This is a genomic window from Hydrogenophaga sp., assembly GCF_030158645.1.
In the GTDB taxonomy this organism is placed as follows: domain Bacteria; phylum Pseudomonadota; class Gammaproteobacteria; order Burkholderiales; family Burkholderiaceae_C; genus Hydrogenophaga.
The window spans coordinates 55,541-111,192 of record NZ_JAOASO010000136.1; the positions used below are offsets into that span (position 1 = coordinate 55,541).

Consider the following 55,652-nt stretch of genomic DNA (forward strand, 5'->3'; position numbering starts at 1 on the left):
GCACCCTGGATCGCACCCCGCCCCCCTTCTTCAAGCAGGGGCCGTCGGCACTGTCCAAGTTGGTGGTGTTCAGCGCACTGGCACTTTTTCTCATGGTGGCCGACCTGCGCTTCGAAGTGGCGAAACCGGTGCGCGCCTCGCTGGCCACCGCCTTGTACCCAGCGCAGTGGCTGGTGCTGCAACCGGTGCAGGCCGTCGCCGGTCTGGGCGGGTATTTCACCTCACTGCACCAGGCGCAACAAAACGAGGGCGAAGCGCTCAAGCGGCTGGCGACCCAGGCCGACCGCACCCTGCAGCTGGAGCAGATGGCGCTGGAAAACCAGCGGCTGCGCGCCCTGCTGGCCATGCGCGAGCGCACCGGCAGCCAGGCCATGGGCGCGCAGGTGCTCTACGACGCGGCCGACCCCTACTCGCGAAAAATCGTGATCGACCGGGGCCAGACGCAGGGCGTGCTGCCCGGCTCGCCCGTGATTGACGAGAACGGCGTGCTGGGCCAGGTCACGCGTGTCTACCCCTTGGTGTCCGAGGTGAGCCTGCTGATCGACCGCGACATGGCCATCCCGGTGCTGAACACCCGCACCGGCGTTCGCAGCGTGGCCTACGGCCAGCCCTCCACCAAGGGCGACGGCATGGAGCTGCGCTACACCCTGGCCAGCGCGGACATTGCCCAGGGCGACCTGCTCACCACCAGCGGCGTGGACGGCGTGTACCCACCCGGTCTGCCGGTGGCCCGCGTGACGCTGGTCGAACGCCAGGCCGAGTCGTCGTTCTCGCGCATCGAGGCGGAGCCACTGGCCCAGGTGCAGGGCACGCTGCACGTGCTGGTGCTGACCCCGGCCGGAGCGGCCTTGCCGCCGTCGCCCGTGGCAGAGCCCGCCCGCGCCGTGGGCACACCCGATCGCCCGGGCGTGCGGAGCAGCGCGCCATGATCATGCGTCCCGGCCAGCAGCTGCTGCTGCCCGCCAACCCGGCCTTCATCTGGTTCAGCCTGATCGCTGCGCTCATGTTCAACATGCTCACGAACATGGGCCTGTGGGGCCGCGCCGCCTGGGTTCCCGACCTCCTGGCGGTGGCGCTGGTGTTCTGGAGCGTGCACCAGCCCTTGCGTATCGGCGTGGGTGTGGCGTTTGCCTTTGGCCTCGCCATGGACGTGCACCAGGGCGCCCTGCTGGGCCAGCACGCGCTGGCCTACACCGTGCTCGGCTTCCTGGCCATCTCGATGCACCGCCGTCTGCTGTGGTTCGGCGTGCCCAACCAGGCGGTGCAGGTGCTGCCCCTGTTCGTGGCGGCCCACCTGCTGGAGCTGGTGGCGCGCATGGCTTCGGGGGGCGGCTTTCCCGGCTGGCTGTATTTCCTGGCGCCGGTGCTGGAAGCGGCGTTGTGGCCCGTGGTGAGCGTGCTGCTGCTCGTGCCTCAGCGCCGCGCACCCAACCCCGACGACAACCGACCGTTATAGCCATGACCGAACTGCGAAACGTCGAAGCCGACCTGGCCCAGTTCCGCACCCGCTTGCTGGTGATCGGGCTGGCGGTGGTGTTCGCGTTTGGCCTGATCGCTGCTCGCATGGTGTACCTGCAGGTGCTGCGCCACGACGACTTGCTGGCGCAGGCCGAGAGCAACCGCACGGCCGTACTGCCGGTGGTGCCCAACCGGGGGCAGATCGTGGACCGCAACGGCCGGGTGCTCGCCACCAATTACTCGGCCTACACGCTGGAGATCACGCCTTCGCGCGTGCTCGACATGGAGGCCACCATTGCCCAGCTGGGTGAGCTGGTGGAGATTTCGCCGCGCGACCAGCGCCGCTTTCGCAAGCTGCTCGAAGAGTCGCACAGCTTCGACTCGCTGCCGATCCGCACCCGCCTCACCGACGAGGAGGTGGCCCGCTTCACGGTGCAGCGCTACCGCTTCCCGGGGGTCGACGTGCGTGCGCGGCTGCTGCGCCAGTACCCCAACGGCGAAACGGCCAGCCACGTGATCGGCTACATCGGGCGCATCAACCAGCGCGAGAAAGAGTCGATCGCCGACTGGGCCGAGGAAGACCAGGCCAACTACCGCGGCACCGAGTACATCGGCAAACTCGGCGCCGAACAGAGCTACGAACAGACCCTGCACGGCACCACCGGTTTCGAGCGCGTGGAAACCTCGGCCGGCGGCCGTGCGGTGCGCTCGCTGGCCAACACGCCCGCCACGCCCGGCGACACCGTGGTGCTGTCGATCGACATCCAGCTGCAGAAGCTGATCGAGGACATGTTCGGCGAACGGCGCGGCGCGTTGGTGGCCATCGACCCGCGCAGCGGCGAGGTGCTGGCCTTTGTGAGCAAGCCCACGTTCGATCCCAACCTGTTCGTCGAGGGCATCGACGTGGAGAACTGGCGAGCGCTCAACGAGTCGGTGGACAAGCCTTTGCTCAACCGGGCCCTGCGCGGCACCTATCCGCCGGGCTCCACCTACAAGCCCTTCATGGCGCTGGCCGCACTGGAAACCGGCACCCGCTCGGCACAAACCGTGATCAACGATCCGGGCTTCTGGATGTTCGGCAGCCACCGGTTCCGCAGCCATGGCGACGGAGGCCTGGGCGCCGTGGACATGAAGCGCAGCATCGTGAAGTCGAGCAACACCTACTACTACTCGCTGGCCAACGAGATGGGCGTGGACGCGATGCACGACTTCATGAAGCCGCTGGGGTTCGGCCAGATCACCGGCATCGACTTGCGCGGCGAAGTGCGGGGCGTGCTGCCCAGCCAGGACTGGAAGCGCAACACCTACAAACGCCCCGAGCAGCAGCGCTGGTACGCCGGCGAAACCATTTCGCTGGGCATCGGCCAGGGCTACAACAGCTTCACCATGCTGCAGCTGGCCCATGCCATGGCCACGCTGGCCAACGGCGGCGTGAAACACGCGCCCCACCTCACCATGGCCACCGAAAACGTGATCACCCGCGAGCGCAGCCCGCTGCCGACGCCGCCGGCGGTGAGCCTGGGCTACAAACCTGAAAACGTGCGCGTGGTGCTGGAGGCCATGCAGGCCGTGACCACCGAAGGCACCTCCACCCGCGTGTTTGCCGGCGCCGGGTACGCCAGCGGCGGCAAGACCGGCACGGCGCAGGCCGTGACCATCGGCCAGCGCGACCGCTACGACGCCCGCAAGCTCGAGGAACACCAGCGCGACCACGCGCTCTACGTGGCCTTTGCCCCGATCAACCAGCCCCGCGTGGCGATTGCGGTGGTGGTGGAGAACGCCGGCTTCGGTGCCGCGTCCGCCGCGCCGATTGCGCGGCGCGTGTTCGACTACCTGCTGCTCGACCAGTACCCGAATCCGCAAGACCTGGCGGCGGTGCGCGTGGGCCAGGCCTCGGCCCCCATCGGAACGCCGCTGAAAGCCAGTGAGATGCCCTGGCCGCCGGAGGCGGCGGCAACCTCCGCGCCGCTTCGCGTCACCCCCTGATCCACGCATCAAAGGTCGTCTTCAGGATCAGCGCCGACACCACCACGATGAAGGCGACGCGCACGAAGCCGCTGCCGTGTTTGAGCGCCAGGCGCGTGCCCAGCAAACTGCCCACCACGTTGGCCACGGCCATGGCCAGCACGAAGTGCCACCACACGTGGCCCTTCAAGGCGAACAGCATCAACGCGGCGAGGTTGGTGGCGGTGTTGATGAGCTTGGCGCTGGCGCTGGCGTGCAGGAAGTCGTAGCCCAGCCAGCGCACGAACAAGAAGACGAAGAAGCTGCCGGTACCGGGGCCGAAGAAGCCGTCGTAGAAGCCGATGGTGGCCCCCAGCACGCAGGCGGCGGCGGCTTCCTGTCGGCCGCTGAATCGCGGCGCGTGGTGGCGCCCGAGGTCCTTGCGGGCCAGCGTGTAGGCGAGCACGCCGAGCAGCACCACCGGCAAGGCTCGGCGCAAGAAGTCGGGTGAGATCACGGTCACGGTCCAGGCACCGGCCATCGAGCCGGCAAAGCCCACAGTGGCAGCCGGCAGCAGTGCATGCCACGGCATGTTCACGCGCCGCGCGTACTGCAGGGTGGCCGCGGCCGTGCCCCACACCGAGGCTCCCTTGTTCACGCCGAACAGCGTGGCCGGGTGGGTGGTGGGGAACATGGCGAACAGCGCCGGCACCAGGATGAGACCACCACCCCCCACGATCGAATCCACGAAACCGGCAAACAACGAGGCCAGCGAAACCAAGAGCAATTCCATGGGGGGATTGTCGCCCGCACGCTCCACCGCATCCCGAACCCCGTCACCCGCACACCGGCAAAAAAAAAACCGACCCACAAGGGTCGGTTTGAACAATCTGGCATCTCTGGGGACGCTGAACACATTTTCTGGTTGGACTGGGTTGTCTCCTCGGTCCCCCGCGGTCACCAGCGCAGGGCACTGGAGCGAGTGCATGCACTGTATCGGCTCGCACCAGCGCTGTGCATCCGGGCTTTCCCTTGGCCGGGACAACCCTTGGCACAGTTGATGCACGGGGCTGCGTGTCGTTGGAATCAGGTAACAAAATGCACCACAACCGTGTGACCGCCTTCGTTCGTCCCGCCCTCAACCAGAGAAACTGCCGTCCCTCCGCCGCGCTGATCGCCGCCCTGCTCGGACCACTGACGGCCGCTGCCCAGACAGCCCCTGCGGCACCCGTGGCCCCGGTGCTCACTTCGCCTGGCCTCGTGGCGGCCAGCACGATCTCGAGCGCCGACACCGCCTGGCTCATGGTCAGCACCGCGCTGGTGTTGCTCATGACGCTGCCGGGGATCGCCCTCTTTTACGGCGGCATGGTGCGCCGCTTCAATGTCATCAACACCATGGCCAGCGTGGTCGGCATCGCCGCCGTGGTAAGCCTGCTGTGGTTCGGCCTGGCGTACTCGCTGGCGTTCACGCCGGGTGGCGCGCTGGGTGGCTTCATCGGCGGCTTCGAGCGCGCGGGCTTCTCGGGCATGGAGTTCCTCGGTGCCACCGGTCAGGTGGCCGTGAGTCACATCGCCAAGCACGTGCCCGAATCGGTGTTCGCCATGTTCCAGCTCACCTTCGCCATCATCACCTGCGCCCTGGTGGTGGGGGCGCTGGTGGAGCGCATGCACTTCGGCGCGCTGCTCACCTTCACCGGCCTGTGGCTGTTGCTGGTGTACGCGCCCATCGCCCACTGGGTGTGGGAGCCGGGCGGCTGGCTGGCGCAACTGGGCGCGCTCGACTTTGCCGGCGGCTCGGTGGTGCACATCAATGCCGGTGCCGCCGCGCTGGTCTGCGCCTACGCACTGGGCCCTCGCGAGGGCTATGGCCGCGAGCCCTTCATTCCGTTCAACCTGGGCCTGACCATGGCCGGCACCGGGCTGCTGTGGGTGGGCTGGTTCGGCTTCAACGCCGGCTCGGCGCTGGCGGCCGACGGCCGCGCCGGCCTGGCCATGGCGGTCACGCACATCGCGGCGGCGGCGGGCGCGCTCTCGTGGATGGGCGCCGAGTGGCTGGCGCGCAAACGCGCCTCGCTGCTGGGCCTGTGCTCGGGCGTGGTGGCGGGTCTGGTGGCCATCACACCGGCGGCGGGTTTTGTCACGCCGCGCAGCGCGCTCATCATTGGTCTGGTGGCCGGCGTGGCATGCTACTGGGGCGCCACGGCGCTCAAGCGCAAGCTGCGCGCCGACGACTCGCTCGATGTGTTCGGCGTGCACGGCGTGGGTGGCCTGGTGGGCGCGCTGCTCACCGGCCTGCTGGCCGACCCGGCGATCTCGGGTGTGGAAGCGAGTTTCCTGTCTCAAGTGATCGCTTGTGCGGCCGTGCTGGCTTACAGCCTGGTCATGACGGCCGTGGTGCTGTGGATCACCTCGCGCTTCACCACGCTGCGGGTGCGCGAGTTCGAGGAGCGTGCAGGCCTGGATGTGTCGCTGCACAACGAACAGCTCGGCCACTGAGGCGCCACGCGCATGACCTCCAACGACGTCTTTGCCCTGGCCGCGCACCTGCATGTGTTGCTGCGGCGCAAGACCGGTCGCGTGACCGACACCGAGTGGCTGACCACCAACGCCGACTACGCGCGCGAGATCGTGCGCTTCACGCGCGAGAAGGCCACGTCGGAAGAGCACGCCGACCTGCTGGCCCTGGCCGACAAGCTCGAAGCCGCCATTCCGCTGATCGCGGCGCCCGGGCGCAAGCCCTTGCTGCAGGCGGCGGCCGACACGCTGAAGGCGGGCCAGGTCAGCGCGGCCGCGGCCCAGCGCGCTGCCACGCCACGTTCAGGCGGGTTTGCCAACTCGATGCCCGCAGGCCAGAACAGCGGCTTCATCGAGTCCGCGCTGCTCTCGGCCTTCGGCGGACCGCGCAAGGATGGCGAAGACCCCGATGCGCGTTACGTGGGCGGAATCCGCTAGACCCCGGCCCGGATCCACGCCGCTGCCTTCTCCGCGATCATCAACGTGGGGCTGTTGGTGTTGCCGCTGGTGATGGTCGGCATCACGCCCGCGTCCACCACGCGCAAGCCCGCCACGCCGCGCACACGCAGGTGGCTGTCCACCACCGCCATCGGGTCGCTGGCCGTGCCCATCTTGGTGGTGCCCACCGGGTGGAAGATGGTGCTCGCAATGTCGCCGGCCAGTCGGGCCAGCTCCTCGTCGCTCTGGAACTGCACGCCGGGCTTGTGCTCCTGCGGCTGGTATTTCGCCAACGCCGGCTGGGCCACGATGCGGCGCGTCACGCGCAGGCTGTCGGCGGCCACCTGACGGTCTTCGGGCGTGCTCAGGTAGTTCGGCGCGATCGCGGGTGCTGCGTCCACCTGGGCCGAGGTGATGCGCACATGCCCCCGGCTGGTGGGATTCAGGTTGCACACGCTGGCGGTGAAGGCCGGGAAGCTGTGCAACGGCTCGCCAAACGCGTCCAGGCTGAGCGGTTGCACGTGGTACTCGATGTTGGGCCAGGGCTGGGCCGGATCGCTGCGGGTGAAGGCGCCGAGCTGGCTGGGCGCCATGCTCATGGGGCCGCTGCGCTTGAGCGCGTACTCCAGCCCGATCTTCGCCTTGCCCCAGAGGCTGCTGGCCAGCACGTTGAGCGTGGTCGCGCCCTGCACCTTGAACACCGCGCGGATCTGCAGGTGGTCCTGCAGGTTTTCGCCCACCCCGGGCAGGTGGTGTTGCACCGCGATGCCGAGCTGCTGCAACACAGCGGCCGGGCCAATGCCCGAGCGCTGCAAGATGGCCGGTGAGCCGATGCTGCCTGCGCTCAGCACCACCTCCTGGGTGGCCGACACGCGCACGCGCTGTCCGTCGCGCAGCAGCGCCACACCTGTGCAGCGCAGCTGGCCAGCGGCGTCGCGCTCCAGCACCAGTTGTTCGGTGGTGGTTTCGGTCCACACGGTGAGGTTGGGGCGGCCCTGGGCGGGGCGCAGGAAGGCCTTGGAGGCGTTCCAGCGCCAGCCGCTTTTCTGGTTCACCTCGAAGTAGCCCACGCCTTCGTTGTTGCCGGTGTTGAAGTCGGGCGTGGCGGGCACGCCGGCCTGTTGGGCGGCTTGAGCGAAGGCGTCCAGCACGTCCCAGCGCAGGCGCTGTTTTTCGATGCGCCACTCACCGCCATGGCCGTGCAACCTTGCAAACGCGGGGTCTTGCGCGGCGTCGAGCCGGTGGTGGTTTTCGTGCGCCTTGAAGTCGGGCAGGCAGGCGTCCCAGCGCCAGTCGCCGTCGCCGGTGAGCTGCGCCCACTGGTCGTAGTCGCGGCTCTGACCACGCATGTAGATCATGCCGTTGATGCTGGAACAGCCGCCCAGGCCCTTGCCGCGCGGATAACGCAGCCGGCGGCCGTTGAGCCCCGGGTCGGCCTCGGTCTGGTAGAGCCAGTCGGTGCGCGGGTTGCCGATGCAATACAGATAACCCACCGGGATGTGGATCCAGTGGTAGTCGTCCTTGCGGCCGGCTTCGACAAGCAGAACGCGTTTGCTGGCATCGGCCGAGAGCCGGTTGGCCAGCAGGCAGCCTGCGGTGCCGGCGCCGATGACGATGTAGTCGAAGGTGGTGTTGTTCATGGAGGCGTCTCCTCGCCAAGGTGGTCGTCGCTCAGTCCGTAGTCGCCGCGCTCGAACGCGACCAGCACCGCTTCGGCCTGCGCCAGACGGCGCTCGGGTACCTGCACCCGCACGGGGACGGCTCCGGCGAGCAGCGTGTAGGCCTGCACCAGATGCGCATCGGCCACTGCCGCCGGCACACCGGCGGCTTGCAGCACGCCTCGAAGCAGGTAGGCCTCGGTCGGGCTGAACACGGTGATCAGCGTTTGCCAGTCACCGAGCTCGGGGTCGTAGTCCGAATTGCCGTCAGTCACGACGGGTGCCTCCGGCGCGCAGGACCCTCAGCCCAGGGCTGCCGTGGATCCGGCTTGGCCGGTCCACAGGCAGCGTCCCCCCGTGGGGGGAAGCGCCGCAGGCGCGCAGGGGGGCCATCTTTACTTGGCTGTCGGCATCACGAACTCGGCGCCTTTGCCGATGCTCTCGGGCCAGCGCTGCATGATCGATTTCTGCTTGGTGTAGAAGCGCACGCCCTCTTCGCCGTAAGCGTGCATGTCGCCGAACAGGCTCTTCTTCCAGCCGCCAAAACCGTGCCAGGCCATGGGCACCGGGATCGGCACGTTGATGCCGACCATGCCCACCTGGATGCGGCGCGCGAATTCGCGTGCCACGTTGCCGTCGCGGGTGAAGCAGCTCACACCGTTGCCGAACTCGTGGTCGTTGATGATCTTCACGGCTTGCGCAAAGTCGGGCACGCGCACACAGCTGAGCACCGGGCCGAAGATCTCTTCCTTGTAGATCTTCATGTCGGTCGTCACGTGGTCGAACAGCGTGCCGCCCATCCAGAAGCCGTTGGCGCAACCCTCACCGGTCTGCGCGGCATCGAACACGCGGCCGTCCACCAGCATCTGCGCACCTTCCTGGGCACCCGCCTCGATGTAGCCGGTGATGCGCTGGTGCGCGGCGGCCGTGACGATGGGGCCCATCTCGGCGGCCAGGTTGGTGCCGTTGAGCACCTTCAGGGCCTTCGTGCGCTCGATCAGCTTGGGCATGATCTTGTCGGCCACGTCACCCACCAGCACCGCCACCGAAATCGCCATGCAGCGCTCGCCGGCCGAGCCGTAGGCCGCGCCGATCAGCGCGTCCACCGCTTGGTCCAGGTCGGCGTCGGGCATCACCACCATGTGGTTCTTCGCGCCGCCCAGGGCCTGCACGCGCTTGCCGTGGTGCGCGCCGGTCTCGTAGATGTAGTTCGCAATCGGCGTGGAGCCGACGAAGCTGATGGCCTTCACGTCGGGGTGCACCAGCAGCGCGTCCACGGCTTCCTTGTCGCCCTGGACCACGTTGAACACGCCGTCGGGCAGGCCGGCCTTCTTGAACAGCTCGGCCATCAGCAAAGAGGCCGAAGGATCGGTCGGGCTGGGCTTGAGGATGAAGGTGTTGCCCGCGGCAATCGCCACCGGGAACATCCACATGGGCACCATCACGGGGAAGTTGAACGGCGTGATGCCGGCCACCACGCCCAGCGGCTGGCGCAGCGTCCAGTTGTCGATGCCGGTGGAGACCTGGTCGGTGAAGTCGCCCTTGAGCAGCTGCGGAATGCCGCAAGAAAATTCGATGATGTCGATGCCGCGCGCCACCTCGCCCTGCGCGTCGGTGAACACCTTGCCGTGCTCGGCGGTGATCAGGTGGGCCAGCTCGTCCTTGTGCTGGTTGACCAGCTCCAGGAACTTGAACATCACCCGCGCGCGGCGGATCGGTGGCGTGTCGGACCAGGCCGGGAACGCGGCCTGGGCAGCGGCCACCGCAGCGTCCACGTCGGCCCCGTTGGCCAGCGCGACCTGGCCGGTCACGGCCCCGGTGGCGGGGTTGAACACGTCCATCGCACGGGTGGAGGTGCCGGCTGCGGGCTGGCCGCCGATGAAGTGGTTGATATTTGCAATGCTCATGGTCAGTCTCCTAGGAATGGCGTGAGTGTGAGAGCAAAAAGTGCAAAAAGCCAATGAAATTGCCTGAGGCAGGCTATAAGCATCGCAAATAATGGTGTCGCCCACCCTGGAGACCGCATGAACCCACCGACCCTGAGCCACGTGGACCCGCAAACCCTGCGGGCCTTTGCCGCCGTGGCGCGCGAAGGCAATGTGTCGCGCGCCGCGCAGCGCCTGCACCTCAGCCAGCCCGCCGTGAGCCTGCAGCTCAAGGCGCTGGCCGAGGCCACCGGACTGCAACTCTTCACCCGCACGCCCCAAGGCATGGCCCTCACACACGACGGCGCCGCGCTGCTGCCCCTGGCCGACAAGGCCCTGGCCGCACTCGCCGACTTTGGCCAGGCCGCCGCCGGCCTGCACAACACGGTGCGCGGCACTTTGCGCATCGGCACCATCCTCGACCCCGAATTCACCCGCCTGGGCGCCTTTCTCAAGCAGCTGGTGGAGTCCAGCCCGCAAGTGGGCACCGAGCTGCGCCAGGGCATGAGCGGCGACGTGCTCGCGCTCATCGACCGCGGCGATCTGGACGTGGGCTTCTTCCTCAACCTGCCCGACGACCCGGCCGGCCCGGCCTACCGCCTGCGCGCGCTGACCCGCTTCACCTACCGCGTGCTGGCCCCCGCCGGTTGGGGTCCGCAAGTGGTTGGCAAGGACTGGAAGGCGCTCGCCGCCCTGCCCTGGCTGGCCACGCCGCCGGCCAGCGCCCACCACCGCCTGCAACGCCGGGTGTTCGGCCCGGGCTCCCTCACCGGCCTGGAGCCGCACCGCGTGGCGCTGGTGGACCAGGAAGCGTCGATGCTCGACCTGGTGAAAAGCGGTGTGGGCCTCTCGCTGGTGCGCGACTCGATCGCCATGCGCGAGGCCCAGGCGCGCGGCCTGGTGATCGCTGACCAGGTGGAACTGGCTTGCGACCTGAGCTTTGTGTGCCTGGCCGCGCGCGGGGGCGAACCGGTGATCGAGGCGGCCTGGGCAGCACTGGAGGCGGTGTGGGGACAGGTGTGATGCGGTCGATCACGGCCTTGAACACCGCCAGGACTTCTGTTTTTTCGATGTGATCATCCTGATATCTCTGCTTTTTCAGAACCCATAACAAGCCTACCCTGCACGGTACTCAATTTTTTTGATGGAGACTCTGATGAAAAAGTGGATTTCCCTGCTGGCCGTGGTCATGACCCTCGGTCTGGGTGCGGCACATTTCGACGCCGAAGCCAAACGCATGGGCGGCGGCAAGTCGTTCGGCATGCAGCGCCAATCCGCGCCGCCGGCCAAAGCACCTGCCGCACCCACCGCTGCGCCCGCCGCAGCGGGTGCTGGTGCCGCCGCGGCCAGCACCAGCCGCAGCTGGATGGGCCCGATCGCCGGTCTCGCCGCCGGCATTGGCCTGATGGCACTCGCTTCGCACCTGGGCTTTGGTGAAGGCATGGCCAACATGTTGATGATCGGCTTGCTGATCGCTGCTGCGGTCGCCGTGTTCGGCTTCATCATGCGCAAACGCGCCATGGCCCAGCAAGGCGGCTCGGGTGGCCTGGCTTACGCGGCAGCGGGTGCCAACCGCCAGAGCACGCCCGACGTGAACGCCTTTCGCACGCCGGTGAACGCCGGTGGCGGCTCCATGATCGGCAGTTCGTTGGGTGGCAGCGTTGCGAGCAACATCCCCGCCGACTTCGACGTGGCCGCCTTCGAGCGCAACGCCAAGGTCAACTTCATCCGCCTGCAGGCCGCCAACGACGCCGGCAACCTGGACGACATCCGCGCCTTCACGACGCCGGAGATGTTCGCCGAGCTGCAGATGGACCTGAGCGACCGGGGCGCGGCCACCCAGCACACCGACGTGGTGCAGATCAACGCCGACGTGCTGGAAGTGGAAGAGGGCCCAGCGCTGTACGTGGTGAGCGTTCGCTTCACCGGCGAGACGCGCGAGAACGGCGCCGAGCTGAAGGAGCGCTTCGACGAGATCTGGCACCTGACCAAGCCGCGCCATGCCAACGGCGGCTGGCTGCTGGCCGGCATCCAGCAAAGCGCCTGATGCGGCGGCGGGGTCACACCCCGCAGCTGAAAAAGCAAAAAAGCCCCGGCACTCACGTGCCGGGGCTTTTTTACTGGGCGTGTCAATCCGGCTTGGGCGCCGCCTGGCGCTGCAACCGGTCCCAATCCTTCAGGGTCTGTTGCAGGCGGTTTTTCGAGTCCGGATGGCCTTTGGCAAAGGTCTTGGTGAGGAAGGAGCGCAACCCGTCGTCGGGGGCGGGCGCGCCGGCGGTCTTGAGCGCCTCGATCAGCAGCATCACCACCTGAAAACTTTTCGCGCGCGCCGCCATGTGCACCATCGCCTGACCCGCCGGCGTGCGGTCCTGTGGGTCGGCACCGTGGTCCAGCATGTAGCGCACCAGCCCGGCCTTGCCTTCGCTGCAGGCCCAGTGCCAGGGCACCAGACCGCCCTCGGCCGGGGCGCTGAAGTCGGCGCCGGGTGCCAGCAGTTCGGGCGCCAGCGGCCAGCCCGAGGCCTTGATCATTTGATGGGTCTTCCAGTCGGTCATGGGCTGTGTGGTCTGAGGTGATGCGGTGTGAGGAGATGGGCGGTTATCGCATGATTTCGCTGCGTCGGATCGGGCGCCGCCACGCCAGGCGATCCGATCAGCGGGACGAGTTGTTTGGCATTACTTTGTTTCCATCGCTACGGGGTGCAAAGACCCCAGGCTGCGTGGCGCGGGGAAACCCTTCCTTGACAGCGCCTCGGGCCCGCGCAGATCATCAAGCGGTTCCAGAGTTCCGCCGCCATTGGGTGCTGGGCTCGATGCGATGCACCGATCGGTGCAGGCTTCTTTCACGCGGTTCACGAGTGCTTCCCCCTTGACCCGATCCACCTCCTCACCACAACCCGCCCACCAGCGTCTGGTGGCGGGCAGCGCCGAGCCGGCGCTGGCCACGCTCGTCTACCGCAGCCGCTGCGTCACACCCCTGGACGATTCCGCCCTGCACCAGCTGGTGGAAGCGGCGCTTCAACGCAACGCCACCGAATCGGTCACGGGTTTGCTCATTTACGACAGCGGGCGTTTCCTGCAGTGGCTTGAAGGCCCGCCCGACAGCGTCAAGCGCATCTGGGAATCGATCCGCAGCGACGGCCGGCACACCGACGTGGAAATTCTGGGCCACATGCCCACCACGGTGCGCTGCTTCCCCGACTGGGGCATGAAGCTGGGCGACCGCAATCCGAACGAGCGCCCGGACGCCGCCAACGACGCCCGCATGAGCCCGCCGCACAACCTGCTGGAGCTGCTGCGCAGCCAGCAAGGCGTGTCGCATGCGCCGGGCAACAGCCTGTGGCAGAACGCCCCGGCGCAGCCGGCTTTCGAGCACGAGTTCGCACGGCTGGACCACGAGATCCTCAAACGCCTGGTGGACTCCACCGTGCTGCCGCAGGTCACGCCGCGCTACGGTGTCGAACAGCCGGTTCATGTTGAAACCCGGGATCCGCGCATGGCCAGCCTGGCACGCCTCTTGGTGGCGGCCGATCCGGCCGAGGCATTTGCCCTGCTGGACATCCTGCACGCCGAAGCCGGCTCGCTGCGCGCCTCGTGCATGTGGGTCTCGGAGCCGGTCGCGCGCGACCTGGGCGACCTCTGGGCCGCCGACGAAGTCTCCGAGTTCGACGTGACGCTGGGGCTAGGCCGGCTTCAGCAGTCGTTTCGCAAGCTGTGCCTGGAGGCCGATCACAACGAGCGCCCGCCGGAGCGGCTGCGCGGCTGCATCCTGATCGCGCCGCTGCCGGGCGAGCAGCACCTGATGGGTGCGGTGTTCGACGCCGAGATGATGTGGCGCGAAGGCTGGGACACCCATTGTGAATTTCCAGCGGACAACGCGGCCCTGATCCAGCTGGTCAAGCGCGAGTGGTTCGATGTGGTGGATCTCTCGCTGAGCCTGGCCTTCAAACGCGAGGACTGGATGCCGCGCATGGCCGCCACCATCGCCGCCGTGCGCAGCGCCTCGCGCAACCCCAAGCTGGTGGTGGTGGTGCGCGGGCGCGTGTTTTTCGATCACGACGAACCGCTGCCCGATCTGATCCACAGCGTGGGCGCCGACGGCGCCAGCACCGCGGCGGTGCTGGTCGTCCCGTCGTTTCAGCGCTCGGTGTCCAGCGGCTGAATCCGCACCAGCGGCAAGCCGCCCAGGCCCGGCAGCACGGGCAGGTCCTGTTCGCGGCCTTGCACCACCAGCCACCGCACGGGGTGCGCCCAATGCGCCGATGAGCGCACCAGCTGTGCGAGCGTGTCGTCGAGATCCGCCTGCGACCAACCCATCGCCACCATGAGCGTGGCACGGCGCGGGCGAAAGCGCGCGAGGGCATCGCGCGCGGCGGCTTCGTTCACCACGTAGCCGCAGTCCCAGGGATCGGTGGGGCGGCGCGGGCGCCACCACGCCACGTCGCAGGCTTTCACCCGCAGACGCAACCACCCACCCGCCAGCGCACCACCGGCCGCGAGCAGCTGGTGGCTGCCGTCGAGGTGGCGGCTGAAGGCTTCGATCAACGCGGCGTCCGGGCTGCCGGGCTGCGCCGGCCACAACGCCACCGACAGGCGGGTCTGCGGACCACGCTCACCCACCGCGCCGCTCATGCACCAGCCCAGCAGCGGCGCCCACCGCCTGTGCTGGGCGGCTGTGGGCATCTGCAGCGGTGCAGCGGGCTGGCCCGGTGGCGCGACGTGCAAGACCGAGCCGTCGAAGCGGGCGAACAGCGTCGCCAGGAGCCGGCGGGGCCGGGCTTCAGCCACGCGGCACCTGTGCCAGGAAGAAGCGCAGCATCTCCGCCGAAGCGTCGGGCCCGGCGTTGTCGGTGTAGGTGCCGGCGGCATCGCCACCCGACCATGCGTGGCCCGCGCCGTGCACGGTCCATTGCTCCACCACCACCCGGCCGGCGGCGTCGGTGTGCAGCGCGCGCGAGTAGCGGCGCCCGCCCGCGGCGGTGCCGCTGTCGTGACTGACGTCCAGCGTGGGTGTGGCCCGGCGAGCCTGCTGCGCGATGTGCTCGCCGTTGCTGTGCTGCACGGTGTGGTCGCGGTCGCCGTGGAACACGATGGTGGGCACGGCGTGCGTGGCGCTGCGCCGCGGATCGTCGCCGGTGCCGGGGAAATGCGCGCGACCCATCACGGCGCGGCCCTTCATGGCGGCCATGGCCGACGGAATGTCGTGCGCAGCCGCGTACGGCAAGCCCGAGTGCGCGCCCACAGCGGCAAACAGGTCGGGCCAGGTCTCGCCCAGCACCACCGCCATCGCCGCGCCGGCCGAAAGCCCGGCCACGAACACGCGCTGCGCATCCACCGGTTGCTCAGCCATGACCGCGCGCACCATGGCGGCGATGAGCGCGGGCTCTCCACCTTCACGCACCTGGTCTTGCGGGCGAAACCAGTTCCAGCAGCGTGAGGCGTTGGCGCCGGCCGATTGCTCCGGGTAGAGCACCAGAAAGCCGAACTCGTCGGCCAGGCGGTTCATCTGCGTGCCGGCAGCAAAGTCGTCGGCCGACTGGGTGCAGCCGTGCAGCATCACCACCAGCGGCCGTGGGCCCTGGGCTGTGCCCACTCGCGCGGTGGGCTGGTAGAGCTTGTAGTCGCGCGCACCGGCCGGGTGTGGCAGCGTGCGACGCACAAACTGGCCGGCACCGGGCGCCGCCGAGGTTGGGGCGTTGATGTCGCGCGCCGCCACGTCGATCACGTCCGCATCGGCGGGGGGCGCCACCGCCCCACCCCCCAGTCCCGCAGACGCCAAGGCCTTTCGGATGGTCTCGGTCACGCCTTTGAGCGGCCCGCTGCGGGTGTCGAGTCCGGCCTGTGCGAGCGCTTGGCCGATGGTGTCGTTGATGTTCATGGCCAGGGTCGGCGTGATGGGTGTTTTCAAGAGGTGTGTTTCGTCAAGGGGAAAGAAGATTCAAACCGTGCGGGGCGCCAGCGCGCGGCGCACCGCGGGGCTGGCGTGGAAGGCGCCGAGCACGGAGACGGATTCGATGGCGGCCAGGGCGAGTTCGGGCGTGACGTCGTTGTCGATGCGGGCCAGGCCCACCACCTGGACGCGCAGGCGCTCGCCCGCGGCGACGGTGCGCTCCAGCTCGGCGCGCGTGAGGTGCTGGAGACCGAGCGTGAGCGTTTTGCGGGCCACGGTCTGTTTGAGTGTGTCGGCGTGGGTGGCCAGCAGGTTGCGCACCGCGGTGCGCACCAGGTCGGAGCGGTTGGAATAGAAGCCCTCCTGCACCAGCAGGTCGACCTGGCCGAGATCGACCACGCCGAGGTTGACGGTCATCTTTTCCGAATCGCCCACGCGGGGGCGCACATCCAGCAGCCGGTTCGTCATTGTTTTGCCATCCATGTGGATTCCATATGGATGGCATTTAAGCACGTTTCGGCGGATTGCAAGGGCGTGTCTGCCGCACAACGCCGCGGTGTGCTGGCGAACAGCGCGATACTCGGCGCGCCCTCACACTCCCGGCCGTGAACATGACAACACCCGCCACCCCCGACGCGCCAGCCGCCGCCCCGGTCGAATCCACCTCCAGCGAGCCGCAGGCGCTCTCGCCGCTGGCCACGCCGGCGGTGTCGGCGCCGCTCACGTTGCGGCTCATGCTGACCGGCGTGACGGTGGCGTTTTTCTGGATCCTGCTGCCCTTCTTCGGCACCATCCTCTGGGGCGCCATCATTGCCCTGATGTTTGCGCCGCTGTATCGCTGGCTGCTGCCGCGCATGAACCACCGCCACACGCGCGCGGCGCTGGTCACCATGGGTGCCGCGCTGATGGTGGTGGTGCTGCCGGCGGTGCTGGTGGTGATCTCGCTGGCGCGCGAGGCCACGCAGATGTACGCCCGCATTCAGGCGGGTGAGGTGAACCCGGCGCTCATGTTGCGCGGGTTGTTCAACGCCCTGCCCGATGGCGTCATCCAGTTGCTGGGGCGATTCGGACTGGGCAACTTCGACCGGGTGCAGCGCAAGTTCAACGCGGTGCTCACCCAGGGCAGCGAGCTGATCGCCACCCACACCTTCAACTTCGGACAGGACCTCTTCACGCTGGTGGTCAGCGTGTTCATCACCTTGTACCTGGCGTTCTTCCTCACGCGCGACGGCGCCAGCATCGTGCGCAGCATCCGCATGGCGATTCCGCTGCCGCCCGACCACAAACAGGAGCTGCTCGAGCGCTTCGGCACCGTGCTGCGCGCCACGGTCAAGGGCAACCTCGTGGTGGCGCTGGTGCAAGGCCTGCTGGGCGGCCTGGCGTTCTGGGCGCTGGGCGTCAACGGAGCCCTGCTGTGGGCGGTGCTCATGGCCGCGCTCTCGTTGCTGCCGGCCGTGGGCGCGGGTCTGGTGTGGGTGCCGGTGGCGCTGTACCTGTTTGCCGTGGACCAGGTCTGGCAAGGCGCGGCGCTGGTCGCCTGGGGCGTGCTGGTGATCGGCCTGGCCGACAACGTGCTGCGCCCGCTGCTGGTGGGCAAAGACACCGGCATGCCCGACTACCTGGTGCTGATCACCACGCTGGGCGGCATTGCGGTCATGGGCATCAACGGCTTTGTGATCGGCCCGACCATCGCGGCCATGTTTGTTGCGGTCTGGCACATCCAGACCACCACGCGGCCCACCATCCCGCCGCACAAACCCCCCGTGGTGGAGCCGCCGCCGGAGGCAGTGGACACGCCGGCCGGACCCACGACACCGCCCTGATGACCGGGTGCGTCGTGTGGCTGCCGCTTGTCCGACCCGCGCGCTTCACTCGGCTGAAACGCTGAGCAGGCTCTGCACCAGCGGGTGTTGCACCTTGCGCGCGGTCCCGATGGCGTAGAAGTGCTCGCGCACGCCGTCGCATGCGCCGATCCACTGCAGGCCATAACCTGTGGACAGCTTCTCGCGCATGCGCTCGGAGGCCGGGAACACGCCCATGCCCGACGACCCGAAGGTGGCCAGCAGCGCGCTGTCTTCAAACTCGCCCACCACACGCGGCAGCACGCCGTGGCCCTCGAACCACTGGTCGATGCGCAGTCGCACCGAGGCGTGGGCCGTGGGCAGCAACACCGGCACGGTGGCCAGGCTCTGGGGAAAGTCCTGCCGGGCCTGGGCGAGCCAGGCCTTGGGCGCGTACCAGCCCAAGGCGGACGAACCCAGCGCGTGGCTGTAGAGCCGCAGGTTGGGGTTGGCCGGGGCCGGCCGGTCGGCGAGCACGACGTCGAGCCGGTGCAGCGCCAGTTCCGCCAGCAGGTCGTCGAACTCGCCTTCGTGGCACAAGAGGCGCAGGTTGGGCTCGGTGAGCGCGGGCTCCAGCAGGTCGCGCACGGCGAGCTTGGGCAGGCCATCGGAAATGCCCACCACCAGGCGCACCTCGCTGGCGCGCGTCGCGTCGCGCACGGCCGCGGGCAGCTGCTCACCGAGGTGAAAGATTTGCTCGGCCACCTGCAGCGCGGCCTGTCCCGCTTCGGTGAGCGCCAGCCCGCGTCCGGCGGGCTTGAACAGCGCGTGGCCCAGCGCCTGCTCCAGCAAGCGCACCTGCGCGCTCACCGTCTGCACCGCCAGGCCCAGGCGGTCTGCCGCGTGCGACATGCCGCCTTCCTTGGCCGTCACCCAGAAGTAGTACAGGTGCTTGTAGTTGAGTTCCGTGTTCATTCTTCGCCTTTTTGGGAGAAAGTCGCAGTGATTTTCTGCTTTTTCAGAAGCCTTTGCTGGCCTAACCTCATTACCTACCCTCTTTTTTGGAGTCCACCATGGAAAACGCTTCCCGCAGCACCGCCCTGGCCCGCCGCATGGGTGCGGCCTCCGCCACCGACGCCACACCCGCCCAAACCACGCGGGTGCTCAAGAACACCTACGCCCTGCTTTCGCTGACGCTGCTGTTCAGCGCCGGTGTGGCCGCCGCCACCGTGGCCAACGGCTGGCCAGCGCCCGGCCTGGTGATCACGCTGGTGGGCTACTTCGGACTGCTGTTCGCGTTGCACAAGCTGCAGAACAGCGGCTGGGCGCTGCCCGCCGTGTTCGCCTTGACCGGCTTCATGGGCTACACGCTCGGCCCCATCCTCACCCACACACTGGGCCTGCCCGGTGGCGGGCAGACCATCGTGGCCGCCCTGGGCGCCACCGGCGCGACCTTCCTGGGTCTGTCGGCCTATGTATTGACCACCCGGCGCGACTTCAGCTTCATGGGCGGCTTCCTGTTCGCCGGCCTGGTGGTGGCCCTGGTGATGGCGCTGGCCGCCTTCTTCTTCAGCATGCCCGCGCTGGCGCTGGCCGTGTCTGGCCTGGTGGCGCTGCTGTCGGTCGGCATGATCCTGTTCGAAACCAGCCGCATCGTCAACGGTGGCGAGACCAATTACGTGCTGGCCACCGTGGGCCTGTTCGTCTCGCTGTTCAACCTGTTCACCAGCCTGCTCAGCCTCATGGGCCTGGGCAGCAACGAGTGACACACACGTCATCCACACTCAGGAGCACACCATGCGAACCTACCCTCTGAACAGCCCGCAGGCGGCTGCCCGTCTGCTCGCCATGGCCTTGGTGGCCGATGGCAACTACGCGCTGAGCGAAATCAAGGCGCTGGACCGGCTGGGCGCCGCGCGCCAGCTCGGCCTGCCGCCGCAAGACCTCAAGGCCGTGATCGACGCTTTCTGCGAAGACCTGCTGCTCGGCGCCCACGGCGAATGGCTGGGTTCCTCGCAGCTTGATGCGACCACCCGCCAGGCCTTGCTGGCCGAGGTGACCGACCCGGCCCTGCGCGAAACCATCGTGGCCTTGTGCGAAGCGGTGGTGGCGGCCGACGGTCACCTGGCCGACGGCGAAACCGCCATGCTCGACAGCCTCACGCGCGCGTGGCGCCAGTTGCCGGAGCGCCACCGACATCCCGAAGGAGCCTTGTCATGAAAACCATCGTCTGGGGCGTGTTCGCCTTTCTGAGTCTGTGCTGGACGGCGTTGGTCGCGCTGTCGGTGCAGCTGACCGAGTGGCTGCTCGGTGCCGCCGGCTCCGGCCAGGTCACTTCAGCCGCCACCGCGGTGGGCGAATGGCCGGTACCGGCCTGGGCCGCCTTGTGGGTGGACCCCGCGTGGCTGCAGGCCTTGCAGGCCATGTGGCTGGACTTCGTGCAATGGTTGGGCCAGGTGGCGCCATCGAGCGACGGTCTGATGGGCTGGATCACACCGCTCCTGTGGACCGGCTGGGGCCTGGGCATGCTGTGCTTGCTGGTGCCCGCCATCGGGCTGCACTGGTTGCTCGGACGCATGAACAAGCCCACCCCGCTGCGCAGCGTGCCGGCGCAGGGCCGCGTTTGAGCCAACGGCTCGCCCGGGCGTTGCGCCGCGCGGCCCGCGAGCACGCGGTCGGCGCACGGGCGCCCTCGGCCGACGCGGCCGACCTGCGGCTGAACCTCGCCGAGCTGCTGCGACTGCACGGCGACAGCTCGACCGCGGTGGTGCTGATGCTCATGGCGCTGCTCACCGTGGTGCCGATCGCCGGCGCGGGCACGGTGCTCAGCCTGGGCATCCTGGCCATCGCCTGGGGCTGGGCGCGCGGGCACGACTCGGTGGACTTGCCGGAGCGACTCGGGGCGCTGAGCCTGAACGAGCGCTGGACCGGACGCTGCCTGCACGGTCTGGCCTGGATGTACGAGCGGGCCAACCGCTGGCTGCGCCCGCGCTGGTCGGTCTGGAGCCACGGCGCCACGCGCTGGGGCTGGGGCGCGTGGATCGCCTTGATGGGCGCGGTGATTTTTCTGCCCTTGCCGCTGGGCAATGTCTTGCCCAGTCTGAGCCTGATCCTGCTGAGTCTGGGCTGGATGTTTCGGGACGGCATCGCGCTGCTGGTCTCCGCCCTCACCGGGTTGGCTGCGCTGGCCTACACCGCGTCGCTGGCCCATCTGCTGGTGCAACTGGTGGACCGCGCCCGGGCCTGGCTGCCCGGCTGAACCCCACGTTGGCCAGGTGAGGCGCCGCCGGTGCGGCGCCTAGAATCGGCGCACACCCACCGGACCCACCGTTTGACGCCTGCCGCCACCACCGCTGCCCGCCCCGCCGAGACATGCCCGCTGTACGTGGACCTGGACGGCACGCTCACGCCCAGCGACACGCTGTACGAGTCGGTGATGCTGTTCATCCGGCGCAACCCGCTGAACCTGTTGCGCCTCTTTGCGTGGTTGCTGCTGGGCAAGGCCGGCTTCAAGCTCAAACTCGCCAACGCCGTGCGCCCCGACCCGGCCCGCCTGCCGTACCACGAGCGTTTCGTGCAATACCTGCGCGAAGAACACGCGCGCGGCCGCAGCCTGGTGCTGGCCAGTGCTGCCGACGCGCGCATCGTGCGCGAGGTGGCCGCACACCTCAAGCTGTTCGACGACACGCTGGGCACCAACGCCCGCGCCGACGGCGTGAACCTCAGCCGGGGCAACAAGCGCGACGCGATCGCCGCGCACGCGCAGGCACGCGGCCACAGCAGCTGGGCTTACGCGGGCAACAGCTCAGACGACATCGCCGTGTGGCAGGGCAGCACGCAAGCGGTGGCGGTGAATGCGCCGGCCAGCGTCGTCAGTGCGCTGCAGAAGGTGCATCCGCAGGCGCGAGTGTTCGAGCGCGAACCGCTGCGCCTGAAAACCGTGCTGCGCGCCATCCGCCTCAAGCAGTGGTCCAAAAACGCGCTGCTGTTCATTCCGCTGCTCGCTTCGCACCGGCTCGACCCCCACCTCTGGGGCCTGGTGGTGTTGGCGTTTGTGGCCTTCGGCCTGTGCGCCTCGGCCACCTACCTGTTCAACGATCTGCTGGACCTGCCCAACGACCGCGCGCACCGCCTCAAGCGCCACCGGCCGCTGGCCGCCGCCACCATCAGCATCCCGCTGGCGGTGGTGCTGGGCAGCGCCATGCTGGTGCTGGCCTTCGCGCTGGCCTGGGCCGTGTCGCCGGGGTTCGCCGCCATGCTGCTGGTCTACACCGTGACCACGCTGGCCTACTCGCTGGTGCTCAAACGCCTGGCACTGATCGACGTGCTGGTGCTCTCGGGCCTGTACACCTTGCGCATTGGCGCCGGCGCGGTGGCAGCGCAAGTGGCGCTGTCCAACTGGCTGGCCGCCATTTCGATCTTCCTGTTCCTGAGCCTGGCGCTGGTCAAACGCTGCGCCGAACTCGAAGAGCTCGACGACGACCGCACCACACTGGCCCCGGGCCGTGGCTACCAGCCGCGCGACCTGTCGTCGCTGCGCGCCATGGGCATGGCCAGTGGCTTTCTGGCGGTGATGGTGCTCGCCCTGTACATCGACAGCCAGAACAGCGAGATGCTCTACGCCAACCCCGAGTGGCTGTGGGCCGCGGCGCCCGTGCTGCTGCTGTGGATCATGCGCATCTGGCTCAAGACCGGGCGGCGCGAGCTGCACGGTGAGGATCCGCTGCAGTTCGCATTGAGAGACCCCTTCAGCTGGATGACGCTGCTGGCCATGGGGGGCATCGGTCTCACGGCCACCATCGGACTCTGACGCACCCATGAAATCCATCGCCATCGGCCTGGCCGTCTTCTGTGTGCTGCTGTCATCGGCCGCGCAAATCGCGATGAAGCGCGGCATGGGCGCGCCCACCGGCGCCGACGTGGGCGCGACCTACCTGCACGCGCTCACCAGCCCCATGGTGTGGCTGGGCCTGGTGCTCTATGGCGCGAGTGCCGTGCTGTGGCTGTGGGTGCTCTCGCGGCTGGACGTGAGCCTGGCCTACCCGCTGGTGAGCCTGGGTTTTGTGGTGACCATGGCCCTGGGCGTGCTGTGGCTGGGCGAGCCGTTCTCGTGGCTGCGGGTGGCGGGCTGCACGCTGATCGTGGTGGGTGTGTCGCTGCTCGCCATGGACGCTTGAAAGCCCACCGATGCGCGCCTCCGAATTTTCCGCGCACACGTCGCGCCAGATCTTCTGGACGACCTTTGCCCTCACCCTGGTCCTGAAGATCGTCATCGCCGCGGGCTTCCCGTTCACCGGCGACGAGGCCTTTTTCTACCAGTGGGGCGTGTTCCCGGCCTGGGGCTATTCCGACCACCCGCCCATGGTGGGCTGGCTGCTCGCGGTGCTGCGCCAGGTCAGCGAACACCCGCTGGTGCTGCGCAGCTTCACGCTCATCGTCACCAGCGTGATCGCGCTGGGCATCGTCGATGCGCTGCGCCGGTGGCTGCCCGACGAACAAGAGTCCAGCGCCTGGCTCGCCGGCGCCGTCTACCTGGCCATGCCCTGGAGCTGGCTGTTCGTGCTGGTGACCACCGACACGCCCTTGATCTTCTTCATGGCGCTCTCGGCCTGGGCCTACCTGCGGGCCGACACCAGCACCACGCGCAGCGCGCCCTGGTACGCCTTGGCGGGTTTGTTCCTCGGCCTGGCCTTCCTCTCCAAATACTTCGCGGCGCTGCTGGGTTTTGCCTACGCCGCGCACTGCTTCGGCTGGCGGCGGGGGCGCTGGTGGGCGCCCTTCCTCATCTTCGCGCTGGCCCTGCCCTCGATCGCTCTCAACGTGGCCTTCAACGCCACCCACGGCTGGACCAACGTGATGTTCAACGTGTTCAACCGCAACGAAGGCTCGGCGTGGTCGATCAAGACCTTCACCACCTACGTGGCCATGGCGGTCTACCTGCTCACGCCCTGGTTGCTCTGGCGCAGCGCGGTGGCCCGCCCGATCGCGGGCACCTCGGTCACCACCCGCACCACGCTCGCGGTGCTGTGGCTGTTCCCCATCGTGGTGTTCGCGCTGCTGAGCACGCGCCGCACCATCGGCCTGCACTGGGTGCTGGGCTTCGTGCCGCTGTTCGTGGTGTGGGCGGGGATGCGGCTGGAGGCACGGCCGCTGCGCAGTGCGTTGAACTGGACGGTGGCGCTCTCGGTGCCGCACCTGCTGGTGGTCGCGGCCATCGCCTGGGCGCCGCTGGCCTGGTGGCAGCCCTTCAAGATTCACGACCGTGCGGTGTTCCTGCGCGAGACGCCTGCGGTGGTGGCCGCGCTGCGCCAGGACCTGCCGCCGGGTGCCACGTTGATGGCGCGCACCTACAACCCGGCGGGCATGCTGGCGTTTCACCACGGCGCCTACGTGCCGGTGTTCGGCGTGGGCCGCCACCATGCGCGGCAGGACGACCAGATCGTGGATTTCCGTTCGTACGACGGCCAGGCGATTCGCGTCTTCCTGTACGACGAACCCGTGCCCGCCGAGTTCGCGCCGTACTTCGAGCGCGTGAGCGTCAAGCGCTTCGAAGTGGAAGGTGTGCCGTTCTTCGCGGTGGACGGGGTGGGGTTCCGGTTTCAAGCGTACCGCGACGGGGTGCTGGCGGAAGTGGCGCGGGAATTCCACAACGTGCCGGCGTGGCTCCCGGTGTTGGGGAGTCCGTTTTGCGAGCGGTACGGGTTTGTGGCCTGCTCGCCTGCGCGTCCTTGAACCTCAGGGCGCAGCGAACGGAACGCGTTGCGCCACGGCACACATCAGCTCATACCCGATCGTGCCCGCCGCCGCGGCGACCTCATCCACCGGCAACACGGCGCCAGCCGCTGAGCGCCCCCAGAGCACCACTTCCGATCCGATGCCGGCGGCATCGAGGCCCGAGAGATCGACCGTCACCATGTCCATGCTGACCCGCCCCACCACCCGCGTGCGCACGCCATCCACCAGCACCGGCGTGCCATTGGGCGCATGGCGCGGGTAACCGTCTGCATAGCCGCAAGCCACCACGCCGATGCGCATGGCTTGGTCGGCCGTGAAGGCCGAGCCGTAGCCCACGGTGTCGCCGGGCTGCAGGCTTTGCACACCGATGATGCGGCTCGACAAGGTCATGGCCGGTTGCAACTGCCAGTCGGCGGCCGAGTGCGCGGGAAAGTCGGGCGCGCTGCCGTACAGCGCAATGCCTTCGCGCACCCAGTCGGCAGCGAGCGTCGTCACGCCTTCGCCGCGCAGCGCATCGCCGGGATTCCTCAGCAAGGCCGCGCTGTTGCACAGCGTGCGCTCGCCCGGCAGGTCGGCGGTGGCGGCTTCGAAAGCCGCCACCTGGTGCGCAATGCCGCGGGGGCCGTCGGCGTCGCTGAAGTGCGTCATGAGCGAGATCTCGTCCACCTGCGGCAGCGCGTTGAGCCGCGTCCAGGCGCTGCGAAAGGCGTTGGGGGTGAAACCCAGGCGGTTCATGCCGCTGTTGAGCTTCAGGAACACGCGGTGCGGCACCAGCGTCTTGTGCGCGGCCAGCCAGTCGATCTGCTCGGTGCAGTGCACCGTGTGCCACAGGTGCAGGCGCGAGCACAGCTCCAGGTCGCGCGGCTCGAACACGCCTTCCAGCAGCAGGATGGGGCCACGCCAGTCCAGTGCCCGGATGCGTTCGGCCTCGGCCAGATCGAGCAGCGCAAAACCGTCGGCGGCGCGCAGGCCTTCAAAGCAGCGCTCGATACCGTGGCCGTAGGCGTTGGCCTTGACCACCGCCCACACCCTCGCGTCGGGGGCGCATTCGCGGGCGCGTTGCAGGTTGTGGCGCAGGGCTTCGGGGTGAACGGTGGCGAGTATCGGGCGGGGCATGGGCGAGCGGGCGTGAGGTCCGTCATCGAAAGGCGTTGCAACCGGGGTCAACGCCCGTGAATTCAGGGTCTTTCAAGGGCCGCGTGCTATAACCCCGCATCCCCTGGAGACCCCCGTCAACTGTCGCATAAAAAAGCCGCTGCGACCCGCTCAGCCACCCTGCGCTGAGGCCCTTCGGCGCTCAAAATCATCGCCATGAAGCGCGGCTTCTACACCATCATGACGGCGCAGTTCTTCAGTTCGCTGGCGGACAACGCGCTGTTCGTGGCAGCGATCGAATTGCTGCGCACACGCGGCTCTCCCGAGTGGCAAAGCGCCGCCCTCGTGCCCCTGTTTGCTTTGTTCTACGTGGTGCTCGCGCCCTTTGTGGGGGCGTTTGCGGACGCGAGACCCAAAGGCCAGGTCATGTTCATCAGCAACGCCATCAAGGTGGTGGGCTGCCTGCTCATGCTCACCGGCGTGCACCCGCTGCTGGCCTACACGCTGGTGGGCCTGGGCGCGGCGGCCTACTCGCCGGCCAAGTACGGCATCCTCACCGAGCTGCTGCCGCCGTCGCAACTGGTCAAGGCCAACGGCTGGATCGAGGGCCTGACCATCGCCTCCATCATCCTGGGTGTGTTGCTGGGTGGCCAGCTGGTGAGCCCGTGGGTCTCGGCCCATTTGCTGGCGATGGACATTCCCGGTCTGCACACCGGCATCCACCACCCCGCGCAGGCCGCGGTGGCCGCGCTGATGTTCGTCTACATGCTGGCCGCGTGGTTCAACACCCGCATCCCGCTCACCGGCGTGACCCCCCGCCCCATGCCCGCCAACCCCTGGGCGCTGCTGCCCGATTTCTGGCGCTGCAACAGCCGCCTGTGGCGCGACCGGCTGGGCCAGATCTCGCTGGCCACCACCACCTTGTTCTGGGGCGTGTCGGGCAACCTGCGTTACATCGTGCTGGCTTGGGCCGGCGCGGCGCTGGGCTACAGCACCACGCAGGCGTCGGCGCTGGTGGGCGTGGTCGCCCTGGGCACCGCGGTGGGCGCGGTGGTGGCCTCCTTGCGCATGCGGCTGGACCAGGCCACGCGCGTGATGCCGCTGGGCATCGCCATGGGCGTGCTGGTGATCCTGATGAATTTCATCGACAACGTCTGGGTCGCCGCGCCGTTCCTGGTGCTGCTCGGCGGTCTGGGTGGATTCCTCGTGGTGCCGATGAACGCGCTGCTGCAGCACCGCGGACACAACCTCATGGGCGCGGGCCGGTCGATTGCGGTTCAAAACTTCAACGAGCAAGCCTGCATCCTGGTCCTGGGGGCGCTCTATGCTTCCTCCACCGCCTGGGGCTGGTCGGCGTTTGCGGCCATCACCGCGTTTGGTGTGCTGGTGGCCGGGTTCATGGCCGTGATCGCACTGTGGCACCGCCACAACCAGCGCGTGCACCCGCACGAACTGGAGCGGCTGCTAGAAATTGCGCGCCGCGACGATCTGCACGGCTAGAACCCCACGTTGGTCGGGGCGAAGCCGTCCAGGCTGACCAGCCGGTGTTGTGCCAGCACCTTGTACAGATCACCCTCACTCACCGAGCGCGACAGGTAGGCGTCGCTGCCGGCGAGACCCGCTTTCATGCGGTCCATGCTGCCGGCGGTGGGCGCGAACATGATCACCACCGGCGCACCCTTGGGGCCCTTGGCCTGTTTGGCCGAGCGGCAGATCTGGTTGGCATCGGGCTCGCCTTTGAGCCGGTCGATCACCACCAGCCGGTAGGGGTTGGCCTTGAGCATCACCAAGGCCTGCGCGGCTTCTCGCGACCAGTCCACCGTCAGACCGTAGCGCTTGAAGCGCTTGAGCAGGATGCGCCCCTCCACCAGGCTCTCAGCCACCAGCAACATGTCGCCGCGCGCGGTCTCGGGCACCGCGCTCTTGTCGGCGCTGATGCGCGATCGCGGGGCGCGGGTGGCGCGTGGCGCGGGTGGCGATGGCAGGTCGTCCAGCCCGCCGAAGTCGGTCAGGCGCATGGTGCCCGCGCGGTGGGTAGCGGCTGGGCGCGACGTCGGCACCGGCACCGGTGGCAACAAGGACCGGAGCTCCTCGCGCAGCATCGGGCGGGTGGGCGGGAATTCGGTGTCGCCGGTGCGGCGTCGGCGGTTCACGGCCGGCGCCATGGGGCGAGGGCCTTCTTCGGGTGGCAGCGTGGCGGAGAAAGCGCGGTCGGCGCCGGCTCGGGAAGCCACCGCGGGCGCGTGGTCGGGCACGGTGTGCCGGCCGCTGGCCAGGCGCATGCTCGCGTCCAGCCCCTGCAACTGCGAACTCTCGTAGGGCTGGGTGGCCATGAAACTGTTGGCAAGCACGCGCTTTTCGGCGGCGGGCGAGGGGCGCACGCCGACGATCACATCCAGTGTGTTGAGCACCGACACCAGCTTGACCGGCTTGAGCTGGATCGGCCAGCCGGTGCCGCCGTCGGACTGGCCCACCAGCAGGATCTTGCCAGGCAGTTCGGCATCACGAACCAGATGGAGCGCCTGGGTGTTGTCGGCGTTGACGATGAGGATTTGGGCATCCATCACCTCGTCCTGCACGAGGTAGCTGGGCGGTCGTCGCGCAGCCATGCGAAAAAAGGATTCGAAGGTGGCCGACTCGGCTTGCGTGAAGCCCACCAGCGCCACCGAATACGCTGCCACCGAATTTGCTGCCACCATCGATTTGTCCCGCTCGCTGAATTTTTTGGGTTGACGCCGGAATACCCTTGATGAGTATGCCTTTTTTGCAACGGCATACGCTGTCACGTGACCGGGTGTCGTATGAAATGCGACACCTTCAGCGCGCCTTTGCGCACGGATCGCGCTTTGACTTCTGACCCACCTTTGCCCAACGGAGCCGCCCATGTCCAGCATTCACGACTTTGAAGCCTTGTCCATCGATGGCAAACCTGTGCCGCTTGCCCAGTTCAAGGGACGGCCCATGCTGATCGTCAACACGGCCAGCGCCTGCGGGTTCACGCCGCAGTTCGGCGGGCTGGAAAAGTTGCACAAGACCTATGGAGCGCGCGGTCTGGTGGTGCTGGGATTCCCGTGCAACCAGTTCGGCAGCCAGGACCCCGGCACCAACGACGAGATCGCCAGCTTTTGCCAGCGCAACTACGGCGTGAGCTTTCCCATGATGGAGAAGATCCACGTCAATGGAACCGACGCCCACCCGCTGTACCAGTGGCTCACGGCCGAGGCGCCCGGCTTGCTGGGCAGCAAGGCGATCAAGTGGAACTTCACCAAGTTCCTGGTGGGCCAGGACGGGCGGGTGATCAAGCGCTATGCGCCTCAGGATGCGCCGGAGAAGCTGGCCGCCGACATCGAGGCCGCGCTGAACTAGTCGGCGCAGCGGCGGAGCGCGGGGGCAAGCCTCACACCCATTTCAGCAGCAGGCCCGCCACCAGCGGCAAGGCCACCGCGCTGAACAGCGCCGACAGGCCCATGGCCAGGCCAGCGAAGGCGCCCATCTCCTCACTCACCTGAAACGCCCGCGCCGTGCCGATGCCGTGCGCGGCCGTGCCCAGCGCAAAGCCGCGCACGATCGGATCCTTGATGCGCAAGGCGTCGAACAAGAACCGCGCGCTGGCCGCGCCGATGATGCCGGTGGCCGCCACCAGCACCGCGGTGAGCGAGGGGATACCACCGATCTTTTCGGCGATGCCCATGGCCACCGGGCTGGTGACCGACTTGGGCGCGAGCGACGCCAACGTGGCCCTGGAAGCGCCCAGTGCCCAGCCCACGCCGATGGCCGTGACGGTGGCCGCCAGCGTGCCCACCACCAGCGCGCCCACGATGGGCAGCCACAGGCGCTTGAGCCGCGCGAGCTGTTCGAACAGCGGGATGGACAAGGCCACCGTGGCCGGCCCGAGCAGGAAGTGCACGAACTGCGCACCCTCGAAGTAGGTGGCGTACGGTGTGCCCGTGGCCCAGAGCAGCGTGGCCAGCACCGCGATGGCAATCGCCACCGGGTTGGCCAGCGGGTTGAAGCCGCTGCGCTGGTAGAGCAAAAAGGCGCCGTGGTACACCAGCAGCGTGAGCGTGAGGCCCAGCAGCGGCGTGGCCGAGAGGTAGACCCAGATGTCGGCCAGCGCGCCGGGCAGGGGCAGCGCAGCGGTCATCGATGGGTCCGCTTCATCAGCCAGGCCATGGTGAGCGCCGCGCTCGCCAGCCCCACCAGGGTGCTCACCACCAGCGCCACGCCGATGGCCAGGGCTTCGTTGCCCAGGCGCTGCAGGTGCAGCATGACGCCCACGCCGGCCGGCACAAACAGCAGCGAGAGGTGCTGCAACAGCGTCTGTGCGGTGGGCTTGATGGCCCCGAGCACCGAAGGCCGCAACACCAATGTGAAGAGCAGCAAGGCCAAGCCCACCACCGGGCCCGGCATGGGCACACCGGTCATCAGAACCAGCGCCTCGCCCAGCAGTTGAAACACGAGCAGGGTGGCGAGCGCTGGGATCACGGGGGTCGGTGGCTCAGGTGGACAGCGCGTCGTCCAGCACTTCCACCCAATGCCGCACCGGTGTGTCGGTGCCGCTTTGCAGGTGGGTGATGCAGCCGATGTTGGCGCTGGTGATCACGCTGGGCTGCAGTTCACCCAGGTGGCCGAGCTTGCGGTCGCGCAGCTCGTAGGCGATCTCCGGGTTGAGCACCGAGTAGGTGCCGGCCGAGCCGCAGCACAGGTGCGCTTCGTTCTTCGCCACCTGCACCGTGAAGCCGAGCGCGGCCAGGTGCTGTTCCACGCCGCCCTTGAGCTTCTGGCCGTGTTGCAGGGTGCAGGGTGGGTGGAAGGCGATCACGCGCGATGCGTCGGGCCGCTGTTTCAGCAAGGGGCGCAGCGCGGGCACCAGCGCGGGCAGCAGCTCACTGAGGTCTTGCGTGAGTTCGCTGATGCGCGCCGCCTTGGCCGCATAGGCCGGGTCGTCTTTCAAGATGTGGCCGTATTCCTTCACCGTCACGCCGCAGCCCGAGGCGTTCATCACGATGGCTTCGACCGCGTCCGGCCCGCTCACCAGCGGCCACCAGGCGTCGATGTTGGCGCGCATCTGGGCCGCGCCACCGGCTTGGTCGTTGAGGTGGAACTTCACTGCCCCGCAGCAACCCGCGGCCGGCGCCAGCACGCCCTGGATGCCGGCAGCATCGAGCACGCGCACCGTGGCGCTGTGGATGCTGGGCATCATGGCTGGTTGCACGCAGCCCGCGAGCAGCAGCACGCGCCGCGCGTGGGTGCGCGTGGGCAAGCGGCCTGCGCTGCGGGGTGCCGGCACCTTGGCTTTCAACGCCGCCGGCAGCAGCGGGCGCACCATCTGGCCCAGCTTCATGGCCGGGCCGAACAGTGGCGAAGGCAGGCCTTCCTTGAGCAGCCAGCGCACGGATTTCTCAGTCGCCGGGCGCGCCACCTTTTCGTCCACCAGCTGGCGACCGATGTCGATAAGGTGACCGTAGTCCACGCCACTGGGACAGGTGGTTTCGCAGTTGCGGCAGGTGAGGCACCGGTCCAGGTGCAGCTGCGTCTTGCGCGTGGGCTCGGCGCCTTCGAGCACCTGCTTGATCAGGTAGATGCGCCCGCGCGGGCCGTCGAGCTCGTCGCCGAGCAGCTGGTAGGTCGGGCAGGTGGCGGTGCAGAAGCCGCAGTGCACGCACTTGCGCAGGATGGCCTCGGCCGCGCGGCCGTCGGCGCGCGCCTGGTATTCGGGGGAGAGTTGGGTTTGCATGTGAATCAGGCCATGCGACCTGGATTGAAGACGCCGGCGGGATCGAAGGATTCGAGCATTCGGGCCTGAATGCTTTGCAGCGCGGCGCTCTGGCTCTGGAAACGGGGCACGCCGGGTGCGCCATCCGCTCCCGCGCGAAACAGCGTGGCGTGGCCATGGGCCGCCGTGGCCGCCGCTCGCAGCTCGGCAGCCGCCGACGCAGGCGCCCACAACCAGCGCTGCGCGCCCTGCCATTCGATGAACTGCGCGTAGGGCACCGTGAGCACCGGCGCGGTCTGCGGCACCGACAGGCGCCACAGGCACAGATCCGGCGACGGTGCGCTGAAGAACGGCAGGCGCTGGTCGCGGCAAGCGTCCCAGTCGGGGCCGGCCTGTGCGTTGTCCATGCGGGTGCCGTGGGCCTCGCGCGCCATGCGTTCGCAGGCCGCTTCCACCGCCGCGACCGCGCCACGCAGGCGCACGAACAGCAGCTCGGGCGCACCGGTCTGCGAGTCATCTTTCACCCAGCAAGAAGCATTGATCGGCAGCGGCTGGCCGCCCCAGCGGTGCAGTTGCTCCAGTGCGTCGTGCTGGCCGAGCGAAAACACCAAGGTGGCCTCGGCCAGCGCCACCGGCAGCACCTTGAGGCTGACCTCGCTGATCAAGCCGAGCGTGCCCATGGACCCGGCCAACACGCGGCTGACGTCGTAGCCCGCCACGTTTTTCATGACCTGCCCACCGAAGGTCAGCAGCTCGCCGCGGCCGTTGACGAAGCGCGCACCGAGCACGTAGTCGCGCACCGAGCCGGCCGTGGCCCGCGCCGGACCGGCCAGCCCCGCGGCCACCATGCCACCGACGGTGCCGCTGGCGCCGAAGCGCGGCGGTTCAAACGGGAAACACTGGCCTTGCCCGGCCAGCAGCGCCTCCACCTCGGCCAGCGGCGTGCCCGAGCGCACGGTGACGACCAGTTCGGTGGGCTCGTAGCTCACGATGCCCGACCAGTCGGCGGTGGAGAGTTCGGCGCCCGGGGTGGGCGCGCCGAGAAAGGACTTGGTGTTGCCGCCGACGATGCGCAGGGGCTGGCGGTCGGTGCTGGCTTGCCGGATCTGATCGATCAGGTGGTCGGGGAGTTCGAGGGTGCTGGCTTGCATCCGGACGATGGTAGTCGCCGGGGCTTCGCCAGACTTTGATTTTTTTGCACGGTGGGCTGCAAACGAACCGGCTCAGTTGGCGTAACCCAGGCACATGCCTGCATTCACCCGACCTTTGCATTCGCGCTTGAGGCGCTTTTCCCGCGCTGCCGGGCTCTCTTCCGACGGGGCCTTGTGAAACGTCACCGAGGTGGGTTTGCGTGGCGTGCCGGATTTGTTCGGCTCGGCGGCGTGGGCGCTCAGTGCAAAGGCCGCACACAAAGCCATCAGGGTGTGGTTCAAAGAAGCGTGGGTCATGGGTTCCTCCAGGTTGCTGTGTTGAAAGCGCAGTAACTATAAAGAACTCACCGGGCACAAAAAAACCCGCGGGCCGGATGGCCACGCGGGTTCAACTTCCACAGGAGATGCTCAGCAACTGCGCGGTGGGGGCCTTTGGTGAAAAAGGGACCGCACCGCGCGGCGAGACCTGCAGGGCTCAGCGGTTGTAGGCCGTTTCGCCGTGTGAGGAGATGTCCAGACCTTCGCGTTCCTGCTCCTCGGTCACGCGCAGACCCACCGTCAAGTCCACCACCTTGAAGGCGATGAAGGAAACCACGCCGGACCACACGACGGTGATCAGCACGGCCTTGGCTTGCGTCCACACCTGGCCGGCGATGTTGTAGGCCTCGGGTGCCACCATGGCCACGGTCGTCCAGTCGGCCACCAGGCTTGGGCCACCCAGGTTGGGCGAGTTGAACACGCCGGTCAGCAGCGCGCCGACGATGCCGCCCACGCCGTGCACACCGAACACGTCCAGCGAGTCGTCCGCGCCCAGCAGCTTCTTGAGGCCATTGACACCCCAGAGGCAGGCGAAACCGGCGATCAAACCGATGATCAGTGCGCCACCCACGCCGACGTTGCCGGCTGCGGGGGTGATGGCGACCAGACCGGCCACGGCGCCCGACGCGGCACCCAGCATGGAGGCCTTGCCTTTGCCCAGGGCTTCACCCACGCACCATGCCAGCACCGCAGCAGCGGTGGCGGCCAGCGTGTTGATGAAGGCCAGGGCGGCGAAGCCGTTGGCTTCCAGCGCCGAGCCGGCGTTGAAACCGAACCAGCCCACCCACAGCATGGCCGCACCGACCATGGTCAGCGTCAGGCTGTGAGGGGCCATGGATTCCTTGCCGTAGCCAATGCGCTTGCCCACCATGAAGGCGCCCACCAGACCGGCCACAGCCGCGTTGATGTGCACCACGGTGCCGCCTGCGAAATCCAGGGCGCCCATCTGCCAGATGTAGCCGGCCTTGCTGTTCATCGAATCCACCACGTCGGCGCCGGTGTAGGCGTCAGGACCCATCCAGTACCAGACCATGTGCGCCACCGGGGTGTAGCTGAAGGTGAACCACAGGGCGCTGAACAGCAGCACGGCGGAGAACTTCATGCGCTCGGCAAACGCACCGACGATCAGCGCGCAGGTGATGCCGGCGAACGTGGCCTGGAAGGCAGCGAACACGATCTCGGGGATCACAACACCTTTGCTGAAGGTCGCAGCGTTGGCGAAAGTGCCCGCTGTGTTGTCCCAGACGCCTGCAAGGAACAGCCGGTCAAAGCTGCCGATGAAGGCGTTGCCCTCGGTGAACGCCAGGCTGTAGCCGTAAACGACCCACAGCACCACGATCAACGAGAACACGACCATCACCTGCATCAGCACCGACAGCATGTTCTTGCTGCGCACCAGGCCACCGTAAAACAGCGCCAGACCGGGGATCGTCATGAAGACCACCAGCAAGGTGGACACCATCATCCAGGCGGTGTCGCCCTTGTTGGGTGTGGGCGCTGGTGCCGCTTCGGCGGCAGCGGGCGCTTCAGCAGGCGCCGCAGCAGCGGGCGCTGCGGCCGGGGCTTCGGCCGCCGGTGCGGTGACGGCGGGAGCTTCTGCGGCAGGCGCAACAACAGCAGCCGCTGGCGGCGCTTCGGTCGTGGTCTGCGCGGTGGCGCTCAGGCCTGCAAAGGCCAGGCCGGCGCCCAGCAGCAGGGTTGCAATCAGTTTTTTCATGTCTGTGATCTTTCTTGTTCAGTGGCGATGATCAGAGCGCTTCTTTGCCGGTCTCGCCGGTGCGGATGCGAACCACCTGTTCGAGCGAGGTGACGAAAATCTTGCCGTCGCCGATCTTGCCGGTGCGTGCCGCACCTTCGATGGCTTCGATCACACGATCAACGAGGTCGTCGGAGACGGCCGCTTCGATCTTGACCTTGGGCAGGAAGTCGACCACGTATTCCGCGCCGCGGTACAGCTCGGTGTGGCCCTTCTGGCGGCCGAAGCCCTTGACTTCGGTCACGGTGATGCCTTGCACGCCCATGCCGGAGAGTGCTTCGCGCACTTCGTCCAGTTTGAACGGCTTGATGATGGCTGAAACCATTTTCATGCTGCTATTCCTCTTCTTGAACAGGAGGGTGATGGGACCGGATGGCCGACACCGAGGTGGAAACGAATTCGGCATGCCCGGAAGCAAACCAATCGCGGTGGGCTGACTGCGGCGTGGCGGACCACGCTTCGAATCAATCGCTTACAAGACCTAGCAGGGAATATGCCAACCCGCAGCTTCCCTACCCCCCGGGGTTGCGGGCTTCCACGCTCACTACAGTGGCCAGCGCGGGAACCAACGCGCACCGGCATGCTCCGCCAGCCGCCCATGAAAGACGCTCGTCCCGCACGGCAGCACCGCACCCCGAGGGTGCGCACCAAACAGGTGCTTTTCCACAAAACCGTGCGCTCCTCTGAAATGGCGGGCATTGCGCACCGAAACAGGGAGTGAATCGCCATGGGTCTGTCATTGGTGCGCAGCCGTGCGCTGCTCGGGCTGGACGCCCGGCCGGTGCAGGTGGAGGTTCATCTGGCCAACGGCCTGCCCAGCTTCACCTTGGTGGGGCTGGCCGATACCGAGGTCAAGGAAGCCCGCGAGCGGGTGCGCTCGGCCATCGCCAACGCGGGGCTGGAATTTCCGTCGAACAAGAAGATCACGGTCAACCTGGCCCCGGCCGACCTGCCCAAGGATTCCGGCAGGTTCGACCTGCCGATCGCACTGGGCATCCTCGCGGCCAGCGGCCAGATCAGCGCGGCACGGCTGGCCGACTGGGAATTCGCCGGCGAACTCTCCCTGGGCGGTGAACTGCGACCGGTGCGCGGCGCACTCGCCATGAGCCTGGCGCTGCACCGCGACGCCGGCGCCGACGCCACCAACGCCCGGCTCGTGCTGCCGCCGGGCAGCGCGGAAGAGGCCGCGCTGGTGCCGCAAGCCCGGGTGTACCGGGCGCGGCACCTGCTCGATGTGATCGCCCGCTTCCTGCCCGAGAGCGCCGCCACGGCCGAGCCGCCCGACGACGGGGGCTGGGCGCGGCTCACGGCCCACCGCATCGGAGCGACACCGCCGCTGGCGGATCTGGCGGACGTGAAAGGCCAGAGCGCCGCCCGGCGGGCGCTGGAGATCGCGGCCGCCGGCGGGCACAGCATCCTGATGGCCGGGCCGCCGGGATCCGGCAAATCCATGCTGGCCCACCGGTTTGCGGGTTTGTTGCCGCCCATGAGCACGCTGGAAGCGCTGGAGTCGGCGGCGGTGGCCTCGCTGGCCGGGCGGTTCGATCTGGCGCGCTGGGGCCAGCGACCCACCTGCGCCCCGCACCACAGCGCGAGCGCGGTGGCCCTGGTGGGGGGCGGCTCGCCACCGCGCCCCGGCGAGATTTCGCTCGCGCACCACGGCGTGCTGTTCCTGGACGAACTGCCCGAGTTCCCCCGAGCTGCCCTGGAGGCCCTGCGCGAACCGCTGGAGAGTGGCCACATCCGCATTTCGCGCGCGGCCATGCAGACCGAGTTTCCGGCGCGCTTCCAGCTGGTGGCCGCCATGAACCCCTGCCCCTGCGGCTTTCTGGGCCACCCCACGCGGGCCTGCCGTTGCACGCCCGACCAGGTGTCGCGCTACCAGGCCAAGCTCAGCGGCCCGCTGCTGGACCGCATCGACCTGCACGTCGAAGTGCCGGCCTTGCCACCCGACAACCTGTTCACGCAGCAGCCAAGCGAACCGAGCGCCAGCGTGCGCGAACGGGTGATCGCGGCGCGGGACCGCGCTCAGGCTCGCCAGGGCTCGGCCAACCAGGCCCTGGCGGGGCGCGCGCTCGATGAACACACGCGACCCGACGCCCAGGCGCTCAAGTTCCTGCACACCGCCGCCGCCCGCCTGGGCTGGAGCGCGCGCGGCACCCACCGCGCGCTGCGCGTGGCACGCACCATCGCCGACCTCGCGGGCAGCGAACCGGTGGGCGTGGCGCACATCGCCGAAGCGGTGCAGTACCGGCGCGTGGTCAACACAGGCGGCTGACGGGCGACAGGCAACACGCCACATGACCTTGCCCGGTGGCGCCGCGAAGCAACTGGTATGGTCTCCGCCTTTCCCCCTTGCAGCAGGAGACCCGCATGAGCTACCCCCACACCCAACTCTTCATCCACGGCCAATGGCGCGACGCCGCCGCTGGCGAAACGCTGGCCGTGTTCAACCCAGCCACCGGCCAGGAGATCGGCCGCGTCGCGCACGCCCGCCAGGCCGACCTGGACCTGGCGCTGGACGCCGCGCAAAAAGGCTTTGAAGTCTGGCGCGACAAGCCGCCCATCGAACGCGCCAAGGTCATGCGCGCCGCCGCTGCGCTGATGCGCGAACGCGCGGGCGCCATTGCCGCGTTGCTCACGCAAGAGCAGGGCAAGCCGCTGGCCGAGGCCAAGGGCGAGGCCATGGCCGCCGCCGACATCATCGACTGGTTCGCCGACGAAGGCCTGCGCGTCTACGGCCGCATCGTGCCCTCGCGCGGCAACCTCGCCATGCGCCAGATGGTGCTCAAGGACCCGGTCGGCCCGGTGGCCGCGTTCACGCCGTGGAACTTCCCCATCAACCAGGTCGTGCGCAAGCTGGCCGCGGCGCTGGCCACAGGCTGCTCCATGATCGTGAAGGCGCCCGAAGAAACCCCGGCCGCCCCGGCCGAGCTGGTGCGCGCCTTTGCCGACGCCGGCCTGCCACCCGGCGTGCTGGGCCTGGTCTACGGCACACCGTCGGAGATCTCCACTTACCTCATCGCGCACCCGGTCATCCGCAAGATCACCTTCACCGGTTCCACCCCGGTGGGCAAGCAGCTCGCGGCCATGGCCGGTCAGCACATGAAGCGCGTGACCATGGAACTGGGCGGGCACGCCCCGGTGATCGTGGCGGAAGACGCCGACGTGGCGCTGGCCGTGAAGACCGCGGGCGGCGCCAAGTTCCGCAACGCCGGGCAGGTGTGCATTTCGCCCACGCGCTTTCTGGTGCACGAGAGCATTGCGAAAGAGTTCTCGGCCGCGCTGGTGAAACACGCCGCCGGTCTGGCGGTGGGCGATGGTTCAGCCGAAGGCACGCAAATGGGGCCGCTGGCCAACCCACGCCGCGTGACGGCCATGGCCGAGTTCACGAAAGACGCGGTGGAGCGCGGCGCCACGCTGGCCACCGGCGGTGAGCGCATCGGCGAGGCGGGCAACTTCTGGCAGCCCACCATCCTCACCGACGTGCCGCTGGACGCGCGCGTGTTCAACGACGAGCCCTTCGGGCCCATGGCCGCGGTGCGCAGTTTCAAGACACTGGAAGAAGCCATCGCCGAGGCCAACCGCCTGCCGTTCGGCCTGGCCGGTTACGCCTTCACGCGCTCGCTGAAGAACGCCGACCTGCTGGCGCGGCGTGTGGAGGTGGGCATGCTGTGGGTGAACATGCCCGCCATGCCCTCGGCCGAAATGCCGTTCGGCGGCATCAAGGACTCGGGCTATGGCTCCGAAGGCGGCCCGGAGGCGATGGAGGCTTACCTCAACGCACGGTCTGTGACCATCATGAACGTGTGATGGAGCGGCGCAGTCGCGCCGCCCGGCTCACTTGTTGGGGCCGAGGCGGTGCGTCAGCGCCACCACCAGTGCGGTCATGAAGAAAAACGCCTGCAACTCCAGGCGCCAGCCGCCGGTGGCCGTGATGTCCAGGAAATGGGTCGAGTGGGCCAGGGCGACGGCCACCGCCATGTTGATCGCGATCACCAGCGCGGCCGGCACCACCCACAGCCCGATGAGCAGGAACAGCGGCGCGACCAGCTCCCCGATGTAGACGCCGTAGGCGAGGAAGGCCGGCAGCCCCTTGCCCACCAACATGCCTTCGATGCCGCCCACGCCGCCGGTGACCTTGGCCCAGCCGTGAAAGATCATGAGGAGAGCCAGGGTCCAGCGGAGCAGGATCACGCCAAAGCGGGGTTGGTTGAAGAGGTTGTTGAGGGCGTTCATGGAAAGTCCGTGTGAGAAAAAAGGGGGCCACTTGGCAGAGCCCTTTGTACATGACCGGGTTCCCCTTTCTTGAAAAGCAACATAAACTTGCTCGAAATACGCATTTCGACCAGTTTTAAAGATGCCCAAGGCCTCACCTTCCTTGCAAGCGCTGCCACCGGAAGCGGCGGCGGCACTCGTTCGCCTGGGTGAACATCTGGCGCTGGCGCGGGTGCGCCGGCAGGAGTCGCAGCGGGCCTGGGCGCAGCGGCTCGGTGTCTCCGTGCCCACGCTGGCGCGGCTGGAGCGGGGCGATCCGGGCGTGAGCGCCGGCATCCTGGCCACCGCGCTCTGGATGGTCGGGCGCACGCAGGCACTGGGCGATCTGGCCGCGCCCGAGCTGGACGCCGGGGCCCTGGAGCTCGACATCCGCGCCGCCCGCCGCACCCGCGCCGTGCGTTCGCAGGCCTCCATCAGCGCGCGCCTGGCGCGCAAGCCGGGGGCGCCATGACCTACATCCCCGTCGACACCTTGCACCTCTGGTACCTCGGCCGGCCTGCGCAGCCGGTGCGGGTCGGTGAACTGAATCTGGTGATGGGCGGGCGCGGCGTGTCGCTGCGTTACGCGTCCGACTGGTTGCGCCAGGGTTTCGCGCTCAGCGAAGACTTGCCGCTGATCGATCGCGAACACCTGCCCAACGAAAAAGACAACGCCGCCGGCGCGGTGGACGACGCTCGGCCCGACCGCTGGGGCGAGCGCGTGATCCGCCTGCTGCACCGCCCGCCACGCCTCTCGCTGCTGGAGTTGCTGTACTTCACCGGCGACGACCGTTTTGGCGGCCTGGGTGTGTCGTCCTCGCCCGATCAGTACCTGCCCCACGCCACGCCCGCCTTGCCGCCATTGGGCGATGCGCAGGCGCTCCATGCCTTGGTGCGCCGAGTGCAACAAGGCGCCCCCGTGGATGAAGCCGAGCGACGCCTCATCGCACCCGGCGCCACCATGGGCGGCGCCCGGCCCAAGGCCTTGGTGCAGATCGACGGCCAGAGCTGGGTGCTGAAGTTCGGCGACGAATCCGGCTCCGATGAAGGCCTGCTGGAACACGCCAGCCTCACGCTCGCAGCCCTGGCCAGCATCCGCGTGGCCAGCACGCGCCCGGTGCCGCTGGCCAGCGGCACCGCTCTGGCCATCGAGCGTTTTGACCGGGCGCCCGGTCAGCGCGTGCACGCGCTCTCGGCCCACGTGGCCTTGCGCGCGGCAGGCGGCGAACCCGGCTACCCCGCGTTGGCCCAGCTGTTGCGACGTCGCGGTGTGTTGGCCCATGGCCAATGGCAGCAAGACATGCACGAGCTGTTCCGTCGGCTCGTGTTCAACATCCTGATAGACAACACCGACGACCACGAGAAGAACCACGTGCTGCTGGTGCAAGACAACCAGCAGCTGCGCCTTTCACCGGCGTTCGACGTGCTGCCCACCGGCCACGCCTTGGGCTACCAGTCGATGCAGGTGGGAAAGGAGGGCGCCGTCAGCAGCGTGGACAACGCGCTGTCGATGGCGGCGATGTACGGCCTGAGCGCGCGCGAGGCGCTGCAAGAGGCTCGCGGCGTCGCCGGTGTGGTGGACCGCTGGCACGCCCACTTCATTGCCCAAGGTGTGAGCGCTGAAACGACCGCGCTGCTGGCCGATCAGATCGACCGGCCCTTCCTGCGCGAGCAGCGGCGCGCGCTGCTCGCCGCTTAAAGGTTCGGCGCCAGCCAGCGCTGGAGCTCTTTCTCGGCCACGGCGCTGCGTTTGGCCAGGTCGGCCACCTGGTCGTCGCCGATCTTGCCGACGTTGAAATAGGCGCTCTCGGGGTGGCCCAGGTAGAAGCCGCTCACGCTGGCGGCCGGCGTCATGGCCAGGCTTTCTGTCAGGCCCATGCCGATGTCTTCGCACTGCAGCAGGTCGAACATCGGGCGCTTGACCGAGTGGTCCGGGCAGGCGGGGTAGCCCGGCGCCGGGCGGATGCCCTGGTATTTCTCCTTGATGAGATCTTCATTGCTCAGCGCTTCGCCCTCCGCGTAGCCCCAGAGGTCGGTGCGCACGCGGTGGTGCAGGCACTCGGCCAGGCCCTCGGCCAGGCGGTCGGCCAGGGCCTTGAGCATGATGGCGGCGTAGTCGTCGTGGTCGTCGATGAACTGCTTCTCTTTCTTCTCCACACCCAGGCCCGCCGTGACGGCGAACACGCCCACGTAGTCGTTGGCCACGCCCTTGGGTGCCACGAAGTCGGCGAGACACCGGCTGGGCCGCATCACGCCGTCCACCTCGAAGCGCTCGGTCTGCTGGCGCAGGCCGTGCCAGGTGAGCGCCACCTCGCGGCGGCTCTCGTCGGTGTAGAGCTCGATGTCGTCGTCGCCCACGCTGTTGGCCGGGTACAGGCCCACCACCGCGCTGGCGCTGAGCCAGCGGCCTTCAATCAGCCGCTGAAGCATGCGCTTGCCGTCGCTGAACACGCGCCGCGCTTCTTCGCCCACCACCTCGTCTTTGAGGATCTCGGGGAAGGGGCCGGCCAGGTCCCATGTCTGGAAAAACGGCGCCCAGTCGATGTAGCGCGCGATCTCGTTCAGATCGAAGTTCTTGAACACGCGCTTGCCGATGAAGCGCGGCTTCTTCGGTTCGAAGTTGCGCCAGTCGATGGGGGTCTTGTTGGCGCGCGCCTTGGCCAGCGGCCACAGCGGCACCTGCTTCTTGTTGGCGTGCTGGGTGCGCACCTTGTCGTAGTCGGCGTTGAGTTCGGCGATGTACTGCGCCGCCTGGTCCGACAACAGTCCCTGCGCCACACCCACGCTGCGCGAGGCATCGGGCACATAGACCACGGGGCCGCTGTAGTGCGGCGCGATCTTCACCGCGGTGTGCACGCGGCTGCAGGTGGCGCCACCGATCAGCAGCGGAATCTGCTTCTCGCGGAAATGCGCGTCTTTCTCCATCTCGCCGGCCACGTACTGCATCTCTTCCAGGCTGGGCGTGATCAGGCCCGAGAGGCCCACGATGTCGGCGCCCTCGGCCTTGGCCATGGCCAGGATCTCGTGGCAGGGCACCATCACGCCCATGTTCACCACCTCGAAGTTGTTGCACTGGAGCACCACGGTGACGATGTTCTTGCCGATGTCGTGCACGTCGCCCTTCACCGTGGCGATCACGATCTTGCCCTTGGGCTTCACGTCTTCGCCCGCCGCCACCTGGGCCAGCTTCTCGGCCTCGATGTAGGGCAGCAGGTGGGCCACGGCCTGTTTCATCACGCGCGCGCTTTTGACCACCTGCGGCAAGAACATCTTGCCCTGGCCAAACAAATCACCCACCACGTTCATGCCGTCCATGAGCGGGCCTTCGATCACGTTGAGCGGGCGCCCGCCACCGGCCTCGATCTCGCGCCACATCTCTTCGGTGTCTTCGCTGATGAAGTCGTTCATGCCGCGCACCAGCGCGTGGCTCAGGCGTTCGCGGATCGGCAGCGCGCGCCACTCGTTCTTCTTGCTGTCGTCCTTGGCCGCGCCCTTGGCGTTTTCGGCCACCTCCACCAGGCGCTCGCCGGCATCCGTGCGGCGGTTCAGCACCACGTCTTCCACCCGCTCGCGCAGATCGGGCTCCAGCTCGTCGTACACGCCCACCATGCCGGCGTTGACGATGCCCATGTCCATGCCGGCCTTGATCGCGTGGTACAGGAACACGGTGTGGATGGCTTCGCGCACCGGGTCGTTGCCGCGGAAGCTGAACGACACGTTGGACACGCCGCCGCTCACCTTGGCGCCCGGCAGGTTCTGCTTGATCCAGCGCGTGGCGTTGATGAAGTCGACCGCGTAGTTGTTGTGTTCCTCGATGCCGGTGGCAATGGCGAAGATGTTCGGGTCGAAGATGATGTCTTCCGGCGGGAAGCCCACCTCGTCCACCAGGATGCGGTAGGCCCGCTCGCAGATCTCGACCTTGCGCTCGTAGGTGTCGGCCTGGCCCTTTTCGTCAAACGCCATCACCACGGCGGCCGCGCCGTAGCGCTTGACCAGCCGCGCCTGGCGCTTGAACTCGTCCACGCCCTCTTTCATGCTGATGGAGTTCACCACGCCCTTGCCCTGCACGCAGCGCAGGCCGGCCTCGATCACCTCCCACTTGGAGCTGTCCACCATCACCGGCACACGCGCGATGTCGGGCTCGCCGGCGATCAGGTTCAAGAACTTCACCATGGCGGCCTTGCTGTCCAGCATGGCCTCGTCCATGTTCACGTCGATGATCTGGGCGCCGTTTTCCACCTGCTGCCGCGCCACGGCCAGGGCCTGCTCGTACTCGCCGTTCAGGATCATGCGGGCGAAGGCCTTGGAGCCGGTGACGTTGGTGCGCTCGCCGACGTTCACAAACAGGCTGTCCGCGCCAATGCGCAGCGGCTCCAGGCCGGAGAGCAGCATGGGTGGCACGGAAACGGGGGAAGACGCGGAAGCGGAGGCAGATGCAGGCATGGGGCTCACCAAGGCGGTTTTGCAGACAACAGACTGGTGAGCGCCGTTTTGGGCCTGTTCATGCCCACTCAAGCCTGACGCACGGTGAGGGCTGTGACCAGCCCACCGGCGCTGCAACGCTCCTTGAGAGAGCGCGATTTTAGCCCTTTGCTCAGCCCGGGAGCGCCAGCAAACGCGCCAAAGCCGGGGTTATCTCGGCCAATGCACGGCCGTGGCGCACGCTACTGCGGCCCAAGACGGATGCCAGCGCGCTGGACTCACCCGCACCGAACACCAGTGCACGCACCGCCACGCCCTGGACGGCAGCTTCATGCGCAGCGCGCCGCAGGTCGGCCGGCAGGTAGGCCGGGTCGTGCACATCCACGTCGTGCGGCTCACCGTCGGTCAACAGCACCACCACGCGCCGCCAGCCTGGGTGATCGCGCGCGTCTTGCGCGCTCAGGTGCAGCGCGTGGCGCAGGGCCGCACCCATGCGGGTGGATCCTGCGCCACGCAGCCGACCCATGGCAGGCAGGGCCTCGTCCCAGTGTTGCAGACAGGGCATGTCAATACGGTGGCGGCCCTGGCTGGAGAACGCCCAGAGGCCACAGCGGTGCCCCAGCCGCTGCAGCGCGAGCGAGGCGGTGGCAGCCGTGCGCTGGATGCGGGCCAGCACCTCACCACCGCCACTCCCTTCGGTGGACGCCGATGCATCCAGCAGCAACAGCACGGCCAGCGGTGGCATCGGGCGCCAGGAGCGGCGGTGAATGCGCGGGTCGGGCGTTCGCAGGCTGCGCAGGTCGAGCGCGCTGTCCACCAGCGCGGCGGGGTGCAATTCATCGCCGTCGACGGCGCGGGCACCGCTGCGCCGCAAGGCACCACCGATGCCCGCCAGACGCCGCGCGAGCCGCCGCTCACCCGACGCCAACGCGCCGGGCGCCCAGGCGGGCGGCCCTGCGGGCGGTGCGCCGCCGTACACGCTGCACCAGCGTGGCCGGTAGCGGCCGATGCGGTGGTCCCACTCGGCGTGCACCGCATCAGGCTCGGTGGGCATGGGCTGGGGCGATGCGCTGGACGCCTCGTCGGTGGGCGGCGCGGCATCGGCCTGCAATGGCACGTCGGACGGCGGCAGCGCATCGTCGGGGATCCAGAGGTGGCTGTTGTCGTCGCGGTAGCGCGCGTGAACGCTGTAGGTGCGGGCGTTGAAGGGCAGGCGCATCTGACCGATGTCGTTGCCCAGCAGGGAGGCGGCCTCGCGCACCTGTGCGGGTGTCTTCAACGCGAGCGAGCGCCCGTCGGGCTCGAAGAACATGCGCCGCACCCGCGCCACCCAGGCGTGCGGGTCTTCGTGCGCAGGGTCGAGCAGCTGGGCCGAGAGGCGCGCGAGCAAGGCCTCGAAGCCGGCACCTTGCAGCGCCGCGGCGTCCGCGTGAAACGGCCACCACACGGCTCGCAGCCCCGGCAGCGCCTGCATCGCCAGCCACTCCACTCGGGCATCTTCCAGCACAGCCAGCAACACCTGCTGCACCGGTTTGAGGCCGCTGCGCGCCTGAGGATTGCCGCCAAAGCGCAGGTGGGCGGCCACGTGCGCCGCCATGGCCAACGGCAGATCGCCTTGCGGGCCCACACCGGCGGGCAGGTGGAACACGGGGTCGGTCAAGGCATCGAGCGTGAGCACGCTGCGGGCATCGTCGCGGGGCTCGCCCACCTGCACGGTGGTCTGCACGGTTCGACCCCACAGGGCCCGCGCCACACGACGAACCTGGCCCGCGGCGTCCACAGCGTCAGAAGCTCGCGCGCACGAGCGCGCGCAGGGCAGCGCCCAGCTCGGGGTCATCGGACAGCGGCTCGGCGATGGCCTGCAAGGCGGCCTCCATCGGCGAGAGGCCGGCGTGCGCCAGCAGCGCGGCGTGCACCAGCATGCGGGTGGAGGCGCCCTCCTCCAGGCCCTCGTCGCGCAGGCGCCGGGTGCGGATGGCGAGCTGCACCAGCTGCGCGGCCAGCCCGGGCGCGGCCTGGCCCTCTCGCTGCACGATGCCGGCCTCGACCGGGGGATCGGGGTAATCGAAACCCAGCGCCACGAAGCGCTGGCGCGTGGAAGGTTTCATCTCCCGGTGCAGGCCCTGGTAACCGGGGTTGTAGCTCACGACGAGCTGGAAGTCCGGGTGGGCGCGCAGCAGCTCACCGTGGCGCTCCAGCGAGAGCACACGCCGCGTGTCCGCCAGCGGGTGCAACAACACGGTGGTGTCGGCACGCGCCTCCATGAACTCGTCGAGGTAACACAGGCCGCCGTGGCGCACGGCCTGGGCCAAAGGGCCGTCCATCCAGTGCGTGCCCTGTGCGTCGAGCAACCAGCGTCCGGCGAGGTCGCCTGCGCTCAGATCCTCGTGGCAAGCCACGGTGATCAGGGGCAGCTGCAGGCGCCACGCCATGTGCTCCACGAAACGCGTCTTGCCGCAGCCGGTGGGGCCCTTGAGCAACAGCGGCAGGCGGGCGCTGCGCGCGGCCTCGAAGGCTGCGATCTCGTGGCCCACCGCCTGGTAGAACGGCTCCCGGGTGATGCGCCAGTCGGCCAGTGGATCAAGCGCCACCAGCGGACCTCAGCGGTGGCCCACGGTGGACGGGTTCGGTATGCCCTCGATCGGGCATTCCTCGGTGCCCACCATCGGCCGCGTGATGGCCTCCACCGCTTTCTGAGTGCCCTCGGGGTCGTTGACCCAGCGCGCGTAGAAGTCGTAGGGGCAGGCGGCCACGCCCTTGTCGCCCTCGCGCGAATTGATCATGCCGGTGTAGCCGCGGTGCAGCAGCTTGAACAGGTGGTTCTCGCTCTGCGCGTTCTTGCGGAAATCGCGGATCAGGCTGGTGGAGAGCGCGGCGTATTGCACGCCGTAGTCCTCCTCGCCGCATTCGCCGAGCGTGCGGCCGTCAAACCCGACGATGGCGCTGTGGCCGAAGTAGCTGTACACGCCGTCAAAGCCCGAGGCGTTGGCCACCGCCACGTAGGTGTTGTTGGCCCAGGCCATGGCCTTGGCCATGAGCACCTGCTGGTCCTTCGCGGGGTACATGTAGCCTTGGCAGCGCACGATGAGCTCGGCGCCCTTCATGGCGCAGTCGCGCCAGATCTCGGGGTAGTTGCCATCGTCACAAATGATCAGGCTGATCTTCAGTCCCTTGGGGCCTTCGCTCACATAGGTGCAGTTGCCCGGGTACCAGCCTTCGATCGGCACCCACGGCATGATCTTGCGGTACTTCTGCACGATCTCGCCCTGGTCGTTCATCAGGATCAGCGTGTTGTACGGCGCCTTGTTCGGGTGCTCCTCGTGCTGCTCGCCGGTGAGCGAGAACACGCCCCACACCTTGGCCTTGCGGCAGGCCTCGGCAAAGATCTCGGTCTCGGCGCCCGGCACGGTGGCCGCGGTGTCGTACATCTCTTTCGAGTCGTACATGATCCCGTGCGTGCTGTACTCCGGAAAGATCACCAGGTCCATGCCGGGCAGGCCCGACTTCATGCCCACCACCATGTCGGCGATCTTGCGCGCGTTGTCCAGCACCTCGGCCTTGGTGTGCAGCCTCGGCATCTTGTAATTGACCACGGCCACACCGACCGTGTCCTTGCTGCTTGAAATGTCGCCGTGCATCATGGCTCGGGTTCCTTCAATGAGAAATCATCCAGGGGCGCTTGCTCGGGAAGGCCTTGGCACCGTTGGGTGCGGTCACCGTGGCCTTGTTGCGGCTGGTGCTGCAGCAACCGCAGCCGGCCGGGTGTTTCAGGCGCGCGTACTCGCCCGAGTGCTTGGGCTCGTGCCGCGCGCGTTCGTTGACGCCCATGGCGTTGCGGGTGCCGCTGTTCATGAGCGCCAGGCGCGGCGCGGTGACGAACACGCGCGGTGAAGCGGTGGCGCAATCCGGGCAGGCGGCGGGCTCGTTGCGTTCGCTCAAGGGGCGAAACGCATCGAAGCCACCGCACGACGGACAGTCGTAGTCGTAGGTCGGCATGGCGGGCTTCAGAGGTCCGGCGACAAGGGCATGACCACCGAACCGTACAGGTGCTTGATCGGACCCGCCGCGTTCGGGTTGATGTCGAAGTCGAAGATCTGCGTGGGCAGCCACAGCGTGGCGCAGGCGTTGGGCACGTCGACCACGCCGCTGATGTGGCCCTGCACCGGTGCGGTACCGAGAATCGAATACGCCTGCGCGCCCGAGTAGCCGAACTTCTTGAGGTACTCGATGGCGTTGAGGCAGGCCTGGCGGTAGGCCACGTTCACGTCCAGGTAGTACTGCTTGCCGCTCTCGTCGACGCTGATGCCTTCGAAGATGATGTAGTCGTTGTAGGTGGGCGTGATCGGGCTGGGCTTGAAGATCGGGTTCTTGATGCCGTACTTGGCCATGCCGCCCTTGATCAGGCTCACCTTCATGTGCACCCAGCCGGCCATCTCGATCGCGCCGCAGAAGGTGATCTCGCCGTCGCCCTGGCTGAAGTGCAGGTCGCCCACGCTGAGGCCGGCGCCGTCCACGTAGACCGGGAAGTAGATCTTCGAGCCGCGCGACAGGTCCTTGATGTCGCAGTTGCCGCCGTGCTCGCGCGGCGGCACGGTGCGCGCGCCCTCGGCGGCAGCCTTCGCCCGGGCGTCACCGGTCATCTTGCCCATGTGGGCCGTCCCCGACGACGGGGGAACCGCCAAAGGCGGCACCCGGTTCGGGTCGGTGGCGATGAAGTCGCCCTCGCGCTTGTTCCACAGGTCCAGCATCGGCTTGTCGGGCAGGCAGCCGATCAGCCCCGGGTGGATCAGGCCGGCGAAATTGACGCCGGGCACGTGACGCGAGCTGGTGAACATGCCCTTGAAGTCCCAGATCGACTTCTGCGCCTGCGGGAAGTGGTCGGTCAGGAAGCCGCCGCCGTTCTTCTTGCTGAAGAAGCCGTTGAAGCCCCACAGGCTGTCGGGCTTGGCGCCGATGTCGAGCAGGTCCACCACCAACAGGTCGCCGGGCTCGGCGCCCTTCACGCCCACCGGGCCCGACAGGTAGTGCACCGTGGTCAGGTCGATGTCGCGCACGTCGTCGGCGCTGTCGTTGTTCTTGATGAAACCGCCGGTCCAGTCGAAGGTCTCCAGGATGAACTCGTCACCCGGCTTGACCCAGCAGGCCATGGGAATGTCCGGGTGCCAGCGGTTGTGGATGTTCTCGTTCTCCAGCGGCGACTTGGTGAGGTCGACCTTGATGAGGGTTTCGGCCATGGCGGTGCTCCTTGTTGTGGAAGGGGGAAAGGGATCAGACGGAGAGGTAGGACTTGATGTGCTGCAGGTCGGTGTCGCTGCGCGCGGTCTCGTGCACGAGACGGCCACCTTCAATCACGAACAACCGGTCGGCCACATCCATGGCGAACGAGAGCACCTGCTCGGAGACCACGATGGTGATCTTGCGCATCTTGCGGATCTCGTTGAGCGCCTTGGCGATGTCTTTGATGATCGAAGGCTGGATGCCTTCGGTGGGCTCGTCGAGCAGCAGCACCTTGGGGTCGGTGACCAGCGCGCGCGCAATGGCGAGCTGCTGTTGCTGCCCACCCGAGAGGTTGCCGCCCTTGCGCCGGCGCATGTCCCACAGCACCGGGAACAGCGCAAAGATCTCCGGCGGAATGGTTTTGTCTTTCGCGTTCTCCAGCCCGGTCTGGATGTTCTCCTCCACCGTGAGCGTGGGGAAAATCATGCGGCCCTGCGGCACGTAGGCGATGCCCTTGGCCACGCGGCGAAAGCTCTCGTCGTGCGTCACGTCCTGGCCCGCCACCGCGATGTGGCCGGCCTTCGCGGGCAGGATGCCCATGAGGCTCTTGAACAGCGTGGTCTTGCCCATGCCGTTGCGGCCCATGATGGCCACGCACTCGTTTTCGCGCGTCTCGAACGAGATGCCGTGCAGCGCCTGGCTCTGGCCGTAAGCGACGATGAGGTCCTTGACTTTCAGCATGGTGGTTCCTTCAGTGACCCAGATAGACATCGATGACTTTGGGATCGGCCTGGACTTGCTCCATCGGCCCCTCGGCCAGGATCTTTCCCTGGTGCATCACCGTGACCTTGTGGGCGATCTTCTTGACGAAATCCATGTCGTGTTCGATCACGATCACGGCGCGGTTCTGGCAGATGCGCTGCAGCAGCTCGGCGGTGAGGTCGCGCTCGCGCGCGCTCATGCCGGCAATGGGCTCGTCCAGCATCAGGAGCTCAGGCTCCTGCATCAGCAACATGCCGATCTCCAGCCACTGCTTCTGTCCGTGGGAGAGCAGGCCGGCCTCGGTGTCGAGCTTGTCGCCCAGGCCAATGTCTTCGGCCACGGTCTGCACGCGCGCCTGGATGGCGTCGGTGGCGGTGAAGGCCAATGCGCCCCAGACCGAACGGCCCGAGGGGTAAGACACCTCCAGGTTCTGGAACACCGAGAGGTTTTCGTAGATCGAGGGCGTCTGGAACTTGCGGCCGATGCCTAGGCGCACGCGCTTGTGCTCGGGCACCTGGATGATTTCTTCGTTCTTGAACTTGATGCTGCCGGCGCTGGCCTTGGTCTTGCCGCAGATCAGGTCCAGCAGCGTGGTCTTGCCCGCGCCGTTGGGGCCGATGATCACGCGCAGCTCGTTCTTGTCGATGTAGAGCGTCAGGGCGTCGATGGCCTTGAAGCCGTCGAAGGAGACGGTGAGGTCTTCCACGGCGAGGGCGAAGTCGGTGTTGCTCATCTTGTGTTCCTCAGACGCTCTGGCCGCTGGTGCCGTCGGGCAACTTGGCGTCGGTGGGTGCGGTGGACTTCATGGGCGCGTGGGGCGGTGGTGAAGGGGGCTGCGGCCGCGCAGCCGAGGCTTCGCGCAGGGCCGACTGGCGGCCTCTCCACCACGGCACGACCTTGCTTTCCCAGACACCGGCCAGACCCATGGGGAAGGCCATCACCACGCCGATGAACAGCCCCGCCATCAGGAACAGCCAGAGGTCGGGGAAGCTCTCTGAGAAGAAGGTCTTGCCGGCGTTGACCAGCAGCGTGCCGTAGACCGCCCCCACCAGGCTCATGCGCCCGCCCACGGCGGCGTAGATCACCATTTCAATGGAGGGCACGATGCCCACGAAGCTCGGCGACATGAAACCCACCTGCAGCGTGAAGAGCGCGCCGCCAATGCCCGAGAGCGCCGCCGCCAGGCAGAACACGAAGATGCGGAAGTCGGCCACGTCGTAGCCTGAGAAGCGCACGCGGTCTTCCTTGTCGCGCATGGCCAGGAGCAGCGTGCCGAGCTTGCTGGTCTGGATCCAGCGGCAGACCACCATGGACAGCACCAGCATGCCCACACACACGTAGTAGAGGATGTACTTGGCCGTGTCGGTGCGCGTGTCCCAGCCCAGCACGGTCTTCAGGTCGGTCATGCCGTTCACGCCGCCGGTGTAGCCCTGCTGGCCGATGATGAGCACGGTGAGGATCAGCGCCACCGCCTGCGTGATGATGGCGAAATACACACCGCCCACCCGCCGCTTGAACATGGCGAAGCTCACGATCCAGGCCAGCAGCGTGGGCACCACGATGACGGCGGCCAGCGTGAACGGCAGGCTCTTGAACGGCACCCAGAACGCCGGCAGTTCGGTGATCTGGTTCCAGTCCATGAAGTCCGGAATGCCGGGGGTGGACTGGATCTTGGTGGTCTCGGGGTCGGAGGCTTCGAGCTTCAGGAACATGGCCATGGCGTAGCCGCCGAGGCCGAAGAACACGCCCTGGCCCAGGCTGAGCACGCCGCCGTAGCCCCACAGCATCACCAGGCCGATGGCCACAAACGCGTAGGTGAGGTACTTGCCCACGAGGTTGAGGCGGAAGATGTCCAGCGTGAGCGGCAGCACCACCGCCAGCAGCACGGTGAGCAGCACCAGGCTGGCGAGCTGGTAGCGGGAGATCCAGGCTTTCAAGGCGTTCATGAACGTGCTCCGGGAGTCAAAAAATTCAACGACGCACTTTGGATGCGAACAGGCCTTGTGGTCGGACCATCAGGATCACCACGATCAACGAGAGCGTGAGCATCTTGGCCATGGAGCCGGCCATGAAGAACTCGGTGATGGACTGCGTCTGGGCGATGCCGAAGGCCGAGACCACGGTGCCCAGCAGGCTGGCCGCGCCGCCGAAGGTGACGACGAGGAAGGCGTCGACGATGTAGAGCGAGCCGGAGGTGGGGCCGGTGGAGCCGATGGTGGTGAAGGCCGCACCCGCGATGCCCGCGATGCCGCAGCCGATGGCAAAGGTGAGGCGGTCGGTCTTCCTGGTGTCGATGCCGGTGGCGTTGGCCATCACGCGGTTGCTCACCGTGGCGCGCACCCGCAGGCCCCAGCGGCTTCGGTGCATGGCCAGCAAGATGCCGCCTGTCACCACCGCCGTGAGGCCCAGCACGAACATGCCGTTGATGGGAATGTCCAGGCCCTCGGCCGGCGCCCAGGAGCCCAGCAGCCAGTCGGGCAGCGTGGGGCTCACTTCTTTAGGGCCAATGAAGGTGCGAAAGCTCTGCTGCATGGCCAGGCTGATGCCCCAGGTGGCAAGCAGCGTGTCGAGCGGACGTTTGTAGAGGTGGCGGATCAGCGCCCATTCGATGAACCAGCCGGCCGCGAACGCGAACAGGAAGGCGGCCACGATGGCGAACGGAAAGTAGGCGGCGACCGCACCCGGGCTGATGGAGTTGGCCAGGGTGGAGCCGAGGTAGATGGTGTAGGCGCCGATGGTCATGAACTCACCGTGCGCCATGTTGATCACGCCCATCTGCCCGAAGATGATGGCCAGGCCCAGCCCCATGAGCAGCAGCACGGCAAACAGGCTCAGGCCGGCGAAGCCCTGCATCAGGCCGATGTTGAGCAGGTCGTTGAAACTCATGGCGATCTCCAAGGGAAATGGGACACGCCGCGGCGCACACGCGCCGCGGCGGGGGTGGGCTTATTGATAGCCTTTGGGGAACGGATCGGGTTTGATCAGGTCCGGTGACTCGGCGACCACCTTGAAGGTCGCGTCCGGCATGCCCATCGCGATGCGCGACTTGCTCCACAGGTGGTGGTTCGGGTCGAGCCGCACGTAACCCTCGGGTGCGGTCTTGAGCTCGATGCCGGTGCGCGAAGCGGCCACCACCTTGTCCACGTCGAAGCTCTTGGCCTTCTCGACCGCGGCCTTCCACAACCAGGGGCCGAGGTAGCCGGCCTGGGTCACGTCGCCGATCACCGAGTCCTTGCCGTACTTGGCCTTGAACGCAGCGACGAACTTCTTGTTGTTCTCGTTGTCCAGCGACTGGAAGTACTTCATCGACGAGTAGAAGCCCTGGAAGTTTTCACCGCCCACGCCGGTCATCTCGTCTTCGGTCACCGACAGCGTCACCAGCAACTGCTTGTCGCCGGTGATGCCGGCGGCCTTGAGCGCCTTGTAGAAGGCCACGTTGGAGCCACCGACCACGGCGGCGAAGATGCAGTCGGGCTTCTGCAGCTTGATCTTGTTCATCAGCGAACCGAAGTTGGTGCTGCCCAGCGGGTAGTACTCCTCGCCGACGACCTTGCCCTTCTGGAAGTTCTCGATGTGCTTGCGCGCGATCTTCATCGAGGTGCGCGGCCAGATGTAGTCGGAGCCGATCAGGAAGAAGGTCTTGGCCTTCTTCTCCTTCGAGGTCCAGTCCAGGCCGTACAGGATCTGCTGGGTGGCTTCCTGGCCGGTGTAGAACACGTTCTTGCTCTGCTCCAGGCCTTCGTAGAAGGTCGGGTAGTACAGCAGGCCGTTCTCCTTCTCGAACACCGGCAGCACGGCCTTGCGCGAGGCGCTGGTCCAGCAGCCGAACACGGCGGCGCAGCGGTCGTTGATCAGCAGCTTCTTCGACTTCTCGGCGAAGGTGGGCCAGTCGGAGGCGCCGTCTTCCTTGATCACCTTGATCTTGCGACCCAGGATGCCGCCCATCGCGTTGATCTCGTCGATGGCGAGCTGCTCGGCCTGGATGGAGCCGGTCTCGGAAATCGCCATGGTGCCGGTGGACGAGTGCAACTGACCAACGGTGACTTCGGTGTCGGTCACCGCGAGCTTGGTGGTGTTCACCTGCGCCGTGGGCTGGCCGAAGCTCCAGGTGGGCAGGCCCGCCAGGCCGGCGGCACCCAGCATCTGCAGCACGCGGCGGCGGCTGGCTTCCGGGGTTTCAAGTGAGACGGCGTTCGGGTCGGTGAGGTGCTTCATGGGTGGACTCCTGGGACGGTTGGGACAGTGAAACCGGCGGTGTGCCGACTGGGGTGAAGACTAGGGACAGCACCGTATGGCGCCCATACGTCAAATAACGTAGGGGGTCCGTCTGGTGGATGGGGACGGTTCTTGCTAGCGTGCAAGGCATGCCCCCGCCCGACCCAGCAACGCCCGTTGCCACGCAGAAAATCTTCCGGTTCCGCCGGGAATACAACTCGTGGGTGGCCGACGAGACCATGGAGGACTACGCCCTGCGCTACACGCCGCGCGCGTTTCGCAAATGGAGCGAATGGCGGGTGGCCAACACGGCGTTTGGCTCGCTGTCGTTCCTGGCGCTGGAGGCCATTGGCGGTGCGATCGCGGTGAACTACGGCTTCGGCAATGCGATGTGGGCGATCCTGGTGGTGGGGCTGGTGATCTTTTTCACCAGCCTGCCCATTGCCTACTACGCCGCGCGCTACGGGCTCGACATGGACCTGCTCACCCGGGGCGCGGGCTTCGGCTACCTGGGCTCGACCATCACCTCGCTGATCTACGCGGTGTTCACCTTCATCTTCTTCGCGATCGAGGCGGTGATCATGGCGCTGGCGCTGCAGATGGCGACCGACTGGCCGCTGCCGTGGTGCTACCTGATTTCGGCGGTGGTGATCATCCCGCTCGTGATCCGCGGCATCACGCTCATCTCGAAGCTGCAGGCCTGGACGCAGCCGCTCTACATGTTCCTGCTGTTCCTGCCGTTCGTGTGGATCGCGATTTCGCAGCCCCAGCTCTACCGCGACTTCTCCAGCCTCACCGGCATCCGCTCGGGCAGCAACGAGTTCCAGCCGCTGATGTTCGGCGCGGCGGCGGCGGTGATCTTTTCGCTGGTGGTGCAGATCGGCGAGCAGGTCGACTTTCTGCGCTTCATGCCCGAGCGCACGCGGCAGAACCACTGGCGGTGGTGGGCCGCGGTGCTGATTCCGGGGCCGGGCTGGATCGTGATGGGCATGCTCAAGATGGCCGGCGGCGCCTTCCTCGCGTTCGCGGCCATGCAGTTCGAGGTGGCGCCCGAGCGCACCACCGAGCCCACCCAGATGTTCCTCGCCGGCTTCACCGAGGCCGTGGGGCACCCGGGTCTGGCGGTGGCCATGACGGTGGTGTTCGTGATCCTGGCGCAGATCAAGATCAACGTGACCAACGCCTACGCAGGCTCGCTGGCGTGGTCCAACTTCTTTGCGCGCGTGACGCACAGCCACCCGGGCCGCGTGGTCTGGCTGGTGTTCAACGTGGCGATCGCCACCCTGCTCATGCTGCTGGGCGTGTTCGCCGGCATCGAGAAGGTGCTGGGGGTGTACAGCAACGTGGCGATTGCCTGGGTGGGCGCGCTGGTGGCCGACCTCATCATCAACAAGCCGCTGGGCCTGAGCCCCAAGGGCATCGAGTTCCGCCGCGCCTACCTCTACGACTTCAACCCGGTGGGCATGGGCTCGATGATCATCGCGGCCATCGTGGCCAGCCTGGCCTATGCGGGCGTGATGGGTGAGGTGGCGGCGGCGTTTTCGCCCTTCATCGCGCTGGGCCTGGCGCTGGTGCTCTCGCCGCTGATCGCCTGGGCCACCCGGGGCCGCTACTACCTGGCGCGCACGCCCTCCAAGGAATGGAAGCCGGGCGAGGTCGTGCGCTGCGCGGTGTGCGAGAACCAGTTTGAAAGCGAGGACATGGCCAGCTGCCCGGCCTACAGCGCGCCCATCTGCTCGCTGTGCTGCTCGCTGGAATCGCGCTGCCACGACCGCTGCAAGACCAACGCGCGCGCCACCGACCAGTTGCGTGCGCTGCTGGTGGCCGTGTTGCCCAAGGGCATGGCGGTGCGGGTGAACTTTCGCGCGGGCCAGTTTCTGGTGGTCTGGCTCACCATCAGCGCCGTCATGGCGTTCCTGATCGGCATGGTCTATGTGCAGGAGAGCCTGCACATGCCGGGCGCGGTGCTGCACGCGCCGTTTCTCAAGATCTACGCTTTTTTGGTGCTGTTCGCGGCGGTGTGCTCGTGGTGGGTGGTGCTCACCACCGACAGCCGCCGCATGGCGCAGGACGAGTCGGAGCGGCAGACGCAGCTGCTGATGCAGGAGATCGACGCCCACCAGCGCACCGACGCCGAACTGCAGTCGGCGCGCGACCGCGCCGAGGCCGCGAGCCAGGCCAAGACGCGCTACGTGGCCGGCATGACGCACGAGCTGCGCACACCGCTCACCAGCATCCTGGGCTACGCGCAGATCCTGCTGAAGAACAGCGACATCTCGGTCTGGGTGCGCGAGACCATCGCGACCATGCAGCGCAGCGGCCAGCACATGCACGCGCTCATCGACGGCTCGCTCGACCTCGCACGCATCGAGGCCGGCCGCCTGAAGCTCGACCCGGTGCCC

General features: G+C 67.7%; 53 protein-coding genes and 1 riboswitch (2 of these 54 running past the window's edge). Of the genes, 23 read left to right on the forward strand and 30 right to left on the reverse strand.

Translation table 11 applies throughout. From position 1 onward, the window contains the following. The 3 genes in view from mreC to mrdA are tightly spaced (at most 2 nt apart) and all read left to right on the forward strand, a layout consistent with a single transcriptional unit that may run on beyond the window. Positions 1-929: the 3' portion of a rod shape-determining protein MreC gene (gene mreC / locus Q1W68_RS14600; RefSeq protein ID WP_300651644.1), read on the forward strand. Its footprint begins 10 nt before the window's first position; only the last 929 of its 939 coding nucleotides appear in the window; its start codon lies beyond the left edge, outside the window; the stop codon is at positions 927-929. Further along, the gene (gene mreD, locus Q1W68_RS14605; protein ID WP_300651647.1) at positions 926-1,456 is read left to right on the forward strand and encodes a rod shape-determining protein MreD; all 531 of its coding nucleotides are present in this window, start codon (positions 926-928) and stop codon (positions 1,454-1,456) included. The genes mreC and mreD overlap by 4 nt, the downstream gene beginning before the upstream one ends. 2 nt (positions 1,457-1,458) lie before the next feature. After that, positions 1,459-3,444, forward strand: a complete 1,986-nt coding sequence (gene mrdA, locus Q1W68_RS14610; RefSeq protein WP_300716996.1) for a penicillin-binding protein 2 — start codon at positions 1,459-1,461, stop codon at positions 3,442-3,444. On the opposite strand, the gene Q1W68_RS14615 is transcribed toward mrdA, so the two are convergent. After that, positions 3,434-4,195, reverse strand: a complete 762-nt coding sequence (locus Q1W68_RS14615; RefSeq protein WP_300716997.1) for a TSUP family transporter — start codon at positions 4,193-4,195, stop codon at positions 3,434-3,436. The genes mrdA and Q1W68_RS14615 overlap by 11 nt on opposite strands. 305 nt (positions 4,196-4,500) lie before the next feature. On the opposite strand from Q1W68_RS14615, the gene Q1W68_RS14620 reads away from it, so the two are divergent. After that, complete coding sequence (locus Q1W68_RS14620) at positions 4,501-5,898, forward strand: ammonium transporter (protein WP_300716998.1); 1,398 nt, start codon at positions 4,501-4,503, stop codon at positions 5,896-5,898. A gap of 12 nt (positions 5,899-5,910) precedes the next feature. Next, entirely contained in the window at positions 5,911-6,354 is a 444-nt protein-coding gene (locus Q1W68_RS14625; protein ID WP_300716999.1) for a hypothetical protein, read from the forward strand. On the opposite strand, the gene Q1W68_RS14630 is transcribed toward Q1W68_RS14625, so the two are convergent. The 3 genes from Q1W68_RS14630 to Q1W68_RS14640 all read right to left on the reverse strand — a co-directional run bounded on the left by Q1W68_RS14630 (position 6,351) and on the right by Q1W68_RS14640 (position 9,919). Beyond that, positions 6,351-7,994, reverse strand: a complete 1,644-nt coding sequence (locus tag Q1W68_RS14630) for a GMC family oxidoreductase N-terminal domain-containing protein (protein WP_300717000.1) — start codon at positions 7,992-7,994, stop codon at positions 6,351-6,353. The two genes, Q1W68_RS14625 and Q1W68_RS14630, sit on opposite strands and share 4 nt — an antisense overlap. Beyond that, a complete protein-coding gene (locus Q1W68_RS14635) occupies positions 7,991-8,287 on the reverse strand; it encodes a DUF2007 domain-containing protein (RefSeq protein WP_300717001.1) in 297 nt (98 codons plus the stop codon). The genes Q1W68_RS14630 and Q1W68_RS14635 overlap by 4 nt, the downstream gene beginning before the upstream one ends. A 120-nt stretch (positions 8,288-8,407) precedes the next feature. Beyond that, positions 8,408-9,919 (reverse strand): CoA-acylating methylmalonate-semialdehyde dehydrogenase, encoded by a 1,512-nt coding sequence (locus tag Q1W68_RS14640; protein WP_300717002.1) that lies wholly within the window; start codon positions 9,917-9,919, stop codon positions 8,408-8,410. A 117-nt stretch (positions 9,920-10,036) separates the two neighbouring features. On the opposite strand from Q1W68_RS14640, the gene Q1W68_RS14645 reads away from it, so the two are divergent. Further along, positions 10,037-10,960 (forward strand): LysR family transcriptional regulator, encoded by a 924-nt coding sequence (locus Q1W68_RS14645; RefSeq protein WP_300655100.1) that lies wholly within the window; start codon positions 10,037-10,039, stop codon positions 10,958-10,960. A gap of 133 nt (positions 10,961-11,093) precedes the next feature. Beyond that, a complete protein-coding gene (locus Q1W68_RS14650) occupies positions 11,094-11,984 on the forward strand; it encodes a Tim44-like domain-containing protein (protein ID WP_300659245.1) in 891 nt (296 codons plus the stop codon). Between the two features lie 82 nt (positions 11,985-12,066). Here Q1W68_RS14650 and Q1W68_RS14655 read toward each other — a convergent pair whose 3' ends face one another. Then, positions 12,067-12,492 carry an ankyrin repeat domain-containing protein gene (locus tag Q1W68_RS14655; protein WP_300649082.1) on the reverse strand — a complete coding sequence of 142 codons (426 nt, stop codon included), beginning with the start codon at positions 12,490-12,492 and terminating at the stop codon, positions 12,067-12,069. Between the two features lie 313 nt (positions 12,493-12,805). On the opposite strand from Q1W68_RS14655, the gene Q1W68_RS14660 reads away from it, so the two are divergent. Next, on the forward strand, positions 12,806-14,098 hold the full coding sequence (locus tag Q1W68_RS14660) for a BLUF domain-containing protein (protein WP_300649083.1): 1,293 nt from the start codon (positions 12,806-12,808) through the stop codon (positions 14,096-14,098). Here Q1W68_RS14660 and Q1W68_RS14665 read toward each other — a convergent pair. The 3 genes from Q1W68_RS14665 to Q1W68_RS14675 are packed head-to-tail and all read right to left on the reverse strand — an operon-like array spanning position 14,074 to position 16,309. Next, entirely contained in the window at positions 14,074-14,724 is a 651-nt protein-coding gene (locus Q1W68_RS14665; protein WP_300649084.1) for a hypothetical protein, read from the reverse strand. The two genes, Q1W68_RS14660 and Q1W68_RS14665, sit on opposite strands and share 25 nt — an antisense overlap. Then, positions 14,717-15,844 carry a PHB depolymerase family esterase gene (locus Q1W68_RS14670; RefSeq protein ID WP_300649085.1) on the reverse strand — a complete coding sequence of 376 codons (1,128 nt, stop codon included), beginning with the start codon at positions 15,842-15,844 and terminating at the stop codon, positions 14,717-14,719. The genes Q1W68_RS14665 and Q1W68_RS14670 overlap by 8 nt, the downstream gene beginning before the upstream one ends. 30 nt (positions 15,845-15,874) lie before the next feature. Next, positions 15,875-16,309, reverse strand: a complete 435-nt coding sequence (locus tag Q1W68_RS14675; RefSeq protein ID WP_300649086.1) for a CopG family transcriptional regulator — start codon at positions 16,307-16,309, stop codon at positions 15,875-15,877. Between the two features lie 128 nt (positions 16,310-16,437). On the opposite strand from Q1W68_RS14675, the gene Q1W68_RS14680 reads away from it, so the two are divergent. Further along, positions 16,438-17,649: an AI-2E family transporter gene (locus tag Q1W68_RS14680; RefSeq protein WP_300717018.1), complete on the forward strand. Its 1,212-nt coding sequence runs from the start codon at positions 16,438-16,440 to the stop codon at positions 17,647-17,649. Between the two features lie 45 nt (positions 17,650-17,694). On the opposite strand, the gene Q1W68_RS14685 is transcribed toward Q1W68_RS14680, so the two are convergent. After that, entirely contained in the window at positions 17,695-18,582 is an 888-nt protein-coding gene (locus Q1W68_RS14685) for a LysR family transcriptional regulator (RefSeq protein ID WP_300649088.1), read from the reverse strand. 98 nt (positions 18,583-18,680) lie between these two features. On the opposite strand from Q1W68_RS14685, the gene Q1W68_RS14690 reads away from it, so the two are divergent. The 7 genes from Q1W68_RS14690 to Q1W68_RS14720 all read left to right on the forward strand — a co-directional run bounded on the left by Q1W68_RS14690 (position 18,681) and on the right by Q1W68_RS14720 (position 24,339). After that, on the forward strand, positions 18,681-19,373 hold the full coding sequence (locus tag Q1W68_RS14690; RefSeq protein ID WP_366146712.1) for a Bax inhibitor-1/YccA family protein: 693 nt from the start codon (positions 18,681-18,683) through the stop codon (positions 19,371-19,373). 31 nt (positions 19,374-19,404) lie between these two features. Then, positions 19,405-19,827 carry a TerB family tellurite resistance protein gene (locus Q1W68_RS14695; RefSeq protein ID WP_300649089.1) on the forward strand — a complete coding sequence of 141 codons (423 nt, stop codon included), beginning with the start codon at positions 19,405-19,407 and terminating at the stop codon, positions 19,825-19,827. Then, complete coding sequence (locus Q1W68_RS14700; RefSeq protein WP_300649090.1) at positions 19,824-20,234, forward strand: hypothetical protein; 411 nt, start codon at positions 19,824-19,826, stop codon at positions 20,232-20,234. The genes Q1W68_RS14695 and Q1W68_RS14700 overlap by 4 nt, the downstream gene beginning before the upstream one ends. After that, entirely contained in the window at positions 20,231-20,866 is a 636-nt protein-coding gene (locus Q1W68_RS14705; protein WP_300649091.1) for an exopolysaccharide biosynthesis protein, read from the forward strand. Before Q1W68_RS14700 ends, Q1W68_RS14705 begins: the two co-directional genes overlap by 4 nt. 72 nt (positions 20,867-20,938) lie before the next feature. After that, entirely contained in the window at positions 20,939-22,417 is a 1,479-nt protein-coding gene (locus tag Q1W68_RS14710) for a UbiA family prenyltransferase (RefSeq protein ID WP_300717003.1), read from the forward strand. Positions 22,418-22,424: 7 nt separating this feature from the next. Then, complete coding sequence (locus tag Q1W68_RS14715) at positions 22,425-22,784, forward strand: SMR family transporter (protein ID WP_300649093.1); 360 nt, start codon at positions 22,425-22,427, stop codon at positions 22,782-22,784. Between the two features lie 10 nt (positions 22,785-22,794). Beyond that, positions 22,795-24,339, forward strand: a complete 1,545-nt coding sequence (locus tag Q1W68_RS14720; RefSeq protein ID WP_300649094.1) for a glycosyltransferase family 39 protein — start codon at positions 22,795-22,797, stop codon at positions 24,337-24,339. Positions 24,340-24,342: 3 nt separating this feature from the next. On the opposite strand, the gene alr is transcribed toward Q1W68_RS14720, so the two are convergent. Continuing rightward, complete coding sequence (gene alr / locus Q1W68_RS14725) at positions 24,343-25,458, reverse strand: alanine racemase (protein ID WP_300717004.1); 1,116 nt, start codon at positions 25,456-25,458, stop codon at positions 24,343-24,345. Between the two features lie 195 nt (positions 25,459-25,653). Here alr and lplT point away from each other — a divergent pair, with 195 nt between their 5' ends. After that, positions 25,654-26,937 (forward strand): lysophospholipid transporter LplT, encoded by a 1,284-nt coding sequence (lplT, locus tag Q1W68_RS14730; protein ID WP_300717005.1) that lies wholly within the window; start codon positions 25,654-25,656, stop codon positions 26,935-26,937. Here lplT and Q1W68_RS14735 read toward each other — a convergent pair. Next, the gene (locus tag Q1W68_RS14735) at positions 26,934-28,133 is read right to left on the reverse strand and encodes a hypothetical protein (protein ID WP_300717006.1); all 1,200 of its coding nucleotides are present in this window, start codon (positions 28,131-28,133) and stop codon (positions 26,934-26,936) included. The genes lplT and Q1W68_RS14735 overlap by 4 nt on opposite strands. A gap of 187 nt (positions 28,134-28,320) precedes the next feature. Between Q1W68_RS14735 and Q1W68_RS14740 the strand changes: the two genes are divergently transcribed. Beyond that, complete coding sequence (locus Q1W68_RS14740; protein ID WP_300649098.1) at positions 28,321-28,803, forward strand: glutathione peroxidase; 483 nt, start codon at positions 28,321-28,323, stop codon at positions 28,801-28,803. 31 nt (positions 28,804-28,834) lie between these two features. Here Q1W68_RS14740 and Q1W68_RS14745 read toward each other — a convergent pair whose 3' ends face one another. From Q1W68_RS14745 to glnK, 7 genes are all read right to left on the reverse strand, one after another. Further along, positions 28,835-29,581, reverse strand: coding sequence for an LrgB family protein (locus tag Q1W68_RS14745; protein WP_300717007.1), 747 nt, complete (start codon positions 29,579-29,581; stop codon positions 28,835-28,837). After that, positions 29,578-29,922 carry a CidA/LrgA family protein gene (locus Q1W68_RS14750; protein WP_300649100.1) on the reverse strand — a complete coding sequence of 115 codons (345 nt, stop codon included), beginning with the start codon at positions 29,920-29,922 and terminating at the stop codon, positions 29,578-29,580. Before Q1W68_RS14750 ends, Q1W68_RS14745 begins: the two co-directional genes overlap by 4 nt. 13 nt (positions 29,923-29,935) lie before the next feature. Further along, the gene (glcF, locus tag Q1W68_RS14755; RefSeq protein ID WP_300717008.1) at positions 29,936-31,174 is read right to left on the reverse strand and encodes a glycolate oxidase subunit GlcF; all 1,239 of its coding nucleotides are present in this window, start codon (positions 31,172-31,174) and stop codon (positions 29,936-29,938) included. A 5-nt stretch (positions 31,175-31,179) separates the two neighbouring features. Then, a complete protein-coding gene (gene glcE / locus Q1W68_RS14760; RefSeq protein WP_300717009.1) occupies positions 31,180-32,304 on the reverse strand; it encodes a glycolate oxidase subunit GlcE in 1,125 nt (374 codons plus the stop codon). Between the two features lie 72 nt (positions 32,305-32,376). Next, entirely contained in the window at positions 32,377-32,601 is a 225-nt protein-coding gene (locus tag Q1W68_RS14765) for a hypothetical protein (RefSeq protein WP_300649103.1), read from the reverse strand. 178 nt (positions 32,602-32,779) lie between these two features. Beyond that, positions 32,780-34,339 carry an ammonium transporter gene (gene amt, locus Q1W68_RS14770; RefSeq protein ID WP_300649104.1) on the reverse strand — a complete coding sequence of 520 codons (1,560 nt, stop codon included), beginning with the start codon at positions 34,337-34,339 and terminating at the stop codon, positions 32,780-32,782. Between the two features lie 31 nt (positions 34,340-34,370). Further along, entirely contained in the window at positions 34,371-34,709 is a 339-nt protein-coding gene (gene glnK, locus Q1W68_RS14775) for a P-II family nitrogen regulator (protein ID WP_056264790.1), read from the reverse strand. A gap of 396 nt (positions 34,710-35,105) precedes the next feature. On the opposite strand from glnK, the gene Q1W68_RS14780 reads away from it, so the two are divergent. After that, positions 35,106-36,656 (forward strand): YifB family Mg chelatase-like AAA ATPase, encoded by a 1,551-nt coding sequence (locus Q1W68_RS14780; protein ID WP_300649105.1) that lies wholly within the window; start codon positions 35,106-35,108, stop codon positions 36,654-36,656. 95 nt (positions 36,657-36,751) lie between these two features. After that, positions 36,752-38,191, forward strand: coding sequence for an NAD-dependent succinate-semialdehyde dehydrogenase (locus tag Q1W68_RS14785; protein ID WP_300649106.1), 1,440 nt, complete (start codon positions 36,752-36,754; stop codon positions 38,189-38,191). A gap of 27 nt (positions 38,192-38,218) precedes the next feature. On the opposite strand, the gene Q1W68_RS14790 is transcribed toward Q1W68_RS14785, so the two are convergent. After that, complete coding sequence (locus Q1W68_RS14790; RefSeq protein ID WP_300649107.1) at positions 38,219-38,617, reverse strand: DoxX family protein; 399 nt, start codon at positions 38,615-38,617, stop codon at positions 38,219-38,221. 121 nt (positions 38,618-38,738) lie between these two features. On the opposite strand from Q1W68_RS14790, the gene Q1W68_RS14795 reads away from it, so the two are divergent. Both Q1W68_RS14795 and Q1W68_RS14800 read left to right on the forward strand, forming a co-directional pair. After that, positions 38,739-39,107 (forward strand): helix-turn-helix transcriptional regulator, encoded by a 369-nt coding sequence (locus tag Q1W68_RS14795; RefSeq protein ID WP_300649108.1) that lies wholly within the window; start codon positions 38,739-38,741, stop codon positions 39,105-39,107. After that, positions 39,104-40,333: a type II toxin-antitoxin system HipA family toxin gene (locus Q1W68_RS14800; protein WP_300649109.1), complete on the forward strand. Its 1,230-nt coding sequence runs from the start codon at positions 39,104-39,106 to the stop codon at positions 40,331-40,333. Before Q1W68_RS14795 ends, Q1W68_RS14800 begins: the two co-directional genes overlap by 4 nt. On the opposite strand, the gene metH is transcribed toward Q1W68_RS14800, so the two are convergent. From metH to urtA, 11 genes are all read right to left on the reverse strand, one after another. Then, complete coding sequence (gene metH, locus Q1W68_RS14805; RefSeq protein ID WP_300717010.1) at positions 40,330-43,077, reverse strand: methionine synthase; 2,748 nt, start codon at positions 43,075-43,077, stop codon at positions 40,330-40,332. The genes Q1W68_RS14800 and metH overlap by 4 nt on opposite strands. Positions 43,078-43,108: 31 nt before the next feature. Further along, a riboswitch (S-adenosyl-L-homocysteine riboswitch) is annotated at positions 43,109-43,208 on the reverse strand. A 20-nt stretch (positions 43,209-43,228) separates the two neighbouring features. Further along, complete coding sequence (locus Q1W68_RS14810) at positions 43,229-44,782, reverse strand: vWA domain-containing protein (RefSeq protein ID WP_300659432.1); 1,554 nt, start codon at positions 44,780-44,782, stop codon at positions 43,229-43,231. A 58-nt stretch (positions 44,783-44,840) separates the two neighbouring features. After that, entirely contained in the window at positions 44,841-45,647 is an 807-nt protein-coding gene (locus Q1W68_RS14815; RefSeq protein ID WP_300717011.1) for a CbbQ/NirQ/NorQ/GpvN family protein, read from the reverse strand. A 9-nt stretch (positions 45,648-45,656) separates the two neighbouring features. Then, positions 45,657-46,697, reverse strand: a complete 1,041-nt coding sequence (locus tag Q1W68_RS14820) for an aliphatic amidase (protein ID WP_300717012.1) — start codon at positions 46,695-46,697, stop codon at positions 45,657-45,659. Positions 46,698-46,710: 13 nt separating this feature from the next. Next, positions 46,711-47,052: a zinc ribbon domain-containing protein gene (locus Q1W68_RS14825; RefSeq protein ID WP_300651421.1), complete on the reverse strand. Its 342-nt coding sequence runs from the start codon at positions 47,050-47,052 to the stop codon at positions 46,711-46,713. A gap of 8 nt (positions 47,053-47,060) precedes the next feature. Then, entirely contained in the window at positions 47,061-48,290 is a 1,230-nt protein-coding gene (gene fmdA / locus Q1W68_RS14830) for a formamidase (protein WP_300717013.1), read from the reverse strand. 34 nt (positions 48,291-48,324) lie between these two features. Then, positions 48,325-49,014: an urea ABC transporter ATP-binding subunit UrtE gene (gene urtE, locus Q1W68_RS14835; protein ID WP_300651425.1), complete on the reverse strand. Its 690-nt coding sequence runs from the start codon at positions 49,012-49,014 to the stop codon at positions 48,325-48,327. Positions 49,015-49,024: 10 nt separating this feature from the next. Continuing rightward, positions 49,025-49,768, reverse strand: a complete 744-nt coding sequence (urtD, locus tag Q1W68_RS14840) for an urea ABC transporter ATP-binding protein UrtD (RefSeq protein WP_300651427.1) — start codon at positions 49,766-49,768, stop codon at positions 49,025-49,027. A gap of 10 nt (positions 49,769-49,778) precedes the next feature. Then, positions 49,779-50,981 (reverse strand): urea ABC transporter permease subunit UrtC, encoded by a 1,203-nt coding sequence (urtC, locus tag Q1W68_RS14845; protein ID WP_300717014.1) that lies wholly within the window; start codon positions 50,979-50,981, stop codon positions 49,779-49,781. Positions 50,982-51,006: 25 nt separating this feature from the next. Next, positions 51,007-51,921, reverse strand: a complete 915-nt coding sequence (gene urtB, locus Q1W68_RS14850; protein ID WP_300717015.1) for an urea ABC transporter permease subunit UrtB — start codon at positions 51,919-51,921, stop codon at positions 51,007-51,009. A gap of 60 nt (positions 51,922-51,981) precedes the next feature. After that, positions 51,982-53,250 carry an urea ABC transporter substrate-binding protein gene (gene urtA, locus Q1W68_RS14855; protein WP_300717016.1) on the reverse strand — a complete coding sequence of 423 codons (1,269 nt, stop codon included), beginning with the start codon at positions 53,248-53,250 and terminating at the stop codon, positions 51,982-51,984. A gap of 149 nt (positions 53,251-53,399) precedes the next feature. On the opposite strand from urtA, the gene Q1W68_RS14860 reads away from it, so the two are divergent. Then, positions 53,400-55,652: the 5' portion of an ATP-binding protein gene (locus Q1W68_RS14860; protein ID WP_300651438.1), read on the forward strand. 1,176 nt of this gene lie beyond the right edge of the window; 2,253 of the gene's 3,429 nt are visible here — the first part of the coding sequence; its start codon is at positions 53,400-53,402; its stop codon lies beyond the right edge, outside the window.

What these genes read in the sequence shown, in the direction of transcription:
- Q1W68_RS14765 (WP_300649103.1), bottom strand. Translation starts at nt 32,601, where the DNA reads ATGACCCACGCTTCTTTGAACCACACCCTGATGGCTTTGTGTGCGGCC.
- Q1W68_RS14630 (WP_300717000.1), bottom strand. Translation starts at nt 7,994, where the DNA reads ATGAACAACACCACCTTCGACTACATCGTCATCGGCGCCGGCACCGCA.
- lplT (WP_300717005.1), top strand. Translation starts at nt 25,654, where the DNA reads ATGAAGCGCGGCTTCTACACCATCATGACGGCGCAGTTCTTCAGTTCG.
- fmdA (WP_300717013.1), bottom strand. Translation starts at nt 48,290, where the DNA reads ATGGCCGAAACCCTCATCAAGGTCGACCTCACCAAGTCGCCGCTGGAG.
- glcF (WP_300717008.1), bottom strand. Translation starts at nt 31,174, where the DNA reads ATGCAAACCCAACTCTCCCCCGAATACCAGGCGCGCGCCGACGGCCGC.
- Q1W68_RS14645 (WP_300655100.1), top strand. Translation starts at nt 10,037, where the DNA reads ATGAACCCACCGACCCTGAGCCACGTGGACCCGCAAACCCTGCGGGCC.
- Q1W68_RS14655 (WP_300649082.1), bottom strand. Translation starts at nt 12,492, where the DNA reads ATGACCGACTGGAAGACCCATCAAATGATCAAGGCCTCGGGCTGGCCG.
- Q1W68_RS14825 (WP_300651421.1), bottom strand. Translation starts at nt 47,052, where the DNA reads ATGCCGACCTACGACTACGACTGTCCGTCGTGCGGTGGCTTCGATGCG.
- urtA (WP_300717016.1), bottom strand. Translation starts at nt 53,250, where the DNA reads ATGAAGCACCTCACCGACCCGAACGCCGTCTCACTTGAAACCCCGGAA.
- Q1W68_RS14620 (WP_300716998.1), top strand. Translation starts at nt 4,501, where the DNA reads ATGCACCACAACCGTGTGACCGCCTTCGTTCGTCCCGCCCTCAACCAG.
- glnK (WP_056264790.1), bottom strand. Translation starts at nt 34,709, where the DNA reads ATGAAAATGGTTTCAGCCATCATCAAGCCGTTCAAACTGGACGAAGTG.
- Q1W68_RS14780 (WP_300649105.1), top strand. Translation starts at nt 35,106, where the DNA reads ATGGGTCTGTCATTGGTGCGCAGCCGTGCGCTGCTCGGGCTGGACGCC.
- alr (WP_300717004.1), bottom strand. Translation starts at nt 25,458, where the DNA reads ATGCCCCGCCCGATACTCGCCACCGTTCACCCCGAAGCCCTGCGCCAC.
- Q1W68_RS14745 (WP_300717007.1), bottom strand. Translation starts at nt 29,581, where the DNA reads ATGACCGCTGCGCTGCCCCTGCCCGGCGCGCTGGCCGACATCTGGGTC.
- Q1W68_RS14790 (WP_300649107.1), bottom strand. Translation starts at nt 38,617, where the DNA reads ATGAACGCCCTCAACAACCTCTTCAACCAACCCCGCTTTGGCGTGATC.
- urtB (WP_300717015.1), bottom strand. Translation starts at nt 51,921, where the DNA reads ATGAGTTTCAACGACCTGCTCAACATCGGCCTGATGCAGGGCTTCGCC.
- Q1W68_RS14650 (WP_300659245.1), top strand. Translation starts at nt 11,094, where the DNA reads ATGAAAAAGTGGATTTCCCTGCTGGCCGTGGTCATGACCCTCGGTCTG.
- glcE (WP_300717009.1), bottom strand. Translation starts at nt 32,304, where the DNA reads ATGCAAGCCAGCACCCTCGAACTCCCCGACCACCTGATCGATCAGATC.
- Q1W68_RS14820 (WP_300717012.1), bottom strand. Translation starts at nt 46,697, where the DNA reads ATGATGCACGGCGACATTTCAAGCAGCAAGGACACGGTCGGTGTGGCC.
- mreD (WP_300651647.1), top strand. Translation starts at nt 926, where the DNA reads ATGATCATGCGTCCCGGCCAGCAGCTGCTGCTGCCCGCCAACCCGGCC.
- Q1W68_RS14795 (WP_300649108.1), top strand. Translation starts at nt 38,739, where the DNA reads ATGCCCAAGGCCTCACCTTCCTTGCAAGCGCTGCCACCGGAAGCGGCG.
- Q1W68_RS14700 (WP_300649090.1), top strand. Translation starts at nt 19,824, where the DNA reads ATGAAAACCATCGTCTGGGGCGTGTTCGCCTTTCTGAGTCTGTGCTGG.
- Q1W68_RS14740 (WP_300649098.1), top strand. Translation starts at nt 28,321, where the DNA reads ATGTCCAGCATTCACGACTTTGAAGCCTTGTCCATCGATGGCAAACCT.
- Q1W68_RS14715 (WP_300649093.1), top strand. Translation starts at nt 22,425, where the DNA reads ATGAAATCCATCGCCATCGGCCTGGCCGTCTTCTGTGTGCTGCTGTCA.
- metH (WP_300717010.1), bottom strand. Translation starts at nt 43,077, where the DNA reads ATGCCTGCATCTGCCTCCGCTTCCGCGTCTTCCCCCGTTTCCGTGCCA.
- Q1W68_RS14615 (WP_300716997.1), bottom strand. Translation starts at nt 4,195, where the DNA reads ATGGAATTGCTCTTGGTTTCGCTGGCCTCGTTGTTTGCCGGTTTCGTG.
- Q1W68_RS14785 (WP_300649106.1), top strand. Translation starts at nt 36,752, where the DNA reads ATGAGCTACCCCCACACCCAACTCTTCATCCACGGCCAATGGCGCGAC.
- mrdA (WP_300716996.1), top strand. Translation starts at nt 1,459, where the DNA reads ATGACCGAACTGCGAAACGTCGAAGCCGACCTGGCCCAGTTCCGCACC.
- urtD (WP_300651427.1), bottom strand. Translation starts at nt 49,768, where the DNA reads ATGAGCAACACCGACTTCGCCCTCGCCGTGGAAGACCTCACCGTCTCC.
- Q1W68_RS14675 (WP_300649086.1), bottom strand. Translation starts at nt 16,309, where the DNA reads ATGGATGGCAAAACAATGACGAACCGGCTGCTGGATGTGCGCCCCCGC.
- Q1W68_RS14625 (WP_300716999.1), top strand. Translation starts at nt 5,911, where the DNA reads ATGACCTCCAACGACGTCTTTGCCCTGGCCGCGCACCTGCATGTGTTG.
- Q1W68_RS14720 (WP_300649094.1), top strand. Translation starts at nt 22,795, where the DNA reads ATGCGCGCCTCCGAATTTTCCGCGCACACGTCGCGCCAGATCTTCTGG.
- urtE (WP_300651425.1), bottom strand. Translation starts at nt 49,014, where the DNA reads ATGCTGAAAGTCAAGGACCTCATCGTCGCTTACGGCCAGAGCCAGGCG.
- Q1W68_RS14800 (WP_300649109.1), top strand. Translation starts at nt 39,104, where the DNA reads ATGACCTACATCCCCGTCGACACCTTGCACCTCTGGTACCTCGGCCGG.
- Q1W68_RS14685 (WP_300649088.1), bottom strand. Translation starts at nt 18,582, where the DNA reads ATGAACACGGAACTCAACTACAAGCACCTGTACTACTTCTGGGTGACG.
- Q1W68_RS14680 (WP_300717018.1), top strand. Translation starts at nt 16,438, where the DNA reads ATGACAACACCCGCCACCCCCGACGCGCCAGCCGCCGCCCCGGTCGAA.
- amt (WP_300649104.1), bottom strand. Translation starts at nt 34,339, where the DNA reads ATGAAAAAACTGATTGCAACCCTGCTGCTGGGCGCCGGCCTGGCCTTT.
- urtC (WP_300717014.1), bottom strand. Translation starts at nt 50,981, where the DNA reads ATGAACGCCTTGAAAGCCTGGATCTCCCGCTACCAGCTCGCCAGCCTG.
- Q1W68_RS14640 (WP_300717002.1), bottom strand. Translation starts at nt 9,919, where the DNA reads ATGAGCATTGCAAATATCAACCACTTCATCGGCGGCCAGCCCGCAGCC.
- Q1W68_RS14695 (WP_300649089.1), top strand. Translation starts at nt 19,405, where the DNA reads ATGCGAACCTACCCTCTGAACAGCCCGCAGGCGGCTGCCCGTCTGCTC.
- Q1W68_RS14690 (WP_366146712.1), top strand. Translation starts at nt 18,681, where the DNA reads ATGGAAAACGCTTCCCGCAGCACCGCCCTGGCCCGCCGCATGGGTGCG.